The following is a 52,641-nucleotide window of genomic DNA, read 5'->3' as shown; positions in this document are numbered from 1 at the left end:
CTCGCCCGGCTGCTCGGCGGCACCCTCACCGTCACCTCCACCGCCGGGCAGGGCAGCCGCTTCACGTTCTACCTGCCCATCGCCTCGTCCGAGCGGCGCGGCGGCGGCCCGGAGGCCGGACCCGGCGTGCTGGTGGTCGAACCCGAGCCGCCCGGCCTGCTCACCCTGCTCGCCCGCGCCGCCGTCGAATCCCTGGGCCCCGTTGACCCGGCGGTGCGGATCGACAGCGCCCAGGACGAACCGGGGCTGCGGGCCGCCGTCGCCACCGGGTCGCACCGCTGCGCGGTGCTCGACCTCGCCCACTCCGGCGAACTCGCGCCCGCCCTGCTCGACGCGCTCGGGGACGGCGCCGCGGTCCTCGGCTACCAGGGTGACGGCGCGTCCGACCACGTCGCGGTGGGTGGAGTGGAACTCACCCACGGACTGGACGAACTGCGCGAACGGGTGATCGAGCGGCTCGGTGGCCGCCATCCGGCCACCCCCCGCGCCGCCGACGCCGCCGCCGTGGCCCCGGTGGCGGACGAGCGGCTCGCCGGGCGGACCGTCCTGATCGTCGACGACGACGTGCGCAACGTGTTCGCCCTGGCCTCCGTCCTGGAGGAGAGCGGGCTGACCGTCCTGCACGCCACCGACGGCCGGACCGGGCTCGACCTGCTGCGCGACCACCCCGAGACCGACCTCGTCCTGATGGACGTCATGATGCCCGGCCTCGACGGGTACGCCGCGATCGGCGCCATCCGTGCCGACGAACGCTTCGCCCGGCTGCCGGTCATCGCCGTCACGGCGAAGGCCATGCCCGGGGACAAGGACAAGAGCCTGGAGGCGGGCGCCGACGACCACGTGACCAAACCCGTCGACACCACCCTGCTGATCGACCGGGTGCACCGCTGGCTGGACACGCCATGACCGCCCGACCGGAGCTCGGGGACAGTACGGCCCGGGCCCTCGCCGGGACGGTCCGCCGGTTGCAGGACGCGGCCGACCGGCTGCGGGCCGAGGCGCGGGCCCGCAGCGTCGTCGACCTGGCCACCGGCATCCTGTCCGAGCGCCTCGGTGTCCTCCCCGCCGAGGCGGCCGCCCACCTGGTCCGGCTGGCCCGCGAGGCCGGTGTACCGGTCGCGGCGCTGGCCGCCGACATCGTGGGGCTGCCCGAGGCCGGAGCCGGGGCGGCCGGGGCGCCGGAAGCCGAGGCGGACGGTCGGCGGCTGTCGGTGTCCGAGGCGGCGGACGGACCGGCAGGAGGACCGGCAGGACGGCCCGCCGGGATGCCGGTGGCCGGGGCGCCGCCCGTCACTCCCGCCCTCGCCGCCGAGCCCGACCTGCAACGGGCCGCCGGGGCCGTCCTGGAGCAGCTGGCGTCCTCGCTCGGCGTCCGCGCCCTGGCCGTCTGGCAACGCCTGCCGGGCGGCGGGCTCTGCCTCGCCGCGCACAGCGGACTCGCCGAGGCCGAGGCCGACGCCTGGAGCCGTGTCCCGCCCGGTGTGGCCACCCCGGCCCAGCAGGTCGTCGGCGGCGCGGCGGAGCTGTGGCCCGGCGATCCGGCCGCCGCCGGTCCGTCGGTCGGCCCCGGGGCGGCCCGGGCGGTCCTGCCGCTGCTGGAGGCGGGCCGCCGGCGAGGCGCGCTGGAGGTGCTCTGGACCGACCCCGGGCCGTCCCTCACCGCGGCCCAGCGCCGCCAGCTCCGCGCCCTCGCCGAGCTCTGCACGACCCTGCTCGGCCCGGTCGACCGGCCGCCGACGCCCGAGGACCTGGACATCCTGCTGGAAGGCCTGCTCACTCCCGCCCTGTTGCTGGAACCCCAGATCAACGCCGGTCAGCTCGTCGACTTCGCGATCCGGCGGGTCAACGCGCAGTTCCGCGACCCGCTCGGCCGCCCCCGGGACGCGCTGGAGGGCGCGTCCATCCTGGAGGCCTACCCGGTCGCCGGCGCCGGCGGACTCTTCGAACGGCTGCTCAGAGTGCACCGGACCGGGGTCCCGCTGACCGGCGAAGCCGTCCAGCTGGTGCTCCGGGACGGGCCGCTCGCGGCGCCCGCCACCGTACGACTGGCGATCGCCCCGTTCGGTGGCCGACTGCTGGTCGGGTGGGACTCCGGGACCGGGCCCCCCGGCGACGACGAACAGGCCGCGCTGCTGGGCCTGGCCCAGCGGCTGGCCCGGGTCGCCGGGTTCAAGGAGGACGCCGACCACCGCCGGATCCGCTGGAGCGACGGTCTCCGGGAGCTCTTCGGCCTTCCCGCCGGAGCACCGCCCGTCCCGCTGGTCCACCTCGTCCGGCACGTCCACCCGGACGACGAACCCGCCGTGCGCCGCCTGGTCGACACCGTCCGGTACCGCCGGCGCGCCTCCTCCGCGGCGTTCCGGCTGGCCCTGCCGGGCGGCGGCTACCACTACACCCGGGTCATCGCCGAACCCGTCCTCGACGACGAGGGCCGGCTCGCCGGGCTGCGCGGTGCCTACCACGACGTCTCCGCCCAGCACCGCACCGAGGTCGCCCTCGGCGCCACCCGGGCGCTGCTGGCCGACCGCGAGCAGGAGTCGGCCGAACGCGCCCAGCTGGCCCTGCGGCTCCAGCAGGCCATCCTGCCCGCGGCACCGCCGCCGCTCGGGGTGACCGGTCTGCGGGCGGCCGTGCGCTACCGCCCCGCCGCCAAGCGCGACCGGGTCGGCGGCGACTGGTACGACGTCCTGCCGCTGCCCGACAAACGCGTCCTGCTCGCGGTCGGGGACGTGGCCGGGCACGGCGTCGGAGCCGCCACCGGGATGGTCGCGCTGCGCCACGCCCTGCGCGGACTGGCCGTCACCGGGGCGGGCCCGGCCCGGCTGCTGGAATGGGCCAACACCGTGGCGCTGCGGGAACCGGGGCATGTCACCGCCACCGCCGTGTGCGTGCTGCTCGACCCCGCCGGCGGCGAACTGCGCTGGGCGCGGGCAGGGCACCTGCCTCCGATCCGGCTGGGCAGCGACGGCGCGCACGTCCTGCCGCTGCCGCACGGCGTGCTCCTCGGGGCCCTGGAGGAGGCCCGGTACGAGGAGCACAGCGCGCACCTGTCCACCGGGGACGTCCTGCTGCTCTACACCGACGGCCTGGTCGAACGGCGGGACCGGCCGGTGGAGGACTCCGTCGACCAGCTGATCCGTACGGCCGGGGCGCCGGGGCCGGACCTGGAGCACTACCTGGACCTGCTGCTCGACCTCAGCCCCGCCGACACCGAGGACGACACCTGCCTGATCGCCGTCCGGGTCGAGTAGGGCGCGCGCCGGCCCGGGCCGCTGCTCCCGGAACGTTACGGACGGAGCCCCTCGGGTAGGCGCGGCCTCGTAGCGAGGGGTGGCCGAACCGGACGGAAGGGGAATCCCATGCTGCTGCTAGGACTACTGCTGATGGCGGCCTCCGGCGCCTTCATCGGGCTGCTGATCGCCGACAACCTCGCCGGCGGGCCGGGATACCAGGTGACCGTGCTCGGCACCGACCTCGTGAGGCTGAACAGCCTCGCCGTCTTCCTCTCCGGCGTCGCCCTCGCCCTGCTGTTCTGCCTGGGACTGGCCCTGATGGGGCTGTCCCGGCGGGCCGCCCGGCGTCCGGTCGCGGCCGCCGGGTACCGCGGAGACGCCCGGCGGGTGGAACCGGTCGCGCCGCTGGAGACCCGCGGCACCCCGACCGGGACGGCACCCGTGGAGCCTGACGAACGCGCCGCCGGACAGGGCGACCGGGCCGCCGGGATCCCCGCGGAGCCGCAGCGGCGGCGCAGCCGGCACCTGTTCGGGCACTGACCGGGGCACCGGGGCCACAGGAGACCCACGGGCGGACGACACGGCGAGGAGGGAGGTGCGGTCGGATGGGCGGAGCCCGGGTGTCCGCACGCTCCCGCCCGTCCCAGTGGCCGTGGGCGCGCCGGCTGCCGCTGTCCGCCCGGCCGGGGGCGGTCGCCGAGGCGCGCTCCTGCACCGCCGATTTCCTGGCCGACGTGGCCGACTCCCGGATGGTCGCCGACGCCGTCCTGCTGGTCTCCGAGCTGGTCGGCAACGCCGTCCGGCACACCGGTGCGCCGCGCTCGCTCCTCCTGGTGCGCTGCCGGGGGCTGCTGCGGATCGAAGTCAGCGACGCCAGCCGCCGCCCGCCCCTGCCCCGGACGCCGTACGGCGCGAGCGAGAGTGGCGGCCGGGGCCTGTTCCTGCTGAGCCGCCTCGCACTGCGCTGGGGCTGGTACCCGGCGAGCCCGGGCAAGTCCGTCTGGTGCGAGCTGCGGATCCCGGGGGACAGGTCCTAGCCGGCTGCGGGCCGGCGGGTCTCGCCCTGCGTCGCCCGCCGGGCAGGACCCGCTGGACAGGCCGTGGGCCGGCGGGTCGTGTGCGAAGAGAGGGCGGTCATGGGTGCGGAGAGCGCGCGGAGCGTCCGGTGGCGTCCCCGGCCGGGGCGGGTGGACCCGGGGCTGCTCGAGCTGATCGTCGAGGACGACGGGCAGGGCCCGGGCCGCGGCGACGCCGGGCACCCGGGGGTGGGGCTGCGGTCGATGAGCGAACGGGCGGCGGAGATCGGCGGCAGCTGCACCGTCCATCCGGTCGAGGGCCTCGGCGGGGGCACCCGGGTGCACGCGGTGCTGCCGCGCAAACCGGCGAGCGGCTGAGCCCGTCGAGGAAGGGGTGTGCCGACTACGGGCTGACCGGCCCCCACACCTCGAGGGTGGCCGCCGCCCAGGCCCGCACCCGGTCCGGGAACCCCGCGGCCGGGAACGTCCCGTCCTGCGCGACCTCCTCGACGGTGACGGCGAACCCGCCCCGCGGCGCCTCCCGCCCCGGCGGGACGGCTCCGCCCGGCGCGGAGCGGCCCGTCACCCGGTGCGAGTTCGCCGCGCGGGCCCGCCCGATCAGCCTGTCGACCGCCGGCAGCCCGCCGTCGAGGTACGCCCGCAGCAGGCCCCGCGCGGCGGCCCCGCCGTCGGCGGGCAGCCGGGCGGGGTGCTGCAACAGGAAGCAGGACACCGACACACCGTGCAGCGGCCCCCACGGCTCCGCCCGCGAGTGGTCCAGCGCGAGCAGGCCGTGGAACAGCTCCTCGCACCCCCGCGCACCGCACGCCCCGCAGGGATCCGTCACGCCCGTACGTCCTTGCTCATGTACATCGACGACACGCCGTAGCCGCTGCGGCGGTACAGGGCGATGGCGGCCTCGTTGTCGCCGAACACGTTCAGGGCGAGCGCCGTCATGCCCTCCCGCGCGACGAGCCGCTCGGCGGCGGCGAGGATGGCGGCGCCGTACCCCTGACGGCGGAACGGCGGGAGGACACGTATGTGGTACAGCCACGCGGAGCCGGAGGTACCGGCCTCGGCGCGCGGATCGGGGCCGATCCAGGCGGTGCCGACGGTCTCGCCCGACTCGTTCTCGGCCACCACGAGGTGGTGGCGGGGGGTGTCCCGGCCGTCGGGCAGGAACCTGGCGGTGCCCTGGCGGGTCCGCTCCCGGGCCAGCTCCTCGGGCATGAGCCGGGCCAGTTGGCGCACCGTATCCGCTTCACGCTCCTCGGTGGCCGACCGGTACTCGGCCGGGGTCATCTGACGCAGGGTCACTGTCCGCTCGTCCATGCCGCCATCCTCGCCCCGACGGCGGCCGCGGCGAAAGTGCTTTTGCCGCGGGTAGGGCGAGGGCGTGGTACCGCGGTACTACGGACGGTCCGATGATCAGCCCGCGGTGCCACGGATCGGGCGCCTCCCGCCCTTAGCGTGGAAACGTGGGCGGCCGGGACGGCCCGGCCCCTGAGCGTAAGGGCGAGCGATGATCGAGGCGCACCAGCTGACGAAGCGGTACGGGGAGAAGACCGCCGTGGACGGGCTGGACTTCACGGTCCGGCCGGGAGCGGTCACCGGCTTCCTCGGGCCCAACGGCGCGGGCAAGTCGACCACCATGCGGATGATCGTCGGACTGGACGCGCCCACCAGCGGCTCGGTGCGGGTCAACGGCCGCCGGTACGCCGAGCACGCCGCGCCGCTGCAGGAGGTCGGCGCCCTGCTGGAGGCCAAGTCGATCCACCCCGGCCGCTCGGCGTTCAACCACCTGATGGCCCAGGCCCACACCCACGGCATCCCGCGCCGCCGGGTCGAGGAGGTCATCGAGCTGACCGGCCTCCAGTCGGTGGCCCGCAAGCGCGCCGGGGCGTTCTCGCTCGGCATGGGGCAGCGGCTCGGCATCGCGGCCGCCCTGCTGGGCGACCCGGCCACGGTGATGCTGGACGAGCCGGTCAACGGTCTCGACCCCGAGGGCGTGCTGTGGATCCGCAACCTGCTCACCTCGCTCGCCGCCGAGGGCCGGACGGTCTTCGTCTCCTCGCACCTGATGAGCGAGGTCGCGCTGGTCGCCGACCACCTGATCATCGTCGGACGCGGCAAGCTGCTGGCCGACACCACCGTGCAGGAGCTGGTCCAGCAGGCCGGCGGCGACGTCGTCAAGGTGGCCAGCGCCGACCCGGCCGGGCTCCGCTCGGCGCTCGCCGGGCCGGGCGTGGAGATCACCGGCCGCACCGGCTCGGAGGAGTTGCTGGTTTCCGGGCGGACGGCCCGCGAGATCGGCATCACCGCCGCCGAGCACGGCATCGCCGTGTTCGAGCTGACCCCCCGCACGGTCTCCCTGGAGGAGGCGTTCATGGACCTCACCAGGGACGCCGTCGAGTACCACGGCACCACGACCACCACCGAGACCACGAGGAGCGCGGCATGAGTACGGTCGCCCCGAGCCAGACGTCGTCCACGCCCGCCGAGCCGCGCACCGCCCGTCCCGCCTACAAGGTGACGGCCGGCCGCGTGCTGCGCTCGGAGTGGGCCAAGCTGTGGTCGCTGCGCTCCACCTGGATCACCCTCGGCCTGGCGCTGCTGTTCCTGGTCGCCTTCGGGCTGATCGCCGCCTTCCACTTCAAGTCGCGGATCACCTCGGGTGGTCCGATGGACCGCGACCTCGCCGATGCGAGCACGCTCAGCCTCTCCCTGTTCGGCACCAACTTCGCCCAGCTGGCACTCGGCGTCCTCGGGGTGCTGGTCGCGGCCGGCGAGTACTCGACCGGCATGATCCGCTCCACCCTGGCCGCCGTGCCGCGCCGCCTGCCGGTGCTGTGGTCCAAGGCCGCCGTGTACGGCCTGATCGCGCTGGTGCTGGGCACCGTCGGGGTGTTCGTCGCCTTCTCGGCCGACAGCGGCATCCTGTCCGGCACCAAGGCGGCGATGACCCTCTCCGACGCGGGAGTGGTGCGCGGCCTCCTCGGCGCCGGCCTCTACCTCGGCCTGGTCGGCGTGATCGGCGTCGCCCTCGGGGCGCTGCTGCGCTCGGTGGCCGGCGGCATCGCCGTCCTGGTCGCCTCGCTGATGCTGATCCCCGGCCTGACCTCGCTGCTGCCCACCTCCTGGCAGAACGACATCAGCCCCTACCTGCCCAGCCACGCAGGCGAGGCGATGTCCGCCCTGCACCACGACTCGACGCTGCTCTCGCCGACGGCCGGCCTGCTGGTCTTCCTCGGCTGGACGGTGCTGGCCCTGGCGGGTGCCGCCGTACGGCTGCTGCGCACCGACGCCTGAGCCCACGGCGTGTCTGGGACACTCGCGGTGCGGCGCCGGAACCGACCGGTGCCGCACCGCACCGCCTTCACGACCGTCAGGGAGACCCCACCGGTGAGCGAGGACCACGCCACCTCCGCCGGCCCGTTCGCGGCCACCGACGCGCTGTCCGGCCACCCGCTGTTCGCCCGGCTGGCCCGGATCGGCCAGCGGCTGCGCGAGGCCGACCGGGCCCACCCCTGGGTGCTGGACGCCGCCGTGGTGGCCGTGGTCTTCCTGGTGTTCTGCCTGCCCGACCTCTTCCCCGGCCACGGCGAGGACGGCCCGCACGAGCACCGGCTCGCCCTGGTCCGCCCGCCGCTGTCCGGCACCCTGGCCTTCCAGGCGGGCCTGGTGCTGCCGCTGCTGTGGCGCCGCCGGAGGCCCACCGAGGCCTTCGCGGCGATCACGGCGGTGTTCGTGCTGCAGTGGTCGCTGGGCGTCGGCCTGCGCGCCGACGCCGCCCTGCTGGTGGCGCTCTACAGCCTGGCCCTGCACGGCCGGCTGCGGCACCTGGCCTGGTCCTGCGCGGTGATGGCCGGTGCGATGGCCCTGGTCGCGGTGGAGGTCTCCGGTGGCGGGCTGCCGGTCGGGGACGCCCTGTTCTTCCTGGTCAGCGCCGCCACCGCGGGCGTCGCCCTGGGCATCGCTGTGCGCATCCGCCGGGCCCAGCTGGCCGGGCTGCGCGAGCGCGCCGCCCGGCTGGAGATCGAGCGCGACCAGCGCAGCCGGCTGGCCGCCGCCACCGAACGCACCCGGGTGGCCCGGGAGATGCACGACATCATCGGCCACAACCTGTCCGTCATCGTGACGCTGGCGGACGGCGGCGCCTACGCCGCCCAGGCCTCCCCCGAGCGCGGCCGGGAGGCGCTGCAGCTGATCGGCGAGACCAGCCGCCAGGCGCTCGGCGAACTGCGCCGGATGCTCGGCGTGCTGCGCGACCAGGCCGACCGGACCGCCGAGTTCAACCCGCAGCCCGGCATCGCCGACCTCGACGGGCTGTGCGCCCGGATCCGCGCCGCCGGCCCCCAGGTGGGGTACACCCTCGGCGGCGACCTGGAGCAGCTGGACCGCGGCGTCCAGCTGATGGCCTACCGGATCGTCCAGGAGGCGCTCACCAACGCCCTCAAGCACGCCGGCCCCGAGACCCGGGCGCACGTGACCCTGACCGCTGACGCCACCCGGCTGCGGGTGCGGGTCCGCGACAGCGGCCCGCCCGACGGCGTCCGCCGACCGGTGCGGCCGGACGGAGAGGGGCACGGCCTGGCCGGGATGCGCGAACGCGCGGCCGTGTACGGCGGCACCGTCACGGCGGGCCCCGGCCCTGGGGCAGGATGGACCGTGGAGGCCGTACTGGACCTCACCCCCGAACCGACAGGCGGCCACCCGTGACCACCGTCCTCATCGTGGACGACCAGCCACTGCAGCGCTACGGCTTCCGGATGCTGCTGGAGAGCCAGCCCGACACCGAGGTGGTCGGCGAGGCCGCCCATGGCGCCGAGGCCGTGCGGCTGGCCGCCGACCTGCGGCCCGACGTCGTCCTGATGGACATCCGGATGCCCGGCATGGACGGCATCGAGGCCACCCGCCGGATCGTCGCCGGTGGCGGACGCTCGCGGATCCTGGTGCTCACCACCTTCGACCTGGACGAGTACGCCCACGCCGCGCTGCGTGCCGGGGCCAGCGGCTTCCTGCTCAAGGACGCGCGCCCGGAGGAACTGCTCTCCGGGATCCGGGCGGTCGCCGAGGGCGACGCGGTGGTGGCCCCGGCCATCACCCGGCGGCTGCTCGACGCCTACGCCCACCACCTGCCGGTCCGCCCGCCCGGCGCGGCGCCGGTGGAGGACCCGCGACTGGAGGCGCTGACCGAGCGCGAGCGGGAGATCCTGGTGGCCATCGCGCAGGGCTGGACCAACAGCGAGATCGCCCAGCGGCTGGTGCTGGCCGAATCGACCGTCAAGACGCACGTGAGCCGGGTGCTGGGGAAGGTCGGCGCCCGGGACCGGGTGCAGGCGGTGATCTTCGCCTACGACCGCGGCCTGACCCGGCCGAACCCGCCGATCGCGGGCTGAGCCGGCGGCCCCGGGCACCGCACGCGTCCGTTCACCTGCCGTCCCCCGTAGGGTTCCCGCGCCGCCGAGCATCGACAAGCCGGCCGGACGTCGACGGCGCCGGCACCCGGGCGCTCCTCCGGGCGCCGGCGCCGGGCCGGCGGGCGGGCAGCCGCTCAGAGGTTCCTCTCCAGCGCCGCCAGGTAGTTGCGCATGAGGTGGTCGCGCACGTCCTCGCCGGTGGGCTCGAATGCGGCGGAGGTCAGGCCCTTGGCGCGGTCGGCGAGGCCGGAGATCAGGCCGCTGGCGCCCTCGTGGACGGTCCCCGCGGAGTCGATGAACCGCAGGGCCTCGGTGTGGGTGAAGGCCGGCTCCGGCGGCAGCTGCGGGACGATGTCGTCGTTGTTGACGAAGCGGTAGCTCCGGCCCTTGAGCGCCTTGTCGTACGCGGCGGTGAGGAGCCGGTCGCAGGTGCGGGGCTGGCCGAAGGTGGTGGGTCCGGCCACGGGGGGCCTGCCTTTCGTCGGGGGGAGGCGGTTCCTCGTTGGTAGCGGAACCGCTCGCCGCCGCCGGGGCGGCAGTGCCCGGGAGTCACCCGAAGGGAGCGGGGGACCGTACGGAGCGACGGCTTCGCGGGCTGTGCGGAGCCGAACGACGCGCGGTCCCTGGGAGGGAACGGGTTCGTTCACTAACATTGGCGGTAGGCCTGGTGTGAACAGGGACAGGGAACCCCCCGGAAGGTGTGCAGCCATGTCCGCTGAAGCCCGAACCGCTGGGGGCGGCACCGAGCGGGCGGCGGTGACGGCCGCCCCGGTCCGGCGGCGCGGCGAGGCGCTGGAGAGCGCCATCCACGGGGCGGTGCTCCAGCAGCTCACCACCGACGGCTACGCGCGGCTCACCATGGAGGGCGTGGCCGCCGCCGCGCAGACCGGCAAGGCCGCCCTCTACCGCCGCTGGTCCTCCAAGGAGGAGCTGGTCATGGACGCGCTGCGGGCCAGCCTGCCCCCGGCCGGACCGGCCCCCGACACCGGCAGCCTGCGCGGGGACCTCCTCGCGGTGGTGACCGGGCTGCGCACCGCGATGGTCAGCGACCTGGGCGCCGCCGTGCGCGCGATCATGAGCGAGATCGACCACCAGCGCGCCCACGCCTTCCTGGAGCTGGTGCTGGAGCGGGTGGTCGAACCCACCACCGCGCTGATCGCCGAGGTGCTCGACCGGGGCACCGCCCGGGGCGAGGTCCGTCCCGGGGCGGTCACCCCGCTGGTCACCGACGCGGTGCCGGCGCTGATGCTGTACCGGATAAAGATGTGCGGCGGGGGAGCCGTCGAACTCGATCCGGCGGCGATCGTCGACGAGGTGCTGCTGCCGATCGTCCGCCGTCCGTAGGTATCAGGCCCCGCTGTTGCGCAGCATGTCCTCACGCTCGACGACCTTGACCCGCTCGCGGTCCTGGGCCCGGCCGAGGGCGCGCTCGTGGGCGTCGAGCCGCTTCCAGCCGTCCCAGGTGGTGTAGCGCACGCCGCGGGCCCGCAGGTGCTCCTCGATCGCCCGGGGGTCGGGTTCGGCGGCACCGGGCAGGCGGCCGCCGGCGTGGTCGTCCAGCAGGCAGGCGACGGTCTCGTTGGCGTCGCCCTTGGTGTGGCCGATCAGGCCGACCGGGCCGCGCTTGATCCAGCCGGTGACGTAGACGGCGGGGATGTGCGAGCCGTCGCCGTCCAGCACGCGGCCCGCCCGGTGCGGGACGGTGCCGGAGACCGGGTCGAAGGGCAGCTTGGGCAGCTCGTCGGAGTAGTAGCCGACGGCCCGGTAGACCGCCTGGACGTCCCAGTCGGTGTGGCGGCCGGTGCCGCGCACGTTGCCGGTGCCGTCCAGTTCGGTCCGCTCGGTGCGCAGGCCGACCACCCGGCCGTCCTCGCCGAGGACCTCGACCGGGGACTCGAAGAAGTGGAGGTACACCCGGTGGGGGCGGTCGCCGACGTCGCGGATCGCCCAGTTCTCGACGGTGGCGGCGACCAGGTCGACGTGCTTGACGGCACGGCGCTCGGCGATCGAGCCCTCGTCGTACTCGATGTCCTCCGGGCTGACGATCACCTCGACGGTGGGCGAGTGGTCGAGCTCGCGCAGCTCCATCGGGCTGAACTTGGCCTGCGCCGGGCCGCGGCGGCCGAAGACGTGCACCTCGACGGCGCGGTTGCGGGCCAGGCCCTCGTACACGTTCGGCGGGATCTCGGTGGGCAGCAGCTCGTCGGCGGTCTTGGCGAGGATCCGGGCCACGTCCAGGGCGACGTTGCCGACGCCGAGGACGGCGACCTTCTCGGCCTCCAGCGGCCAGCTACGGGGCACGTCCGGGTGGCCGTCGTACCAGGAGACGAAGTCGGCGGCGCCGTAGGAGCCGTCCAGGTCGATGCCGGGCAGGTCGAGCGCGCGGTCGGCCGTCGCGCCGGTGGCGAAGACCACGCCGTCGTAGTAGCGGTGCAGGTCGTCCAGGGCGAGGTCGGACGGGTAGTCGACGTTGCCGAAGAGGCGGACCTGGGGCTTGTCCAGCACCTGGTGCAGGGCGGTGACGATGCCCTTGATCCGCGGGTGGTCGGGGGCCACGCCGTAGCGGATCAGGCCGAACGGGGCGGGCATCCGCTCGAACAGGTCGATCGAGACACCGGGTGCCTGCGCGGCGTCGGACTTCAGCAGGGCGTCGGCGGCGTAGATGCCGGCGGGGCCGGCTCCGACGACGGCGACTCGGATCGGGCGGGTCATGCGGGCGGATCCTCCGGTCGGGCGCAGGGAGGTGATTGGTCTGGACCCTTGCAGCCAACCCGCTGTTCGAACGGAGGTGTAGTCGGTGCTGGTCTATGAGGTCATAGAGCAGACCTATGGCCGGCCCGGGAACTTTTCCGGGCCGGCCGGGCGGCCGTCAGCCGTGCTCGGCGTCGCCCGCCTGCGGCGGGACGCTCGGAGCCGCGGCGGCCGCGCCCTCGGTGAGCCGGGCCGTGGAGGCCTCGAAGAAGCGCAACAGCTCCACCGGGAACGGCAGCACCAGCGTCGAGTTCTTCTCCGCCGCGACCTCGACCACCGTCTGCAGCATGCGCAGCTGCATCGCCGCCGGGGTCGCGGCCATCTTGCTCGCCGCCTCGGCGAGCTTGGCGGCGGCCTGGAACTCGCCGTCCGCGGTGATGATACGGGCCCGGCGCTCGCGGTCGGCCTCGGCCTGGCGGGCCATCGAGCGCTTCATCGAGTCGGGCAGGCTGACGTCCTTGATCTCCACCCGGTCGATGTGCACCCCCCAGCCCGCGGCCGGGCTCTCCAGCATGAGCTCCAGGCCCTGGTGCAGGTTCTCCCGCCCGGACAGCAGGTCGTCCAGCTCGCTCTTGCCGATGATCGAGCGCAGCGAGGTCTGGGCCACCTGCAGCATGGCGAAGCCGTAGTTCTGCACGTCCACGGTGGCCTTGATCGGCTCGACCACGCGGAAGTACAGCACCGCGTCGACGCTCACCGAGACGTTGTCCTTGGTGATGCCCTCCTGCGCGGGCACCGGCATGGTGACCACCTGGACGTTCACCTTGCGCATCCGGTCGAGCACCGGCACCAGCACCGTCAGGCCCGGCTCGCGGACCTGCCCGCGCACCCTGCCGAGCCGGAACACCACACCGCGCTCGTACTGCTGCACCACCCGCACGCCGGTCATCAGCCACAGCAGGACGACCACCACGACGACCACGAGTACCGCCACGCCCGTTCTACCTTCTCCCCGTCGCGGCGCAGCCGGGCCGGGTCCGGGGTGGCCCTGTCGCCGGATGCTCGCCGCGCGCAGCACAGTATGCGCCCGGCCGGGCGGGAGGGTAAGGCGTGCGGAGCGGGATGTTGACGCATCGTCGACTGCCCGCGCGCGGAGGCGGGAAGCGGGGGCACGCCGCCCGGGTCGAGTGGCGGCGCGCCCCCGGACCGGATCAGGCGCGGAAGACCTCGGCGTGCTCGGCCGCGAACTCGGCGAAGGTGCGCGGCGGACGGCCGGTCAGCTTCTCCACGTCCGAGCTGACCGCCGAGGCGTGCCCGGCCGCGTACAGCCCGTACAGCTCGACCATGCCCTCGGCCCGCCACGGCTCCCAGCCCATGCCGAGCAGGCCGTCCAGCGCCACCTCGGGAGCGAGCGCGGCGTAAGCGACCAGGTGGCCCGCGGCGGTGGTCAGCTGCTCGGCCAGCTGCCCGTGGGTGAGCGCCGCCGGGCCGGTCAGGGTGTAGACCGCGCCCTCGTGCCCCTCCGTCGCCAGCACCTCGACGGCGGCCGCCGCGACGTCCCGGGCGTCCACGTACGAGACCGCGCCCTCGCCGCCCGGCACGGCCAGGTGGCCGGCCCGGACGGTCGGGGCGGTACCGAGGAAGTTCTGGTAGAAGCCGTTCGGGGCGAGCACCGTCCACGGCAGGCCGGAGGCCTTCAGGTGGTCCAGGCCCGCGATGTGCGCGGCGATGAAGCGCACTCCCTCCGGGCGGTGCTCCACACCGGCGGCCGCGTGCAGCACGATCCGCGGGCGGCGGCCGGTGCGGACGGCCGCGTCGATCACGTTCTTCTCGTGCTGGGCCATCTCCGGGTGCACGGCCACCAGCAGGTAGACCGTGTCGGCTCCGGCGAGGGCGGCGTCCAGCGACGCCTGGTCGGCGAAGTCGGCGGCGACCCGCTCGACCGCCTCGTCCCACTCGGCGGGGCCCTGCGACCCGGCGCGCACCAGCGCCCGTACCGCCTGGCCGCGCTCACGCAGTCCCATGACCACCTTGGACCCGACCGTACCGGTGGCACCCGTCACGACGATCACGGATGTGTCTCCTCGCCCCGTTGACGACCCGGACCTGATTCCGCGTCAGCGGCATGATCGCAGGCGGGTGAAGAGGGAGCAAGGCCGGGGCCCGGGCAGGCCGCGCGGAGGGTGCCGACACGCACGGGGCGCTGCCGTTCCTCGACTTGGCGATGGCCGGACGCTTGGATGGATCGGGCCTGGTCACCGCCCGGACGCCGGTCCGGTGGCCCCGTGGGCGAGCCGAGGAGCCACCACCGTGAACCACACGTCCGATCCCGACCCCGCCGCCGTGGCCCGCCGGGTCGCCGAACGGCGCGAGCGACTCGGCCTCAGCGAGGAGGACCTGGCCCACCGGGCGGCGATGGCGCCGCGCTACCTGGGCCACCTGCTCCAGGCCGGTCCCGTCTTCGACCCCGGCGGGTTCGTCCGGATCGCCGCCGCACTCGGCGCGACCCGGGACGAACTCCTGGAGGACGGCCCCGACGCCCCGCCCGGCCGCGGCGGGCCCGGCCCGCGGCCCCGGCTGCTCCGCCTGACCGACGCCGAGTGCTGGGAGCTGGTCGGCTCGCACGGGATCGGCCGGATCGCCCTGCCGGTGCGTCCCGGTCCGGCGGTGCGTCCCGTCAACTACGTGGTCGACCGGGCCTCCTTCGCCTACCGCACCGGCGACCGCGCCGGCACCGCCCCGGAGGAGGGGGCGGAGGTGTCCCTCGAAGTCGACCGCATCGACGAGTTCCAGGGTCGCGGCTGGACGGTGCTCGTCGTCGGGCCGGCGCAGTACGTGGACGACCCGGAGGAACGGCGCCGCCTCGACGGACTGCCCGGCGCGGCCCCGTGGGCGGGCGGCGACCGGCCGCGCTGGGTGCGGATCCGGCCCGCGGAGATCAGCGGCCGCCGGCTGGTCACCGGCTGAGGACGCCGACTCCTGCGGCGCGGCGGGTGCCGCACGCCACCGGCCCGGTCGCCCGGGCCCGGGGAGGCCTCAAGTCCGTTACTCATCCGACAGGTTGGGGACGGATGCGCGTGGGCGGCGGGTCACCGCTCGGGCATACTCGTCGGATGGACGCAACCGCCAGGGCTGCCTGGACCAACACCACCCACGACTGGGCCGCCGCCGTGGACACCGAGCACCTCGCCCGGATCCGCGCGGGCGCCGCGGAGTTCGCGCCGGGCGGGGTGGAGCACCTCGTGCTGGAGGTGCTCGCCCACCCCGGCGACGAGGCGGCGGCACGCGGCGCGGGCCGGTGCGTCGTCACCCTGCACGCCGACGGCTCGGTCTCCGTCCGGGACGACGGGCGGGGCACCGACACCCGGGTCGACGAGCGCGGCGAGGTGGTCAAGAAGCCGGTCATGGCCACCAGGGACCTGCGCTTCTTCGACCGGCCCGAGGCGGAGCGGCTCCCGGACGGGCACCCGCGCCGGGGCATGTCGGTGGTCGCTGCGCTCAGCACCTGGCTGGTGCACACCAACCGCCGGCTCAACGGCGCCTGGACCCAGCGCTACGAGCACGGCCTCCCCGTCACCGGCCTCGACCCGGTCGAGCCCGACGGCACCACCGGTACCTGCGTGACCTTCCGACCCGACCCGTCGTTGCTTCCGTCCAGCCCGTTGGACGCGGACCGGCTGACCCGGTGGGCGAGGCACTGGCCCGCCCTGGAGGTCCGCGTCGAGGTCGCCGGACGGACTCCGTAACGCGGCGAGGAGGAGCGGGTGCGGCCCTGGTGGGCCGGCGTCCTGGACGGCGTGCGCACCCCGTGCCCGCCCCGCGGCCCGATCCGCTGGGGCACACGGTGGCGGATGGCGGGGCGAGGACGGCCCCGCTGTTCCGAGGCCACCTTGTAGCGGGCGCTACCGGCCGCTACGCTCGCCGCCATGAAGCAGCTGAACGTCCGCCTGGACGACGCCGTGCACGAGGCGCTGGAGCGGCGAGCGGAGGCCGCCGGGCTGAGCCTGCCGGACTACGCGCGCAAGGTGCTGGCGGAGGAGGCGGACGAGCGTCGCGAGCGGTTCCTGACCGCCGCCGCCCACTTCGCCCAGGCCTGGGGCCCCGCGTTCGAGGCGGAGTTCGGCCCGTACCCGGCCACCGGCCGCGACGCCGCGGCGGACGCCGCGTGATCCTGCGGATCGACCGGACCTGGCTGCTCGACATCGCCCACCAGTTCCTGCCCGCAGACCCGGACGTCGCCGACTACGGGACCCTCGCCGCCGCCGTGGCCCGGCACGCCGACGCGGTCATGGACGTCCCCGTCTACGAGGCCGTGCATCAGCGCGCGGCCGCGCTGATGCACCAGCTGATCCGCGTTCCGGCCCTGCGGTCGGCCAACGAGCACTTCGCCGCCGTGGTCGCCGCCTCCTACCTCAGCGCCTCCGGCGTCATCGTCACCGCCGGACCCCGACAGGCCGTCGAGCTCGCCGCCCGCATCCGCGCGGGCCGGGCGGACGTCCGGGAGACCGCGGCCACGATCCGCGCCTGGTACCGCTGAGCCCGCATCCGCCGGCCCGCCGCGCACGGGAAGTCGGACCGGCCGCCTTCCCGTGCAACGGCCGACCGTGCTCGGCCGGTTCGGCGCCGGGTCTCCACGAGGTGGAGGCCGAGGAAGCTGCCGAGGAGCACCGGCCCCGGCCCCGACGGATCGGGGCGTCGAGACGGGCGCGGGTGTCCGGACCGATGCCGTAGCGCTCCCGGCCTTCCTCGGCGAGTGCGGGCACTGCCCGCGGTGTTCCCGGCCGAGGTCCACAGCTCGCCGTCGCGCACGAAGACCGGGTCGGGGTCGACGGTGACCCGGGGGTACCCGCTCGGCGAGCTGGTTTCTGCGGTCCGGTCAGGTCGAGGACCTGGAAGTCGGGGAAGACGGCGAAGACGATGCGCGGGCCGCTCACCCCTCCAGGCCGGCCCCACGCCCCGATGGCGGCAAGGACACGGAGGTGACGATATCCGCCACACCGCCCCGGCCGGACCGGGGCCGGGTCTGCCGTGGGTCCTCGGAAGCCCGGTCGTGATCGCGGGCGGCCCCGGGGCCGGTACCCGGGACATCTCCGCTCAACGCACCCGCTCCAGGGCCCGGTTCAGGTTGTACGCGGCGGTGCCCGCCATCGCCGCCCGGTCCGGGAAGCCCCCGTCCAGCAGCCGCAGCGGCCCCGCCGTCAGCGAGAGCCGCTGCGCCGGCAGGTAGGGGGCGAGCCGGTCCTCGTCCAACCCGGCCGCCGCCAACGGCCGGTAGGCCTCGTGCAGGCGGATCCGCAGGAACACGTGCTCCCACTCCACGTCGAAGTACATCGAGCCCTCGACGTCGATCACCACGGGCTGCCCGGCCGCGTCCACCCGCACATGGTCGGGCCCCGACTCGCCGTGCACGAGGGCGTACTCCGCCCGCGGCCGCCGTGCTGCTCTGGACGGACAGGACCGAGGAACTCGACCGGCGGTTCCGCGCCGCGACCGTCGACGACGACGGCGTCGCCCTCGAAGGGTTCCACCGGATCCCGCCGCCCGAACTGTGGTGGTGGCGACGCCACCCGCGTGTGCTCGTCGGGGACCTGGGCCGCGCGCTGCGCCCGTCGGTCTGACCGCTACCGAGGGACCACCGATCAAGTCTCCGGCACCGAGGCCGGCGTCTGCGGATCCCGTCGTCCCGGTGACGTCGCCCCTCGCGCGCTGACCGGCCCGGAGCCGGTGCCCGGGAGCAGGTGGCGGCGATCGCGGCGGCCCTGGGGCGGGAGGTGCCAGTCGGGGAGATCGGCCGGGAGGAGGCCCACCGGCAGCTGCTGCGCGTCCGTGACACGGTGGCCACGGTCGGTTCGTCGACGTCCATGGCCGCTCCTCGGTCTCGTCCGCTGTCGTGACACGAACCTATGTGAGCGGGGTGCTTGACGGGCAGGCGGGCTGCCGGTCCCGATGATCAGGGCCCGGGCGCCCGGGAGTCCCAACGGCAGCCCGGTGTCACTCATCGCCGTCCGGGAGCGCGGCCGGCCGGGGGCGGGCGGCGAGCGACCGGCCCACCTCGCGGACCAGGGTGGCGACGCCGTCCGGTTCGAGGCCGTGCACCGCCGTCGCCCGCAGTTCGATCGAGCTGCCGTCCGCGCGGGTCACCCGGACCACCGTCTCGCCGGCCCGCCGCCGGATCCAGGCGATCAGCGCGCTGGTTAGTCCGGACACGGCGCCACCCGTACCGACCGCGACGGTGAGCACGTCGGCCATGGTGCCCAGCGAGCCGGGCTGCGGCGGTGCGGCCTCCAGCTCGACGCGCCCGCGCAGCTCGTCCTCGGCCTGCAGCCAGGCCAGCAGGGAGGCGGTGGCGCCGCGGTCGGCGTCGGTCACACGGATTCGGAGCGGTTGGTCCACGGTCCCCCCAGGAGTCAACGGAGCAAGCTGTGTTGACTCAGCGTCACGCCAAGGAGTGGTCGCGGTCAAACGCCGTGGTCGGCGGCCCGGACGGACCGCCCGGCGCATCCCGCTGGGCCGAACGGGCGACGGGGAGCGGCCGTCCGGGGGCCTCGTGGCAGCCCCCGTGGCAGCCCCCCGTGGCGCGGCTGCGACGACGGCGTGTCGGGTGGCGGATCCCCGGGTGGGACGGGAGGGTGACTGGCGGGGGACCACAGGAGGGAAGAGCGAGCATGCCCGAAGTCACCACCCCGTACGTGACCGGCACCCCGTGCTGGACCGACCTGATGGCGCAGGACCAGCAGGCCGCGCTGGACTTCTACCGCGACCTGTTCGGCTGGCAGGGGCAGATCGGCCCGGCCGAGTTCGGCGGGTACGCCGTCTGTCGGCTCAACGGCAAGGCGGCGGCCGGCATCGGCCCGGCGATGGCCCCCGATGGCATGCCGGAGTCGCCCACCGTGTGGACCAGCTACCTGGCCACCACCGACGCCCGGGCCACCCAGGAAGCGATCGTCTCGGCCGGCGGCACCCTGCTGGTGCCGGTGATGGACGTCGGCGGCCTCGGCCGGATGCTGGTCGCCGCCGACCCCCAGGGCGCGGTGTTCGGTGTCTGGCAGGCGGTGGACTTCCACGGTGCCGGTGTGGTCAACGAACCCGGCGCGCTGATCTGGAACGAACTCCACACCGACGACATCGGGGCCGCCACCGCCTTCTACGGCGAGGCCTTCGGCATCGAGGTGGTGCCGGTGGAGGGCGACGGCCACTACTGGGAGCTGAAGGTCGGCGGTCGTGCCGTCGGCGGCGCCTCGCTGCTCGACAACGACCCGCCCGGCACTCCCGCGCACTGGCTGTGCTACTTCGCGGTCGACGACGTGGACTCCGCCGCCGACGCCGTGGTGAAGCACAACGGCACCCTCCTCGTGGCGCCCTTCGACATGGCGGCCGGCCGGATGGCGGTGGTCGCCGACCCCCAGGGCGCCCCCTTCGCGATGATCAAGATCGGCCCGAGGTAGCAGCGCCGCCGCGTCGGCCGAACACCGAGCCCGCCCGGAACGACCGGGCGGGCTCGGCGTTCGGCCGTGCCCGGCCCGGTCGGGCCGATCAGGTGGTTGCGGTGCCGAACCACCGGGCCAACGCGTCGTCCAGGGACCGCTGGTCGTCGCCGACCCAGGCCACGTACCCGTCGGGGCGCAGCAGCACGGCGGGGACGTCCAGCTCCTCCACCGGGTCCACGACCCGGTCGACGCGGTCCGCCCAACCCGTCACCGAGAGGGCGCCTCCCGTCGCGTCGAGCAGCAGCGGCCGGCCGCCGTGCATCCGCTCGTACAGGCGCCCCTGCTTCAGCCGTACGTCCCGCAGGCGGCGGCCGAGCAGTTCGTGGCCCTCGCCGAGGTCGTAGCGGACCCCGAGGCCGAAGACCATCTCGGTGACGTACCGGTTCACCTCCTCGAAGTCCATCAGGGTGGAGAGCAGTTCCCGCAGCGCGACCGCGCCGGGCTCGGAGCCCAACAGGGTCATCTGGGCCCGGGTGTTGGCCAGTACCCGGGCGCCCACCGGGTGACGTTCGGCGTGGTAGCTGTCCAGCAGGTCGGCAGGGGCGTGGCCGTGCACGGCCGCCGCGAGCTTCCAGCCGAGGTTGTACGCGTCCTGGATGCCGATGTTCAGGCCCTGGCCGCCGGTCGGCGGGTGGATGTGCGCGGCGTCGCCGGCCAGGAAGGCCCGGCCGAGCCGGTACTGCTCGGCCTGTCGGGTGGCGTCGCCGAAGCGGGAGAGCCAGCGGGGCGAGTGCGCGCCGAAGTCGGTGCCGGCGGTGGCGCGCAGCTGCTGCCGGAACTCCTCCAGTGTGGGCGCCTCGGCCCGGTCCTCGGCCACGTCCGCGGCGGGCACGACCATGCGGTACGCTCCGTCGCCCCGGGGAACGGCGCCGAAGCGCAGCTCGGTGCGGCGGACCTCGGTGACGACGGCCTCGATCGTCGCCGGGGCCTCGGTCAGCGACAGCTCGCCGAGCAGGGTGTCGACCCGGGACGGCTCGCCGGGGAAGTCGATGCCGAGCTGCCGGCGCACCGTGCTGCGGCCGCCGTCGCAGCCGACCAGGTAGCGCGAGCGTAGCCGGGTGCCGTCCGCCAGCTCGACCGTCACCGCGTCCTCGTCCTGGCTGAGCCCGGTGACTTCCTGGCCGTGCCGGACCTCGGCCCCCAGTTCGAGCGCGTACTCGCGGAGCAGCCGCTCGGTGACCGGCTGCTCGACGGTGAGGCCGTACGGGTGGGCGGTGTCCATGGTCTCCGGCCACGGCTTGTGGATGTGGCCGAAGAAGCCGCCGACCCGGAACTGCCCGCCCACCGCGAGGAACCGGTCCAGCAGTCCGCGCTGGTCCATCATCTCCACGCTGCGCACGTGCAGCCCCTGGCCGCGGGACTCCGCGGTCGGCTCGGTCAGCCGCTCGAGCACCAGCACCCGCACGCCCTGGAGCCGCAGTTCGATCGCCAGCATGAGGCCGGTCGGCCCGCCGCCGACCACGATCACATCGGTCATCGGAAGATCCCCCAGAGAGTTCGAACGAGGCCGGCAACTCGGGACACCGGCGTACGGGCGGTGCGAACCGCGCATTTCGCCAGGTTCCGGCCTCGGGCGACGATTGTGCGCCCTGACGGGGGCCTTGCCGCAAGGCCCCCCGCGCGCGGTACCTTGATAGTGGCGAGGAGTCCCTGATCTCCTCGCCTTCGTCGTCGGCGGGGGCCGTACGCCGCCCGGAGCGTGGCGGGAGGGGGCGGCCGGTCGGGCGGAAGCGGTGCGGGTGCACGCGCCACCGTGGTTGGTGCGGGCGCGCGTCGTCACGGGTCGACGTGTGCCGAAGAAGCGCTCGTGGCCGTGGCCCTTCGGCGGGCCGGCCGGCCGGTCAGAGGCCGAGGGCGTCGGCGGTTTCCTCGGTGGTCCAGGCGAAGAAGTCCGTGGCCGGGTCGAGCGAGCCGACCAGGTGGCCGTGGAGTTCGAAGCCGATCAGGCCGATGAGCTGGATCCACGCGGAGACGGCGCGGGCGAGGGTGTGCGCGGGGAGGTCGGGGGCGAAGGCGGCGGCGAGGCCGGCGAGCTGCTCGGGGAGGGCGCCCTGGAGGGCGGGGCCGGTCGGGGTGGGGCGCAGTGGGGCCGCGCCGAGGATGCCGAGCAGGGCGAGGGGGAGGCGGGCGGCTGCCGCGACCGTGCTCCCGGGTGCGGCGTAGCCCGGGACAGGGGTGCCGTAGATCAGGGCGAACTCGTGCGGGTTGGCGCGGGCCCAGTCGCGGGTGGCCCGCCACACCGCTCGCCAGTGCTCGCGGGCGGAGGCGTCGGCGGCAGCCGCGATGGTCTGCTCGGCGGCTTCGCCGAGTTCGCTGTACGCGTCGATGATCAGCGCGGTCAGCAACTCGTCGCGGCTGGCGAAGTACCGGTAGAGCGCCGAGGAGGCCATGCCCAGCTCGCGGGCGACGGCGCGCAGGGACAGCTGCTGCGCTCCTGAGGAGGCGAGCTGTCGACGGGCTTCCTGCTTGATCTCGCGGGTGAGTTCCTCGCGGGCCCGTTCGCGGGCGGTGCGGATCGCTGGCATGGGGGAAGTCTGCCACGAATCGGATCGGCGCACGCATTCGAGAGCACTGCTCTTGTTTTGCCCGGCGTCGGGTGCCATGCTGAAGGCGTCGTCGAGAGCGGTGCTCTCGGATCGAAGCAGCAGTCATGGAATCGAGGGAATCCGATGTCCCAGCCCGCCCAGGTGCCCGACCCCGCCACCCGCCTGATCGCGCCCACCACCCGCCTCGGCGTCGCCGCCACCGAGCTGCTCAACCGCCTGGTCGCCGCCCTCACCAAGGCCGGCATCAGCCTCTGGGGCTCCCGGGTCCTCGCCGTCCGTGGCCGCAAGAGCGGCGAATGGCGCACCACTCCGGTCAACCTGCTCACCCACGAGGGCGCGCGGTACCTGGTCGCGCCGCGCGGCCACACCCAGTGGGTCCGCAACCTCCGGGTCGCCGGCACCGGCGAACTGCGGGTCGGCCGCCGTGCCGAGAGCTTCCGGGCCGTCGAACTGCCCGACGCGGACAAGCCCGAGGTGCTCCGCGAGTACCTGCGCCGCTGGAAGTGGGAGGTCGGCTACTTCTTCGACGGCCTCGACGCCGACTCGCCGACCGAGGAGCTGCTGCGGATCGCCCCGGGCTTCCCGGTCTTCCGGATCACGCTCGACTGAGCGGGAGCCGCGAGTTGGGAGCCGCGAGTTGGGAGCCGCGAGTTGGGAGCCGGGCGCCGGACGTCAGGCGGTCGGTACCAGGTAGCGGAGCTTGCGGCCGTCCGTGGCGACGAGACGGCCGCCGTTGGCCTCGATCACGCGCCGCGAGGCGGTGTTGGTCCCGTCGCAGGTCAGCAGAGCCCCGCCGACGCCCAGCGCGGCGGCCACCGGCAGGGCGGCGGCCAGCATCGCGGTCGCATGGCCCCGCCGCCGGGCACTCGGGCGCACGTCGTAGCCGATGTGCCCGCCGACCCGCTCCAGCTTCGGGGTCAACCGGTGGCGTATCGCCAACCGGCCGAGCAGTTGGTCGCCCTCGGCCCACCACAGCGTCGTCATCGGCACGCCCGCGTCCCCGCGCATCCCGGCTTCCGTGCGCTCGCCCAGGACACGCGCGACGTAACCGGCGAAGGCGGCAGGGTCCGTCAGGGCGGCCGGTTCGACGTCGGAGACGAACCACGGGACGGGCGCGCCGGGTTCGGCGCGGAACTCGGCCACCGCCGCCAGGAAGGAACTCCGCAGCCGGACCGTCGGGTCGATCAGTTCGGGCATCACGCCATGATGCCCGACCGCCCACGCGGCCGTCACGGCCCGGGCCGAGGCTCCGCGAACGCGGGAGCGGCCGACGGGCGGTCAGGCCGGCTTCGGCACCGTGCCGGCGTTCTCGCGTACCCGGTCGAGCGTGCTGCCCTCGTGCTGTCCCGCGTCCACCGGTCGGCCGTCAGCACGCTGTCGCGGCCGGCTTCGAAGGCCCGGTCCCGGACGGGGGCGCCATGGTCGGGAAGGCGAGCGGGAGTTCGTCCTGGCGCCGGTGGCACCAGGTGCGGGCGAAGCCGGGGGACCGGACGTGGACGGCAGCTTGCGGTCCGCCACCGGCCGTGTGTCGTCCGGGTGGGTTGATGACGAACGAAGATGATGCGACCGACCGCTGGGGCACCGGTGCTGCTAGCGTGGCGCGGAAATCCGCAGCGATGGGAGTACTGGCGTGGCGGGCGGGCATCGGTGGCTGCTGGATGAGACGCCCTGGCCGGAGCAGGCGCGGTTGGGGTACGGCGCGTTGGTGGAGCTGGTCACGCCCGAGCCGCCGGTGCCGGACCCCGGGTGGCTCGGGGACGGGGTGGTCGGTGCCCGGGGCGTGGTGGTCGGCTGCGAGGTCGGGGGCGAGGGCCCGGTGTACGGGGTGGTGACCGAGGACGGCAGCCCGTGGCGGCTGCGGCCGGAGTTCCTGGCCGCGCTCGGCGGCTGCCGGACGGACCTGCCGCCGCGCTACCGCAGCGACCTGCCGGAGGGCACCCGGGTGCGGATCCTGGCCGGCCCGGCCCCGGAGGGCGGGCCGGCCGGGGCCGTCGGGCGGGTCACCGGACTGTGGTGGGAACGCGCGCTGGAGCCGCCGATGGGTTACACCGTCGAGGTGGGCGAGTACACCCACTGCGTGACCCCGGAGCAGGTCGAACTGCTCTGATTCCCCCAGCCTTCCGGGCGCGCGCCGGGTCAGCCCTTGCCGCCCGCCTTCAGGACCTGGGCCGCGGCCACGCCCGCGGCACTGTTGCCGTGGCCGCCGCCCTCGACCTCGGCGGCGACCGCGAGGTCGTTGCGGTAGGCGATGAACCAGCTGTTGGTGGCCTGGCTCGAACCGGCCTCCACGGTGCCGGTCTTGGCGCCGATCTGGCCGCTCAGCCCGGACATCGGGGTTTGGGCGGTGCCCTGGGTCGCGGTCCGGGCCATCATCGAGCGCAGGCCCTGGGCGACGTCGGCGGGCAGTCGGCCGGGGGCAGTCACGCGCTTGGCGTCCTCGCGCAGCACGGGCTGACGGAACGTTCCGCTCTGCACGGTGGCGGCGACCGAGGCCATCAGCAGCGAGTTCACCTGGATCTGGCCCTGACCGATGTACTCGGCGGCCGCCTCGTCCTTGTTCCCCGGCACCGGGATGGTGGCGTCCCGGCTGGGGATGCCGATCCGCCACTGCAGGCCGAGGCCGAACTGGTCGCGGGCGACCGACGCCAGGGTGCCGGGCTGGAGCTTCTCCAGGCCCTTGTCGATGAACCCGGTGTTGCAGGAATGGATGAAGTCGTCGCTGAGGGTGTAGTCGGGATGGCTGCCGGGCTCGTCGTTGTGCCAGGTCCGGGGGGAGTTGGTGGTCTCCTTGCAGGGCGCCGCGGTGTCGGGAGTCACCCCGGCCTCCAGCAGCGCCGCCGAGGTGATCACCTTCATCGTCGAACCGGGCGCCTGCCCGCCGCCGACCGCCCGGTTGAAGCCGCCCTGCGGGGCGTAGGCCATGGCCAGGATGTTTCCGGTGCTCGGCTGGACGGCCACCAGCGAGGCGGGCTTGCCGTCCGCCGACTGCTGCTTCACGGCCTCCTCGGCCACCTGCTGGAGGTCGGCGTCCAGGGTGAGCTTGACCTGCGGCGCGCTCGGCGGCGTCAGCACGAACAGCTGCTCCGTCTCCTGCGGCCCGCCGCCGCCGAGCACCACGGCCTGCCCGGTGACGACCTTCGCCCCGTCGGGCGGGGCGATCTGGGGTAGTACGGACCGCAGCGACGGGAAGGAGTCCAGCGGCTGGCCCTTGCGGTCGACGGGCTTGGACACCGGATCGGGCAGGGCCTTGACGGCGAGCGTCTTGCCCGCGCCGAGCCTGGGGTGGATCACCGTCGGCGCCCAGCGCACCAGGATGCGCCCGTCCCCGGCGCGCACGACGCCCAGCGTGCTGTCGTACTCCCAGACCTCCGTGGTGCCGTCGAACTCCGCCCGCACCCGGTAGCCGACGGCCGGCTCGCTCGGCGTGCCGGAGGCCGCGGCGGCGCCCGTCCCGGTCAGGGTGAGCGCACGGGCGGGCACGCCGTCGTGGAACGAGGCCAGCGCCATCCGGGCGGCTTCCGGGCGGTCCGTCAGACCGGCCGCGGCCGTGAGGTCCCCCCGGCCCCAGGCCGCCAGGAAGTCCTTGGCGACCGCGTCGGCCTCCGCGGCGGTGGGCGGCGTCTGAGGCCCCTTCGACGCCGTGGCGTTCGCCCCGGCCCCGCTGCCGGAGGAGCCGCCGGACACGGCGCTCACCACGTTGTAGGCGCCGTACCCGCCGACGACCACCAGCGCGGTGAACACCCCGCCGACGGCCACCAGCCAGACCCGGCGGGACCGCGGGCGGCGCGGGGCCTCCTCGTGGCCGGTGTGGACGAGGTGGTCGTCGTGGTGCTGCTCCGGGTAGTGCTCCTCGTGGTCGTACTCGTGTTCCTGCTGCACGGTGCTGCGTCCCCCCTGCGTACTCCGGTGTGTGTCGCCCGCTCCCCTCCCGGGGGGCGCCTGCCGTGCGGGCGCCCCCCCCGGCCGTTCGGGCCCGGACAGCCTATGCGGCGGCGGCCCACCGGTCGACAGTGGGGGCTTTGCCGGCGCTTGACCTGCGGAGGGGGCGGTCGGGAGCCGTCCGGCGGGGTTCGGCCCGCGAAGGTCCGGTGGCCGAGGACGCGCGGGAACGCGACGGCGGAGCATGCGGTGGGGACGTCGCCGAACTCCCGGACGCGGGGGAGCCGGCGTCGACTCAGGCCTTCTTTACCACGCTGGACTTGAGCTGCATCGCCCCGAAGCCCTCGATCCGGCAGTCGATGTCGTGGCCGTCCACGCCGTCGACCAGGCGGATGTTGCGGACCTTGGTGCCCGCCTTGATGCCCGAGGCGCTGCCCTTGACCTTGAGGGCCTTGACGACGGTCACGGTGTCGCCGTCGCTCAGCACGTTGCCGACCGAGTCCCTGATCACGCGCTCGCCGGTGCCCGCCTGGGCGTCGACGTCGGCGGGAGCCCACTCGTGGCCGCACTCCGGGCAGACCATCAGGGCGTTCATCTCGTAGGTGTACTCGCTGGAGCACGAGGGGCACGGCGGGAGGGCGTCGCTCATGGGCTCTGGCTGTCCTGTTCTGTCCGGTCGGCACGGGGATCGGCGGCTGGTCAGCCTCTATGAAATTGAAGAATTTTTCAAATCGCCATCCCGGTGCTCCGGCCGTTCCCCGGCTCCCGACCGGCGCGCGCACGCCCTGTCCGCGCCGTGGACGCGGACGCTCCGGCCTGATATCCAGTCCACTGGCGACCGGGCGGAGCGGGCGCCCCAGGCCGGACGGACCACCGAGGAAGCAGGGGCGATGCGCAGGATTCTGATCGTCGGCGCCGGGCAGGCCGGCCTCCAACTGGCCCTCGGGCTGCAGTCCCACGGCTACGACGTCACGCTGCTGACGGACCGTGACGCGCAGGAGGTGCGTGACGGACGGGTGCTGTCCACCCAGTGCATGTTCGACTCCGCGCTGCGCACCGAGCGTGCCCTCGGTCTGGACCTGTGGGCCGATCAGGCGCCTCGGATCGAGGGCGTCGGGGTGTCGGTCAGCGGGCCGGAGTCGGTCCGGGTGATCGACTGGGTCGGGCGGCTGGACGCCTACGCCCAGTCCGTCGACCAGCGGCTGAAGATGTCCACCTGGCTGGATGCCTTCGCCGCGCGCGGCGGCCGGGTGGAACTGCGTCGGGTGAGCGCCGCCGACCTGGAACACCTCGCCGGTTCGTACGACCTGGTGCTGGTCGCCTCCGGCAAGGGCAAGCTGGCCTCGCTGTTCGAACGCGACGAGGAGCGCTCCCCGTACCTGCGGCCGCAGCGCGCCCTGGCCGTGTGCTACGTGCACGGGCTCGCGCCGCGCCCCGAGCACGACTTCCCCGCGGTGCGCTGCAACCTGGTGCCCGGCACCGGCGAGTTCTTCACGATGCCGGCCCTGACGGCGGACGGGCCGTGCGACATCCTGCTCTGGGAGGCCCAGCCGGGCGGTCCGGCGGACGCCTTCGACGGGATCCGCGACCCGGCCGAACACCTCCGGATGATGCTGGAGTTGATGAAGGCCTTCACGCCCTGGGAGTACGACCGCACCCGGTCCGGCGTCCAGCTCACCGACGCCGGCGCCACCCTGGCCGGCCGCTTCACCCCGATGGTCCGCCGACCGGTCGGTGAACTGCCCGGCGGCGAGGCGGTGTTGGGCGTCGCCGACGTGGTCGTCACCAACGACCCGATCACGGGCCAGGGTGCCAACAGCGCGGCCAAGTGCGCCGCCCTGTACCTGGAGGCGATCCTCGCGCACGGTGACAAGCCCTTCGACCGGGACTTCCAGCAGTCCGCCTTCGACCGCTTCTGGGCGGACACCGCCCGACCCGTCACCACCTGGACGAACGCGATGCTCGCCCCTGCGCCCCCGCACGCGGTGGAGCTGTTCGGCGCGGCCGGTCGACTCCCGGCCGTGGCCGACCGGTTCGCCAACGCCTTCGACGACCCGGCGGATGTGGAGGAGTGGCTCCTCGACCCGGAGAAGGCGGCCGCCTACCTGGCCTCGGTGGTACCGCGGGGCTGAGCGGCACCGCGGGGCTGAGCGTCGGACGCGTCACGGTGGGGTCAAGGTCTCGCCAAGTTTCGCGCAGAGGCGTCCTGATCATGGTGGGTTCGTGTCAACCCCGGCCCGTCGGGGGATGGTTGGGCACAGAACGCGGACATCAGGAGACATGTGGTGGCGGTCGACGGCAGCAACATGGCGCACGCTGTGATCGAGACGGCGGTGAAGGAACGCACGCGTCTGCACACCGGCCGCAGCCGGACGACGGCGATCGTGGTGCTGGTCCTCCTGGCCGGCCTCGGCCTGTTCCTGGCGCTGGTGGTCGGCAAGACCGACCCGACCAGCGCCCCGACCTGCGACGGGAAGACCATGACCCGGAGCGACGAGTGCCGGATCTGGTCCAACCGCGGCGGCGGGGGCACCTTCGGCTACCAGGAGATGATCGACCGCCGGGAGTCCGGCAAGGGCGTGTGGCAGGTGGTGGGCTTCGTCGCCACCGGCCTGTCCGTCGTCCTGATGGGGGTGGCGGCCACCAAGCTCAACCCCGCCCGCCCCTGGGGCAAGCCGGTCACCGCCGTCTGTCCGCGCTGCCACCAGCCCACCCTGCGGGAGAAGCTCACGGTCCACACCATCTCCCGGGGACGGACCAACTACCGCTACAGCGGCATCGTCACGCTCTGCACCCCGGTCTGCGGCTTCAGCGCGGTGCGCCAGCGCTGACGCGGGCGTGGAGGGACCGGGACCGGGCGCCGCAGCCGCAAGGACCCGGTCCCGACCGCGTACCGCAGCTTGCCCCGGGCCCGGGATCAGTCGGCGAGCCCCAGCGGGTCCGGGGCGGTGCCGAGCAGCTCGGGGCCGTTGTTGCGCACGCTGTTGACGGTGGGTGGGACGGCGCGGACCCGCAGGGCGCCGTCGGCGGGGCGGCGCAGCAGGTGGTGGAGTCCGGCCGGGTCGGTGTGGCCGGGCGAGAGCCAGGTGGGGAGGTCGTCGGGGGCGATGGTGAGCGGCATCCGGTCGTGGACGCGCCCGGCGGAGTCGGTGGCGTCGGTGGTGATGACGGTGGCGGTGGCGAGCCAGGCGAGCGGGTCGTCCTCGGGGCGGGTGGGGTCGCGCCAGAACTCGTACAGGCCGGCCATCAGCATCACGCCGCCGGTGCTGAGGAAGTACGGCTGCTTGTACTTCTTGCGGTCGTCGGTGGCGGGCACCTCGCGCCACTCGTAGTAGCCGTCGGCGGGGATGACGCAGCGGCGGGCGGCGAAGGCCTTGCGGAAGGCGGGCTTGGTGTCGACGGTCTCCGAGCGGGCGTTGATCATCCGGGCGCCGCCGGACGGGTCCTTGGACCAGGACGGGACGAGGCCCCAGCGCAGCGGACGCAGGTGGCGCAGCACCTCGCCGGTGTCCCGGTCGACGCGTTCCAGGACGGCCGGGACCGGGTCGGTGGGGGCGACGTTCCAGCTCGGCGCGAGGGTCTCGGCCGGGTCCCACCGGAGCTCTCCGAGCAGCGGGACGAGGTCCTGGGGAGTGGTGGTGGAGACGAAGCGGCCGCACATGCCCCCCAGCCTGCCACCCGGCACGGACAACCGGGGCCTTCAGCGCGCCGGGTGGCCGTCCGGGGGCTGAGTGCCGCCGTCCGGGGAACGGCTGTCGCCGTCCGGGGCGGGGCCGGTGCGGCCCGGGGTGTGGCCGAAGGCGCGGCGGAAGACGTCGATGAAGGCGCTGGCGGAGGACCAGCCGCAGCGGTGGGCGACGGCGGTGACCGGCTGCCCCTCGGCGAGCAGCACCAGGGCGTGGTGCAGCCGCAGCTGGGTGCGCCACTGGGGGAAGGTCATGCCGAGGTCGGCGCGGAAGAGCCGGGAGAGCGTCCGGTCGCTGGCGCCGACGGCCCGGCCGAGTTCGGCGAGGGTCCGGCGGTCGGCCGGGTCGGCGTGGAGCAGTGCGCACAGGGCCCGGAGCAGCGGGCTGCCGGGCATGGGCAGGTGAAGCGGCTGCCGGGGCGAGGCGCGCAGCTGGTCGAGCAGGACGGCGCGCAGCCGGGTGCGTTCGGGGCTGTCCTCCTCCGGGGCGCGGGTGTAGGCGACGATCAGTTCGCGCAGCAGGGGGCCGACGGTGAGGACGGTGGGCCGGTCGAGGCCGAGCGGGTTCTCGTTGGCGGGCAGGCCGACGAAGTGCAGTTCGAGCTCGCCGTGGGCCTGGTGGGCGTGCACGGTGCCGGCAGGGATCCAGAGCGCCCGGTTGCCCGGGGCGACCCAGGAGCCGGCGTCGGTGGTGACGGCGACCACGCCCCGGGCGGCGTAGGCGATCTGGTGGTCGTCGTGGCGGTGGGCGTCGATCCCGGCGCCGGGGGCGAGCAGCTGGGCCCGGGTCGGGGCGACGGGGTCGTGGCGAATTCGCGGCATCAACTGGCAGATTATCGGAAGTCCGACAGCGCGGGTACGCCCGAGCATGGCCGCATGGCAACCCGAACGACGAAACGACCGTCACAGAAGAGCTCGATCGCCCTGCTGTCCGTCGGGCATTCCTGCGTGGACGTCTACCAGGGCGCGGTGGCGGCCCTGGTGCCCTTCCTGGTGGCCGAGCGCGGTTACGGCTACGCAGCCGTATCGGGTGTGGTGCTGGCCGCCTCGCTGCTGTCCTCGGTGGCCCAGCCGCTGTTCGGAGCGCTGACCGACCGGTGGCCGCTGCCCTGGCTGTTGCCGGTCAGCACGCTGCTGGGCGGCGTGGGCATCGCGCTCAGCGGGCTGGGCGACTCGTACGGGCTGACGCTCGTCTCGGTGGCGCTGTCCGGTGTCGGGGTGGCGGCGTACCACCCGGAGTCCGCGCGGGTGGTGAGGGCCGTCGCGCAGGGGGCCGGGCACCGGGGGATGGCCTGGTTCTCGCTGGGCGGCAACCTGGGCTTCGCGGCGGCGCCGCTGCTGGTGGCGGCCGTGGTCGGCCTCGGCGGTCTGCGGCTCACCCCGCTGCTGGTGCTGCCTGCCCTCGCGGGCGCCGCGCTGTGCCTGCCGGTGCTGCGCGAGCTGGCCCGTCGTCGGGCGGCCGGGTCCACCGCGGTGGGCCGGGCCGGGCGGGACGACCGGGCGTCCTTCGTGAAGCTGTCGCTGGCCGTGGTGTGCCGCTCGATCGTCTTCACCGGCCTGAGCACCTTCCTGTCCCTGTTCGCCACCCAACGCCTGGGCGGCGGTACGGCGACGGGCACCGCGGCGCTGGTGGTGCTGTACGCGGGCGGCGCGGTGGGTTCGCTGCTGGGCGGGGCGCTGGCCGAGCGGTGGGGGCGGGTCGCGGTGGCGCGCTTGTCGTACCTGGTCGCGGCGGTGGCCGTGGCGGGGGTGCTGGTGGTGCCGGGCCCGGCGCTGTACGTGTGCGTGGCGCTGACCTCGGCGGGCCTGTACGTGCCCTTCTCGCTCCAGGTCACGCTGGGGCAGGACTACCTGCCGTCGCGGATCGGCACGGCGAGCGGGATCACCCTCGGGCTGACGGTCAGCGTCGGCGGTCTGGCCAGCCCGCTGATCGGCGGGCTCGCGGACGCGACCTCGCTGCGGACGGCGCTGCTGCCACTGGCGGCGATGCCGCTGCTCAGCTGGGCGCTGTTCCGCAGCCTGCCGGAGCCCGCGGCGCCCGGGGCGGAGCGGGAGACGGAGGCGCTGACGGCTCGGGCGTAGTGCGGTGGGAAGGCCCCTGGGAACCGCCAGGGGCGGGCAGGGGCCTTCCCGGCTCGGTGCGCCTCTCAGCGAGCGAGCGCGTCGGCGCGCCCGGGCGGCGGCGGTTGTACGGGAGCTCGGCCAGCAGCGCGCCCATCGCACAGCTGTCGGTCAGCGCCGAGAACGCCAGCCCGCCGCCGACCGCGGCCGACACCCAGCGGGCACCCGACCGGGCCGGGTCGGCGAGCAGGCCGAGCAGGACGATCGACCCGGCCACGAGGCGGATCTGCCGGTCCGTCGCCCACACCGGGCGGGCGCCGGCCACCCGGTCCACGGCGTGCCCGGCGCTCACCCAGGCGTTGGTGCCGCCGGTGACGACGAGGGCGGTGATCCCGGCGTCGGCGAGCTGGTCGCAGGCGTTCCGGGCGCGCTGTCCGGAGGCGCAGACGACGGCGAGTTCGTTCTTCCCGGCGGCGGCGCGCAGGGCGGGCAGGGCGCGGTCGAGCCGGTCGAGCGGGACGTTCAGGGCGCCAGGGATGTGACCGCCGGCGTACTCGCCGGGGGAGCGGACGTCGATCAGGGTGAGCCGGCCGAGGCGCGGCTTGAGCTGCTCGACGGTGAGGGGCGTGGTCATGGCGAAGCGTGGTCCTTTCCGGATGGGGGGAGCGGTACGGCCGGGGCGGGTGGGTCGCTGTCAGCTCAGGGTGGTGACCAGCATCAGGGCGGCGACGCCGAGCAGGGCGATCGCGAAGGCCCGTCGCAGGGTGCGGCCGCTGAGTTTGTCGGCGAGCCGCTTGCCGTCCCAGGCGCCGAGGATCGCGGCGCCGGTGAAGGGCGCGGCCACGGACCAGTCGATCGAGCCGGTCGCGCCGAGGCGGGGCAGCAGGGCGGCGAGGGAGTTGGCGGTGATGACCAGCAGGCTGGTGCCGACCGCCTCGGCCATGGTGAAGGCGAGCACCGAGACCAGGGCCGGTACGGCGAGGAAGCCGCCGCCGACCCCGAGCAGTCCGGTGACGGCGCCGAGTCCGGCGCCCGCCGCGGCCGAGCGGCCCGGTCCCGCGGCGGAACGTTCCTGCTGCTCCGCCTTCGGCGGCACCAGCATCCGCCAGGCGGCCAGCGCCGCCAGCAGCGCGAAGGAGCCGGTCAACAGGGCGCCCGGCAGACGGGCCGAGAGCGCCCCCGCGGCCGCGGCGGCGGGTAGTCCGGCGGCGGCGAACAGCGCTCCAGTGCGCCAGCGCACCCGGCCGGCCCGGGCGTGGGCGAGCAGGCCGGTCAGCGAGGTCGCGGCGACGATCACCAGGCTCGCCGTGGTGGCCAGCGCCGGGGAGAAGCCGAGCAGGTAGACCAGGGCGGGTACGGCGAGCATGCTGCCGCCGCCACCGAGTCCGCCGAGGGCCAGCCCGACCACCGCTCCCGCGGCGAGCGCCAGGAGCAGTGTGGTCATATCAGGTGTCCGGTGCCGCCGTCGGGCGTGGTGATCGGCAGGCCGGCCTGCGCCCAGCCGCCCATGCCCCCGGTGACGTTCAGCACCTCGACGCCGCGCGCGGCGAGCAGTTCGGCCGCGCGCCGGGAGCGGTTGCCGGAACGGCAGATCGCGAGCACCGTGCGGCCGGTTGCCACGGGCGGCAGCTCGACCCCGGCGGCCAGGGCGATCAGGGGCAGGTGCAGGGCTCCGGGGGCGTGTCCGGCACTGAACTCGGCGGCCTCGCGGACGTCGAGCAGCACGGCCGTGCCGGCGCGGGCCAGCTCCCGGGCCCGGGCGGGGGAGGTCTGTCCGGGGGCGGACGGCGGCTGGGGCATGGGTTCTCTCCAGTGATGCGGGCGGGACCGCAGTGGTCCGGCGCGTAGGGGGTGGCGCATCGGTGGACGCCGCCCCGTCGTAGGGGCGTTGGCGGTGGCGCGGGTCTTGCCTCGGCCCTGCCGGTGCCCGGTCGGTGCCGGGTCCGGCGGCGGCCGGCTCCCCTTCGATGCCCACCATAGTACCCCCGGGGGTATTATCGAAATCGTTCGTTGATACCCCCGCCCGTATCGGACCGGGCGGGCGGCCGTGTACTGGCATGCATTTCGGCTCCGGGCATCGAAGGGATCGCGACCGCGCTGCGGCGCCCGGCGCCACCCAGGAGGTTCCCGTGTACTTCGCCCGTGAGCCCTGCGCTGCAGTGAGGGGGCCGCCCGCGCGGGGGCGGCCCCCTCGGGAGGAGGGAGCCTCCAGCAGGCCCGTGTACCGGCATCGGCGGCAGCGTGATCGCTCGGCGGCAGCCGTATCCGAGCAGTTGCGTCCGTCGACAGACTGAATACCCCAGCGGGTATGTTTGAGTATGTATGGCCAGCTTGTCGGGCCCCAACCAGGAGAACTCCATGATCTTCAGTCAGTACTACCTCGACTGCCTCTCCCAGGCGTCCTACCTCATCGCCGATGAGACCAGCGGCCAGGCAGTGATCGTCGATCCGCGCCGGGACGTCGACGAGTACCTCGCCGACGCCCAGGAACGCGGCCTGACCGTCGTCGGCGTCATCAACACCCACTTCCACGCCGACTTCCTGGCCGGCCACCTCGAACTGGCCGCCCGCACCGGTGCCTGGATCGGGTACGGACGCAGGGCCGAGACGGAGTACTCGATCCGCAAGCTCGCCGACGGTGAGCGGATCGAACTCGGCGACGTCACCCTGCAGATCACGGAGACCCCCGGTCACACCCCCGAGTCGATCAGCATCCTGGTCTTCGAACAGCCCGACGACACCGTCCCGTACGGCGTGCTCACCGGCGACGCGCTGTTCATCGGCGACGTCGGCCGCCCCGACCTGCTCGCCTCGACCGGCGTCACCGCCGAGGAACTCGGGGCCATGCTCTACGACAGTGTCCACCGCAAGCTGATGGCCCTGCCCGACGAGACCCTGGTCTTCCCCGCCCACGGCGCCGGCTCGGCCTGCGGCAAGAACCTCTCCACCGACCGCCAGTCCACCATCGGCCGGGAACGCGCCACCAACTACGCCTGCGCGCCGATGGACGAGGCCACCTTCGTCGCCCTGGTCACGGACGGCCAGCCCACCGCCCCCGGCTACTTCGGCTACGACGCCGACCTCAACCGCCGTGAGCGCGAACTCTTCGACCCGGCCGCCGTCCGCGCCCTGGCCGCCGACGACTTCCTGGCGCGCCGCGCGGAGGGCGCCCTGGTGGTGGACGGCCGCGACCCGGCCGCCTTCGCCGCCGGACACCTCACCGGCGCGCTCAACGTCCCCGCCGACGGCCGCTTCGCCGAACAGTCCGGCACCGTGCTCGCGCCGGAGAGCGAGCTGCTGGTGATCGCCCCGGAGGGGCGCGGCGCGGAACTCGTCACCCGCCTGGCCCGGATCGGCTTCGACCGGGTGGCCGGCTACCTCGCCGACCCGGAGGAGGTCTTCCTGGCCCACCCCGAGCTGACGCGCCAGGGTGCCCGCCTCACCGTGCACACCCTGCGTGAGGAACTCGCCGGCCAGCAGCCCCCGTTGGTCGTCGACGTCCGCGGCGCCGCCGAGCGCGAGGCCGGCGCCATTCCCGGCTCGCTCCACCTCCCGCTCGCCGAACTCCCGACCCGGCACGGCGAACTGCCCACCGACCGCCGCGTCGTCCTGCACTGCGCCGGCGGAAGCCGGTCCTCGATCGCCGCCAGCCTGCTGCGCCACCACGGGCACCGGCACGCCTACGACCTCATCGGCGGTTACGGCGCCTGGGAGGCCACCCCGACGGCGTGACCGCACCTGACCGTCCCCGGGCCGCGGGAGTTCCTGAGGGCTGCCCCTGCCACCAACCGCTCCCACTGGTGCGTGGCGGTCAGCAGCCCCGTGGACAGCACCCAGCCGAGGAACTGGATATCCGGGGTGGCGCCCTCGGCGTGGACCTGCGCCGGAACGGGGCAGTGGAGCGACACCGTCCAGCCGGCCCGGACCCCGTCCCGTGAGTCGTTGTCGAGCAACGGGTGTGTCAGGTGACGGGTGCTCAGCGATAGCTGGGCCCGCCGGTCAGTCGATGCCTTCGATGATGCGGAAGTCGCGCTCGAAGCCGTCGGGGAGGGCCACCAGTGCCCTCTGGTATGCCTCGCTCTCGTATGCCGCGACCGCCTGTTCAAAGCCGTCGAACTCGATCAGAACGACGCGTTGCGTGATTCCGGCCTCGTGGGCGACGACTTGACCGCCACGGGACAGGAGACGCCCGCCCGCAGCCCGGACAGCCGGACCCGCCAGTTCGTTGTAGGCGGTCAGCCTCTCAGGGTCGGAAATGGTGGGGTAGACACTGACCCAGTAGCCCTTGGCCACGGAAAACCTCCTGTGTTCGACCGGACACGTCCGACATCGAATTGACACTCGGATTGCTCGATCCCGACGGCGACCCGGGGGGTCGAGGTCCTCAAAGGCCTCCGTCGAGGTCATGCCTCGATCCTTGCCGTTCGAGCCGGCCTCGGCCATGGCGAAAAGGTCAGCCTCCGATACATTCTCGCCATGCCCATCCACCGTGCCGCCCCCGGTACTCCCGGCGCCCGCGACCTGGCCGGGCGCACCGCCGAACAGGATCGGGCGATGCGCCCGGAGCCGCGGCCTGGCGCCCACAAGGTGGTCGTCCTCGTACTCGACGGGATCTACCCCTTCGAACTCGGCATACCCCAACATGTCCTGGGCTCCGCCGGTGGCCGCTACGAGGTGGTGACCGCGGGCGTGGACGGGAAGCCCGTGCGCACCGTCTCGGACCTGACCGTCACCCCCGGGCACGGCTTCGAGGTGCTGGCCGAGGCGGACACCGTGATCATCCCTGGGTACGCGATCACCCGGGCCTCGGCCGCCGTCGCGGACTCGAAGGCGCTGGACGCGCTTTCCAGTGTCCGGCCCGGCACCCGTCTGGTGTCGATCTGCAGCGGTGCCTTCCTGCTGGCCGGCACCGGTCTCCTCGATGGGCGCCGGGCCACCACCCACTGGGCGCTCAGCGACCACTTCCGGGAACTGTTCCCCCGGGTCGAGCTCGACACCGGCGTTCTTTTCGTCGACCACGGTGACGTGTTGACCTCGGCGGGGGCGGCCAGCGGCTTCGACGTCTGCCTGCACCTGCTGCGCCAGGACCACGGCACCGAGGTCGCCAACCAGGTCGCCCGCCACTGCGTCATGCCGCCGTACCGGGACGGCGGGCAGGCACAGTACATCGAGCGGCCACTGCCGCCTACTGGCGCAACCGGCACCGGGCCGACCCGCGACTGGGCCTTGCGGCGGCTCGAACTACCGCTGTCGCTGGATGAGTTGGCCGCGCACGCGGCGATGAGCACCCGTACCTTCGCTCGGCGCTTCAAGGAGGAGACCGGTCTGAGCCCCGGCCGCTGGCTGACCTCGCAGCGGGTGCGGCGGGCCCGGCACCTGCTGGAGTCCAGCGATCTGCCGGTGGAACGCGTCGCCCACGAGGTCGGATTCGCCACCGCCACCTCGCTGCGGCGGCACCTCGCGGCGGAGGCCGGAGTCGCCCCGTCGGCGTACCGTCGCACCTTCCGTGCCCCGGATCCGGCCGACGGCGGTGCGGGCTCCGTTCCCGCCTAGCCACGACGCACCGTACACGGTGGCCGGCACGTCACCCTCGTACAAGTCGCCTTCCGCCAGTGGGTCGACCCGGGGGATCCCCACCGCCAGGGGCAGGAGATGGGCAAGGCCCACGTCTTGCCTGATCAGCAACCTCATGTCCCCGCCCGGTCCAGGTCGTTGCTTCGCCGCTGTGTCCAGCGGGGGCGCCACTGAATTGAACGTGTTCAATTATCGCGCTAGGCTCGCTGCCGGAGATGAGGGGGGAACTCATGAAGATCGTCATCCCCGGCGGCACCGGCGCGCTCGGGACCCTGCTCGACCGCAGCCTGACGGCCGCCGGCCACCAGGTCGTGGTGCTGAGCCGACGGCCCAACGGGCCCCGGCAGGTCGGCTGGGACGGCCGCAGCCCGGGTGCCTGGACGGCGGAGATCGACGGCAGCGACGCCGTCGTCAACCTGGCCGGACGCAGCGTCAACTGCCGCTACACCGAGGACAACCAGCGGGAGATGATGGACTCCCGGGTGCACTCCACCCGGGCCGTCGGCCGGGCGGTCGCCGCCGCCCGCAGGCCGCCCGCCGTCTGGCTGCAGATGAGCACCGCGACCGTCTACGCCCACCGCCACGACGCGCCCAACGACGAGCTGACCGGCCGGATCGGCGGCGGCGAGCCCGGTGCCCCGGCCTCCTGGCGGTACAGCATCGACATCGCCCGGGCCTGGGAGGACGCCCAGGCGCAGGCCGACACCCCGCACACCCGCCGCCTCGCGCTGCGCACCGCCGTCGTCCTCGGCCCCGAGCGCGGGGGAGCCTTCGACTCGCTGTCCTGGCTGGCCCGGCTCGGCGTCGGCGGGCCGATCGCGGGTGGCGGGCAGTACGTGTCCTGGATCCACGACCGGGACTTCGCCCGCGCCGTCGAGTTCCTGATCGAGCACGAGGAGCTCAGCGGCCCGGTCAACCTCGCCGCCCCGAACCCGCTGCCCCAGCGCGAGTTCATGCGTGAACTGCGCGCGGGCTGGGGCATGCCACTGGCGCTGCCCGCGGCCCGCTGGATGGCGGAACTCGGCGCGTTCGCGCTGCGCTCGGAGAGCGAACTGCTGCTGAAGAGCCGCCGCGTCGTGCCCACCCGGCTGCTGGAGGCGGGCTTCGCCTTCGCGTACCCGGACTGGCCGCAGGCCGCCCGCAACCTGATCCGGCGGCTGCGCGGGCGCTGAGCGCCGTCACGGGGCTGTCACAGCTTCGCCGTGGCGGTTGCCCCCGGCGGGTGCCGGTCGGGAGCGTGGGGGTGTCGAAGGGGGGCGGAACGTGGTGCGGCTGGGTTTCATGCAGCAACGGGGGGAACTGGTCGGCGTCGGCTCCATGGTGGGGCTGGTCGTGGCCATCCTCCTCGCCGAGACGGGGACGGCCGGCGGGGGAGGGGCCTTCCTCGCCATGGCGGCGATCGTCGCGGTCGCCGCCTTCGCGCTGCCCCACGCGTACTGGCTGCGCGCGGACGAGAACGGGATCATCCTGGTGCGGCTGCTCGTACCTCGCCGCTACGCCTGGGCGGACATCCGGGGGCTGGCGATGGAGCTCGGCCGGGACGAGGAGAACGACGGCCACCACCTCACCCTGCGGCTGCGCCTCGCCGAGCCGTCCGGCCGGTTCCGGGGCCCGCGCCTCGGCCGGATCGACGTCACCGAGGAGGACACCCCGGAGGGCGTCCCGCCCCGGGCGCTGGCCGAGCTGTTCGCCGTGTTCGTGGAGCACCAGCTGCCGGTCGACCTCCCGGAGTTCGCCAACGAGGTGCTCAGGGTGCGCGGGATGCCGCAGCTGCCGCCGCTGCCGCTGTGGGCGCCGCCCGTCGAGGGGGCGCCCGGCCCGGAGCAGGCCTACGCGGGGGCGCCGGGCATCCAGGACGAGAGGGACGACCTCGTGGCGCTGGGGAAGGCGGTCAAGCGGCGGCCCGGACTGAGCCGGGAGTACCTGCTGCGCCGCGCGGCGCTGGCCGACCGGGTGTTCCTGCGCGACGGGGACGGCCTGGCGCTGGCGATCGCGCTGCGGGCGGCGGAGCAGCTGGTGGAGCACGACCGGATCAAGGTCGAGGGCGACCATCGCGACTACGTGCGCCAGCAGTACCTGAGCCGGCGCACCCTCGACCGGTAGTGGGGGCAGGGGCCAGCAGGTGGTCCAGTACCCGGCCGAAGACGAGCCGCCCGGCGAGCGCCAGCACCGGGTCGAACAGCCGGGGCAGACCGGTGATCCGCAGCTCCTCGGCCCAGACCACCTCGCTGCCCGCGCCCACCGCACGCACCCGCAGTTCGGCGCCGCCGTGCACCACCCGACCCCGCTTCGCCAGTCGGCAGTGCTCCGGCGCGGCCAGCTCGACCAGCTCCATCGGGTCGTCGAAGTGCAGCGGCCCGAGGGCCGTCCGCGCCAGGATCACGTCCCCCGGCTGCCGCCCGGTGCCCCGCACCACGCTCATCCGGGTGAACGGCACCCGGTCGCCGTGCCGGGGCCAGGCGGTGAGCCGCGCCCAGCATTCGGCGGGCGGCAGCGCGGAGCGTCGGGTCAGTACGAAACGGGCCATACCGCAGCCTAGCGCCGCAGCCCGGTCAGGCCGCCCCGCCGCCATGACCGGGTGGCCCGGGCGCATGTTCAGCGGCGGTACGCGGCCGTCGCGATCTCGACGAAGGACCGGATCAACGGGTTGGTGTCGCCTTCGTTCCACACCGCCACCACTCGGCTCGGCGGCATGTCGACCAGCGGTACGACGGCCAGTTCCGCGGGCAGGTCGTGTCCGAGCGGGGCCAGGCCGATCGTGCCGTTCCACAGCACGGCCTGGAGGCATTCCTGGACGGCGCGCACCGCCGGGCCCTCACGCGGCGTGCCGCCGTTCCAGTACGACTGCCAGACGGGGTCGGTGCCCTGCGGGAACTGGAACCAGCGGCGGTCGCTCAGCTCGGCCAGCCGCAGCCGGTCGCGGCGGGCCAGCGGGTCGTCGGCGCGCAGGACCACGCCGACCGGATCGGACCGCAGCGCACGCACCGTCAGGGCGGTCCCGTCGAACGGCGCCCGGGTCAGGGCGACATCGACCAGTCCGGCGCGCAGCCCGCAGGTCGGGTCGGTCAGATCCGTGTCGCGGACGCGGATCTCGACGCCGGGGTGGGTTCGGCGGTAGGCGGCGGCCAGTCTCGCCACTCCCGGGTCGGTGCCGTCGCCCAGGATGCCGACGGTGATGGTCGCGCGACCGGCCGCCGCGCTCACGCGCACCCGGACGCGCTCGGCGTGGTCGAGCAGGGCCCGCGCCTCCTCGAGCAGCACCGCGCCCACCGGAGTGAGCGTGACGCCCGTGGGCGCGCGGGTGAACAGCAGGGCCCCGACATCGGCCTCCAGCCGCTTGATCGCCCGGCTCAGCGGCGGCTGACTCATGTGCAGTCGGGTGGCGGCCCGGCCGAAGTGGAGTTCCTCGGCGACCGCCACGAAGTACTGCAAGGTCCGTAGCTCCACGCTGCAACGATACCCACGGGATATCGGCATCGCGGGACGGGTCTTGGACACGCGCAGGCCCCCGGCGGTGGACTCGTGGGCATGACCGAAGAAACGAAGACCGGCCGGCCGCAGACCGCTCCCGCCGTGTCGGTGGTGGGCCCCGGCGACGGCGAGACGATCGTTCTGGGCAGCACGCGCATGCGCGTCCTGGAGGACGGCAGCCGCACCGGGCACCGCCTCGCGATCGCCGAGTCCGTCCTCGCCCCGCACACCCAGGGGCCGCCCCAGCACCGCCACCGCGAGCACGACGAGGGCTTCTACGTCCTCTCCGGCACTCTGCGGTTCACCGTCGAGGACGAGGACTACGACGCCGCCGCGGGCACGCTCGTGATGGTTCCGCCCGGCACCCCGCACACCTTCGCCAACGTGACCGACCAACCCGCCGTCATGCTCAGCACCTTCACCCCCGACCTGTACGTGCAGTACTTCCGGGACCTCCAGGAGGTGCTCTCCGGCGGCCGGCCGCTGACGCCGGAGGCCAACCTCGACGCGATGAGCCGCTACGCGACCGAGCCCGCCACCGAGCGCGGCATCGACGCCGCCTGAAACCGACGGCACACCACGACGAACGACACGATCGACGGCCCCGTGAACCGGTGGCCCATGAACGGGAACCATGGACATCGCCTATTGGATCGTCGCGGGCCTGCTCGCGCTCTTCTACGTCTACGCGGGCACGCTGAAGGTGGTCCGCAGCCGCGATCAACTCCGACCGATGATGGCCTGGGTCGACCGCATGCCCCTGCCGGCCCTCAGGGCGCTGGGGACGGTCGAAGTCCTCGGCGCGACCGGCCTGGTCGTTCCGCCGCTGACCGGCATCGCTCCATCGCTGGCGCTCGCCGCGGCCATCGGCTTCGTACTCCTGCAAGTCGGCGCCATCGCCGTCCACCTGTCCGGCGAGGACCGCCGGATCGCACTCAACGCCGGGCTCACCGTCACCGCGGCGGTGACCGTCTGGTTGGCCACCGGGCTGTGACCGGGGGCGGCGGCGAGTCCGACGGCGGCGAGTCCGACGGTGGCGAATCCGTGCGGTCGGAGCCCTACCCGCCCAGCACCCCGGCCTCGCGCAGGGCGGCGATGCGGGCGGCGGGGTAGCCGAGGGCGCGCAGGGCGAAGTCGGTGTGGGCGCCGAGCGCGGGCACGGGCCCCATCGGGAGTTCGACGTCGGCGAAGTCGAACGGGGGCAGCAGGGAATGGACTTCGCCGACCGGGGTGGCGACCGGGCGCCAGCGGTCGCGCGCGGCGAGCTGCGGGTGGTGCAGCAGGTCGCCGATCTCGTTGAGGCGGGCCGATGCGATGGCGAGGGCGTCCAGGCGGTTGATCGCCTCGTCGGCCGTCATGGTCGCCGTCCGGCCGCCCACCAGCGCGTCGACCAGCCGGCGGCGGCGCACCCGGGCGACGTTGGTCGCCCACTCGGGGTGGTCGGCGAGGTCGGGGCGGTCCAGGAAGCCGGTGGCGAGGCGGGTCCACTCGCGGTCGTTCTGGATGCCGATCATGACCTCGCGGCCATCGGCGGTCGGATAGGCGTCGTAGGGGGCGATGGCCGGGTGGGAGAGGCCCGCGCGGCCCGGTGAGCGTCCGGTGCCCTGGGTGTGGTGGAGCTGGTGGCCCAGCCACTCGGCGGTCGCCTCGAACATCGACACCTCGATCGCGGTGCCGCGTCCGGTGCCGATCCGGCCGACGAGTGCGGCGAGGGTCGCCGTCAGGGCGTACATCCCGGCGGCGATGTCCGAGGTGGGCACGCCGGTCTTGGCCGGCCGGTCCGGCGGCCCGGTCACCGAGGCGAGCCCCGACTCGCACTGGATCAGCATGTCGTAGGCGCGTTTGTCCTGGTACGCGCCGCCGGCGCCGTAGCCGGACAGGTCGACGGTGACCAACCGGGGCTGCCGGGCCCGCAGTTCGGCGGAGCCGAAGCCGAGACGGGCGGCGGCCCCGGGGGCCAGGTTCTGCAGGAAGACGTCGGCGCCGGCCACCAGGTCGGCCAGCACGGCGCGGCCCTCGGGCGTCTTGAGGTCGAGGACGACCGACTCCTTGCCGCGGTTCAGCCAGACGAAGTGGCTGGCCAGGCCGTTGACGCTGTGGTCGTAGCCGCGCGCGAAGTCGCCGCCGTCCGGGCGCTCGATCTTCACCACCCGGGCGCCCAGATCGGCCAGGTGTCTGGTGGCCAGCGGCACGGCCACCGCCTGCTCCAGTGCGACGACCGTGATGCCCGTCAGCGGCAACGACATCCGTACTCCTCCCTCGTGGACCGTCCGGGGCCTACCCGCACCCGGCGGGGTTCAGTCGGACCGGTCGCGCGGGTGATCGGGAGACGGGGTTGGGGGGGATGGTGACGCGGTTCGGACGGATACGGTCATCCGACCGATCCCCGGGCCCGTTCCACGTGCTACCGGTGACCGCAGTCGGATGACCGATGCCGTGCCCGCGAACGGCGGGACACAGTGGAGACGCTCCACGAGCAGTCAGGTCACGGTGGGGCGGTACGCCTTCCGGTTCCTCCGCCGCCGTCCGCCGTGTCCGCGCCCTCGGCACGCCCACGGAAAGGTGGTTCACCCATGTTCACCCCGAAGACGGTGCTCCGCGGCTCGGCCGCCGCGGCGGCCACGATCGCGGCCGTGATCGGTTGCGGCGCCGGACCGGCGCAGGCAGCCGGCTGGCCGCCGCTGCAGCCGGGCGCCCACCTCTTCACGGGCATCGACGGGAGCGGCACGACGACCACGGTCGACCTGGGCGACCTCGGCACCTGCCACACCCTGCCGGCACCCGTGCGCTTGGTCCAGGTCGCCAACGGCTCCGCGTCCGTGGTGCTGTACTCCGGCGCGGGCTGCACGGGTGCGGTCCCGTGGGGCACCGGCTCGCTGGCCCAGTCCAACACGCCCTGGGAGATGCGCAGTTACCGGGTCGTCCCGGCCTGACGGAGGCTGCGGCGGTCGCGGTCGGCCTCCCGGGCGGAGGCCTCGGACGCCGGTGCCGGAGGTGCGAGGGCCGACCGGCCCGCGCCCCCGGCACCGGCTTTCCCGGGAGCCGGGCAGGGGCGGCGACCGGGAGAACGGACAGCAGGCCGGCGGGCCGTCAGCTTCGAAGCCGTGTCGACGAGCACGAGCGGCGCCCCCGACCGGAGAGAGGGTCAAAGCTTGGCAAAGTCCGATTCTTCCCCCTGGATGTGCCATTGCACATGTCACATCATTCTCCCCATGAGAAAAGCCATCGCCCTCCTCTCGGCCGCCGCGGCCGTGGCCACCCTCGGCGGGATCGTCGGTCCCGCCGCCGCCGTCGAGCCCGACGGTCCCGACCTGGTCGACACCGGTCAGGGAAAGCTCGTCTGGAACTCCTGCAACGACACCGCGACCCCGGCGCTCCAGTGCGCGATGCTCGAGGTGCCGGTGGACTACGCCGACCCGCGCGGCCGCAAGATCAAGATCAAGCTCAACCGGCTTCCCGCCACCGCCCCCAAGGACAAGCAGCAGGGGCCGATCCTGCTCAACCCCGGTGGCCCCGGCGACTCCGGGCTCTGGATGCCCGCCTACATCTCCGGCCAGATCCCCGCGGACGTCGCCTCGACCTACGACTGGATCGGCTTCGACCCCCGAGGCACCAACAGCAGCGACCCCCATGTGGTCTGCGACGCCCACTACTTCGACGCCGAGCGCCCCGACTACCAGGTGGACCAGGGGACTTCGAAGGCCTGGCTGAAGAAGGCGGCCGGCTACGCCGCCGACTGCGCGGCCGACTGGTCCTGGCTGCTGCCGCACATGACCACCGTCGACAACGCCCGCGACCTGGACAGCATCCGCCGGGCGCTCGGCGTGCCGAAGATCAATTTCTACGGCGGCTCCTGGGGTACCTCGCTCGGCTCCACCTACGGCCAGCTCTTCCCCTCGCACGTGCGCCGGATGGTCCTGGACAGCATCGTCGGCCCGACGATCAGCTGGTACGACCACAACGTCCTCCAGGACCAGGAGCACCAGCGCCGCTTCGACGCCTTCGCCGAATGGACCGCCAAGGCCGACTCCGTCTACCACCTCGGCGCCGACGCCAAGGCCGTGGAACAGGCCTACCACCAGGTCGAGGACGCCCTGCGCAAGGAACCGGCGGACGCGGCCCCGGCAACCGGCAAGATCGGCCCCGCCGAGTTCGAGGACACCTTCTACAGCGGCGGCTACAACTTCCTGCGCTGGCCCCGGATGGCCACCGTGCTCTCCGCCTACCTCACCCAGCACGACACCCGGCCGCTGACCATCGCCTACAACAAGTACGCGGCGCCCGGCGCCGACGACGGCGCCTTCCCGGCCTACAACGCCGCCCAGTGCACCGAGAACGCCTGGCCGCGCGACTGGGAGTTCTGGAAGAAGGACCAGGCCAAGGTCAACGCCACCGCGCCCTTCTACACCTACAACAACATGTGGTACAATGCCGCCTGCATGTTCTGGCCCTACCAGGGCAACCCGGCGGGCCGACTGAAGATCACCGGCAAGAACCTGCCCCCGGTCCTGCTGTTCCAGGCCACCGAGGACCCCGCCACCCCCTACCAGGGCGGCCTGGCCATGCACGACGCGCTGCCCGGCTCCAAGCTGGTAGTCCAGAACGGAGGCAGCTTCCACGAGATCCTCTTCCACGGCAACGCCTGCCTGGACGACACCTTCACCGCCTACCTGCGCGACGGCAGCCTGCCCCAGGGCAGGGGACGGATCGCCAAGACCTGCGCCCCCGAGGCGGATCCGACCCCGGTCTACGTGACCCCGCCGCCCGCCACCGCCAAGGCGCTGACGGCCGCTCCGGCGGCCCCGCTCCCGCCGACCGACCCGGAGGCCGTGCGCGGGGTGCTGCGCTAGGAGGCGCCGGCCAGGAGCTCTCCGACGCCGGGACGGCACCCAGCGGCGCAGCCGGCGACTCCGGGCTGCGCCGCTCCGCCCGTACGCCCATCACCGCTCCGACCGGGCCACGGCCATGATCAGCGCCGTGCCGGGGCAGGTGGGCGGGCGCCGTCGGCACGGCGGTCGCCGGAGGTCGCCGCACCGCCCGGGAGCGATCAGTGGGGCGGGAAGAGCGTCGTGAAGCCGGTCAGGACGGGGATGACCAGAAGGAGGGCGGCGAGGGTCCCGCGGGCCAGGGCGCAGCGCTTCCAGCCCGCGAGCAGCAGGAGGATGCCGGCCGGGAACAGGATGAGGGTGAACGGCAGCGGGATCAGCAGGTACGGGACGGCGAGCGCGACCTGGGTGCCGAGCACCGTCCCACCGACGGTCAGGCAGACACGGCGGAACGTCAGGGGATCCGCGAGCGTGAGGGGCAGTGCGGTGAGCACCAGGAACAGGCCCCAGAGCGTGACGAGCCACCAGGGCGCGGTCGTGCCCACCAGTACCCAGGGCTGCACCCAGGTGGCCGCGGCGAACAGGGCGATCAGCCAGGGCCGATCGGTTCGGAAGGCGAAGAGGTGGGCTGTCATCCGGTCCCCCCAGGATTTTGAACGAGTTCAAAATGAACTCGTTCAAATCTACTTGCCGCGGCGGGCCCCGGCAAGTCGGTCGAACCGGGCGGTCCGACGGGCCTGCCGACGACGTTCCTGTCGTCGGCAGGCCCGTCCGTGGCCGGTGTCGTGAGCCGTTCGGTGCGCCTGGGTGTGCGCCGGTGCGCCGGTCGGGTGCATGCGCTCAATTCACTTGTTGAGACACGAAGTTGGCGCTTTGTGGTGGCGTGGTGGAGCATGGGCGGGGCCCGGTCTGTTGCGGCGCGCTCGCGCCCGGCCGAGGCGGCACGCGTACGGCGAGAGGAGGCGGGTCCCGTGGGTTCGGTGGTACGTCCGTTTCTGGTCCGGGGGAGGGCGGTTCCGCTGGCCAGGTACCTGGCGGAGGAGGACATCGAGGGCCTGGTGGCATGCTCGTGCATCGGCAACGAGGTCACCATCGACCTCGCCGACACCCGGATCCTGGTGAACCTGGCCGACGTCGGAGGGGTGGTGGGCCTCACCTTCCACATGGTCCAGGACGGCCCGGCCAAGGCCCGTTCCTGGACGCGCAGGCTGCCGAGCGACACCGCGCCGAGGGAACTCGCCGCGAGCATCGCCCGGGACGTCCGGACGCTGGAGCGCGAACTCGCGCCGCTGCGACGCCGGCCCCCGGAGGGGACGGAGCGCCGCTGGCCGGCCGTCTGAGGGCGCTAGGGTGCGGGCGTGGACCATGATCACTCCTACCGCGACCACCCCTTCGCCGACGGGCACAACGTGCTCTGGGAGCTGGAGGGTTACGGCTCCGACGAGCGCCAGCACTCCTCCCGGCTGCTCGGCCGGGACGAGTACCTGCGGGTCCGGCACCTGTTCGGGGCCGAACTCGCCGATGACGACTGGCTGATGGCGGGCGTGTACCCCGTCCCGGCACGGCTGTGGCCGCCGATGCAGGAGCTGCTCGGACCGCTCGGCTTCGAGGACGGCCTCGACTACTTCCTCGGCGCCCGCCAGAACCTCCCCGGCGGACGGACCTGGCGGCCCGCACCCGACGGCCGTACGCCGCCGGGTCCGGTGCCGTCGCCCTGACGGGGTTCCAGCGCGCGTCTCCTCTTCCGTCCGGCATGCCGCGGTTCCCGCGCAGGGGTTCCAGCGGCTCCCCCGCGTCAGATATCGGTCACCGTGGCGTTCTCCGGGGGGCGAGCGCGAGGTGGGTGAGTACGGCGCCGAGCGCGGAGAGGGCCGCGAGGACGAGGCCGAGGATGTGGAAGGCGCCGGTCAGACCCGCCGTCAGCGCCGCGTGGTGCGCTTCGGTCACCTGCCCTTGGACGGCCTGCCCGGCGATCCGGGCCGCCGATTCGGAGGGGAGGCCGCTGCCGCTCAACCGGGCAGCGGTGAGGACGGTGAGCAGGGCTGGCGCGCCGGCGACGGCGACGGACTCACCGGTGATCCGCATGGTGTTCGAGGGTGACGGTGAAGGGCTGGCAGACCACCGCGAGGAACTCGGGACGGCGGAGCAGGTGAACGTCGAACATCGCGCGGTCGCCCCGGTGGAGCTCCACCACGGCGAACAGGGCCACCAGCGCCACGGCCGCGAACAGCGGCAGCAGGGTGCTCCCCGCGCCCCAGCCGACGGACCCGGCCCGGACGAAGGCGAACGACCGCAACGACGTCCTGGCGTGGAACCGCCGGCCGCCGCGCTGATCGCCGACTTCCCCCACCTCGCCCCGCGCGAGCGGAACATGGCCCGCCGGATCTTCCTGGACCCGCACGCGCGGGAGGTCCACCTCGACTGGGACGAGGCCGCGCGCACCACGGTCGGCATGCTGCGGATGGCCGCCGGACGGCACCCGCACGACCCGGAACTCGTGCGCCTGGTCGGTGAACTGTCCCTGGGCAGCGAGACCTTCCGCCGGCTGTGGGCCGGCCACCACGTGCACGAGAAGACCCACGGTCCCAAGCGCTTCCGGCACCCCGCGGTCGGCGACGTCACGCTCGACTACGAGACCTTCCACGTCCCCGGGGCCGCCCACCACCTCCTGGTGGTCTACACGGCCCCGCCCGGAAGCCCCGCCGAGGAGGCGCTGAACCTCCTCGGCGGCCTCACGGTCCCGGATTAGCGCGTCACCAGCCAGGACAGACTGCCGGTCAGCTCCGCCCGAAGTGCCGGGTCCGCCACCGCCGGGGTCGGGTCGGTGGCGACGGCGGTGAGCAGGTGCGGCCGGGAGCGGGGGCCGGTCAGGTGCAGGGCGCCGAGGTCGAGCGCGGTGCGCCCGCGCAGCCGGGGCTGCTCTCGTCCGTCCAGGTACCAGTGCAGCACGGTACCGGGCACCGGCAGGTCGACGGCGAGGCGGTCGGCGGCGGTGAGCCAGGAGCCGGTGGGGGTGGGGCTGGTCAGCGGGGTGGCGTGGCGGTAGAAGCCGGCGATCATCGCCTCCCGTCCGGGCAGGTTGAACTCCCGTCCGAGCGAGCGCATGATCGAGTTCTCGGTCGGCCGGTAGAGGCCCGCGGGGTAGTAGCCGCCGCCCTGGTAGCTGCCGACCGTCCCGCCGTCGGGCGAGGACTGGCCGAGCCAGCGGGCCCACTTGGTGCCCTGGTCGCGCATCCGGGTGGCGGTCAGCGTGCTGATGTTGGCCTCGGGCGGCTCGTCGCCCTGGTAGGTGCCCTGGCCGTCGTAGGCGTACTCGTCGGCCAGCTTGCCCAGTGAGTGCCCGGTCTCGTGCACGGCGATCTGCCCGGACTTCGCGTTGCCGCCCGCCACGGTGGCGATGCCCTCGTAGCCGACCGGGGACTTGACGTCGTTGTAGCCCGCGCCACCGTACTTGGCGCTGTTGGCCACCACGATCACCAGGTCCGCCTGCGGGGCCTTGGCGGCGTAGCCCTCGACCGCCTTCTCGTCCACGCAGAGCAGCCGCTCCACGCCGTCGCACCAGAAGTAGGAGCCGAGGGCGGTGTGCCGGACGGTCGCCCGGTCCGGATCGCCGGTGACGCCGGACTCGGGTGAGACGGCGGACACCGCCCAGACGTTGAACAGGCGCTGGTAGGTGGCGTACGGCTCGACGGCGGTGATCTCGCGCCACTTCTCGGCGGCGTCGGCGCGGAACTTCTCCTGCTCCTGGGCGGAGTAGCCGTCGCCGACCACCACCACGTCCAGCTTGGTGGCCGGGTCGCCGTTGCGGACGAGGGGGGTGACCTCGCCGTCGCCGCTCGGCGCGGCGAGGCCGGCGGCCGGGGCGGCCAGGTAGGGGGAGGCGGCGGGCGCCGTGGCGCGCGAGATGCCGCCGTCCTCGGCGAAGGCCTCCACCTGGTGCCGGGGCGCGTCCGCCGCCGGTGCGCCCCGGCCGTCCGCCGCCGGTGCGCTCCAGGCGGGGGCGGCGGCGAGCAGTGCCGCGGCGAGGGCGGCGGTCAGCAGGGCTGACGCGGCCCTGGCCGTGCTGGTGGTCCTGGTGTGCACGAAGGTCCTCCCGGTGGACGGCGGGTGTGGGGAGGCTCCTTCCCTTGTACGGGACCTGACAACCACTCGGTGATCCGTCCAGCGGCCCTCAGCGCCCGCTGAGCGCCTCCGCCAGGGTGCGGGCCTGCTCCTCCGTGATGCCGAGCGCCAGCGGGACCTGCCGGGGGCTGTAGGCCGAGGAGCAGACCGGGATCGGGCTGTCGGGGGTCACGAACCAGCGCGGCTGATGGCCCGGCTCGCCCAGCAGCTGTGCGGCGAAGTCCACGACGACGTCCGGCCGGAACCCGACCGCCGACAGCGTCTCGGCCACCGTCCGCCGTGCCTCCTCCAGGGGTGTGTCCGTGTCGCCGAGCGCCGGAAGCAGGAGCAGGAAGCGCTGCGCCCGGTCCCGGAGCCCCTCGGCCCCCGGCTCGCCCTCGGAGTGGGCGAGGGTGACCAGCTCCGGCCAGGACAGCCCGGGGCCCGAGCCGTGCGGACCGAACTGCCCGAGGAAGCCGAGCCGGCCCCAGGCGGGGTGGTGGACGAGGAAGTCGGTGTCGCTCTCGTCCTCGAAGTTCTGGTACACGACGCAGGCCGTGTGGCCGTTCCGGAACGGCACCCGCAGCAGCAGTGTCGGTGCCTCGGCGGCGAACAGCCGTTCCGTCATGGCGTCGTAGGCCTCGCGGGCGACGCCGTACGCCTCCGGCTCCTCCACGTCGTGCCCCGGGACCAGGAGCAGGTGGGCGAGCCAGAAGGCGGGCTCGTCCGCGAGGGCCTCGCCCGGGAGAAGCTCTTCGTCCTCGAACCCGGGAAGGTGCGGTGCGACAGTCATGCGGGGAGCGTAGTGCGTGGGTCGGACAGGGCGGTCGGGCGGGTTCGGGACTCCTCGATGGTGCGGTAGCCGGTGTGGACCGCGAGCAGCCAGAGGGCGGTGTCGGTGGCGTCACCACCGTGCGTGGCGGATCCTCAGCCGCCCCGTTCCCATCACCCCGGAGATCCGGATCGTCGGCGCGTCCGGGCGGGCGGCCCGACGGGGCCGGTAGCGTGCCGCCCGCATGCCGGTGTGCAGACCGCTGAGGTCGACGACCGCGTTCCGGGGCACGGTGATGCGCGCTCCGCCGGTGCCGAGCTGCAGCTCGATGTCGACCACCGGGTGCGCGATGACCGCTCGGGACAGGTCCAGGTGCGCCCGGCCGAGCGCGGACGCGAGGGTGAGCGCGCGGGGGACCGTCCAGGCGCCGCGCCGCCGGATCCGCCCGCCCACTCCGTCGCCGGTGATGGTGACCGCGCCCTCCCGGGGCGGCTCCGGGAGGGCGGCCAGGGCCGAGACGAGTTCGCCGGGCGCCGTGGCGGTGAGGGCCGTGTGGAGGCGCGCGTCCAACTCCTCGTCCGACAACTTCCCTGCCGTGTAGGCCTCCTGGAGCCGTCGTACCGCGTCGTCGCGCTCCCGTGCGCCGATCGGCGGTGACCCGTCGGTTCCGGCCGCCATCACGCGACCCCACTACTGAGTACGTTGTACGCTGTCATGGCGGCCAAGCTAGATCACTGGGTACCATGTACGCAAGAAGGAGGGCCGACGGTGACCGACGCCGAGTACGTGAACATCTGGATGCGGCCCGAGCGCCCCGCCCGCGGGCCGAAACCCGCGTACAGCCGGGACCGGATCACCGAGGCCGCGGTCCGGATCGCCGACGCCGAAGGGCTGGAGGCCGCCACCATGCGGCGGATCGCCGCCGAGATCGGCGCCGGCGCGATGTCGCTCTACCGGTACGTCCCCAGCCGCGACGACCTGGTGCAGCTGATGGCCGACCGGCTGATGGGCGAGATCGACGTCGACGGCCTGCCCTCCGGCGACTGGCGGGCCGACCTCACCCGCTACGCCCACGGTCTGCGGGACATGTGGCTGCGGCACCCGTGGATCGCCACCGCGCACCGGGCGCTGCCCGGCTTCGGCCCCCACCAACTGCGCCTGATCGAAGCGGTGATGGGCGTGCTCGACGCCCACGTCCCCATCGACGAGAACCTCGGCCTGATGGCGCTCCTCAACGCCTACGTCGAGGGCTCCGCCCGCGACGAGGTCAACTGGGCCGAGGAGGTCCGCCGCAGCGGGGTCAGCGAGACCGAGTGGCTGGCGCGCAGCTACCCGTACGTCCAGCAGCTGCTGGAGAGCGGGCAGTACCCGATCTTCGGCAGGATCGCGATGGAGGCGCGCCAACCGCGGCTCAGTCGCGACGAGCAGTTCCGGTCCGGCCTGGAGCGGGTCCTCGACTGCATCGCCGCCGCCCTGCCGGCCGGCGGCGGGACCGGGGTCACTGCGCCGGCTCCACCGCGATGTCGGTGAACTCCACCCGGGCGTCCTCGGTGTACGCCCCGATGCTGCCGCCGAGGTACGGGCGTTCCTCGTCCTGGTAGGACACCAGGAGCCTGCCGTCGACGCTCACCTGCATGTGAGCGCCGCGCTGGGCCACCGTCACCCCGGACCACGGGCCGACGGGGAACCGCTCGGGGCCCGTCGCCAGGAAGCGCTGGCCGCCGGGGTAGACGGGATCGCGCTTGCCCAGCTCCCAGCCGTTGGGCTTGAGGATGAGGTAGTAGAAGTGCTCCGGGTCGGAGTACGCCCAGACCAGCCACGGCACCTCCCAGGGGTTGGGCGTGGGGGTGCGCAGCTGGGTGACCGTACGCATCCGGGC

At 74.1% G+C, this 52,641-nt stretch carries 62 protein-coding genes and 1 pseudogene (2 of these 63 only partly in view); 33 read left to right on the top strand and 30 right to left on the bottom strand.

Going from position 1 to position 52,641, the window contains the following annotated elements; all coding sequences use genetic code 11:
• From ACH4J0_RS00920 to ACH4J0_RS00900, 5 genes are all read left to right on the top strand, one after another.
• On the top strand, positions 1–906 hold the 3' end of the coding sequence (locus tag ACH4J0_RS00920) for a HAMP domain-containing protein (RefSeq protein WP_396235534.1). 2,646 nt of this gene lie to the left of the window's left edge; 906 of the gene's 3,552 nt are visible here — the last part of the coding sequence; its start codon lies beyond the left edge, outside the window; its stop codon occupies positions 904–906.
• Positions 903–3,251, top strand: a complete 2,349-nt coding sequence (locus ACH4J0_RS00915; protein ID WP_396235533.1) for a SpoIIE family protein phosphatase — start codon at positions 903–905, stop codon at positions 3,249–3,251. Before ACH4J0_RS00920 ends, ACH4J0_RS00915 begins: the two co-directional genes overlap by 4 nt.
• A gap of 108 nt (positions 3,252–3,359) precedes the next feature.
• Positions 3,360–3,773: a hypothetical protein gene (locus tag ACH4J0_RS00910; RefSeq protein ID WP_396235532.1), complete on the top strand. Its 414-nt coding sequence runs from the start codon at positions 3,360–3,362 to the stop codon at positions 3,771–3,773.
• An 80-nt stretch (positions 3,774–3,853) separates the two neighbouring features.
• Entirely contained in the window at positions 3,854–4,270 is a 417-nt protein-coding gene (locus ACH4J0_RS00905; protein WP_396235531.1) for an ATP-binding protein, read from the top strand.
• A gap of 99 nt (positions 4,271–4,369) precedes the next feature.
• On the top strand, positions 4,370–4,627 hold the full coding sequence (locus ACH4J0_RS00900; RefSeq protein ID WP_396235530.1) for a hypothetical protein: 258 nt from the start codon (positions 4,370–4,372) through the stop codon (positions 4,625–4,627).
• Between the two features lie 25 nt (positions 4,628–4,652).
• Here the strand turns inward: ACH4J0_RS00900 and ACH4J0_RS00895 are convergent, their stop codons facing one another.
• Positions 4,653–5,096: a DUF5946 family protein gene (locus ACH4J0_RS00895; RefSeq protein ID WP_396235529.1), complete on the bottom strand. Its 444-nt coding sequence runs from the start codon at positions 5,094–5,096 to the stop codon at positions 4,653–4,655.
• The gene (locus ACH4J0_RS00890) at positions 5,093–5,581 is read right to left on the bottom strand and encodes a GNAT family N-acetyltransferase (RefSeq protein ID WP_396235528.1); all 489 of its coding nucleotides are present in this window, start codon (positions 5,579–5,581) and stop codon (positions 5,093–5,095) included. The genes ACH4J0_RS00895 and ACH4J0_RS00890 overlap by 4 nt, the downstream gene beginning before the upstream one ends.
• A gap of 190 nt (positions 5,582–5,771) precedes the next feature.
• Between ACH4J0_RS00890 and ACH4J0_RS00885 the strand changes: the two genes are divergently transcribed.
• From ACH4J0_RS00885 to ACH4J0_RS00870, 4 genes are all read left to right on the top strand, one after another.
• Positions 5,772–6,710 (top strand): ATP-binding cassette domain-containing protein, encoded by a 939-nt coding sequence (locus tag ACH4J0_RS00885; protein WP_396235527.1) that lies wholly within the window; start codon positions 5,772–5,774, stop codon positions 6,708–6,710.
• Positions 6,707–7,558 carry an ABC transporter permease gene (locus ACH4J0_RS00880; protein ID WP_396235526.1) on the top strand — a complete coding sequence of 284 codons (852 nt, stop codon included), beginning with the start codon at positions 6,707–6,709 and terminating at the stop codon, positions 7,556–7,558. The genes ACH4J0_RS00885 and ACH4J0_RS00880 overlap by 4 nt, the downstream gene beginning before the upstream one ends.
• 93 nt (positions 7,559–7,651) lie before the next feature.
• On the top strand, positions 7,652–8,968 hold the full coding sequence (locus ACH4J0_RS00875; protein ID WP_396235525.1) for a sensor histidine kinase: 1,317 nt from the start codon (positions 7,652–7,654) through the stop codon (positions 8,966–8,968).
• Complete coding sequence (locus ACH4J0_RS00870) at positions 8,965–9,648, top strand: response regulator (protein ID WP_396235524.1); 684 nt, start codon at positions 8,965–8,967, stop codon at positions 9,646–9,648. Before ACH4J0_RS00875 ends, ACH4J0_RS00870 begins: the two co-directional genes overlap by 4 nt.
• A gap of 155 nt (positions 9,649–9,803) precedes the next feature.
• Here the strand turns inward: ACH4J0_RS00870 and ACH4J0_RS00865 are convergent, their stop codons facing one another.
• A complete protein-coding gene (locus ACH4J0_RS00865) occupies positions 9,804–10,133 on the bottom strand; it encodes a hypothetical protein (protein ID WP_396235523.1) in 330 nt (109 codons plus the stop codon).
• Between the two features lie 244 nt (positions 10,134–10,377).
• On the opposite strand from ACH4J0_RS00865, the gene ACH4J0_RS00860 reads away from it, so the two are divergent.
• Complete coding sequence (locus ACH4J0_RS00860) at positions 10,378–11,013, top strand: TetR-like C-terminal domain-containing protein (RefSeq protein ID WP_396235522.1); 636 nt, start codon at positions 10,378–10,380, stop codon at positions 11,011–11,013.
• A 3-nt stretch (positions 11,014–11,016) separates the two neighbouring features.
• On the opposite strand, the gene ACH4J0_RS00855 is transcribed toward ACH4J0_RS00860, so the two are convergent.
• From ACH4J0_RS00855 to ACH4J0_RS00845, 3 genes are all read right to left on the bottom strand, one after another.
• Positions 11,017–12,381, bottom strand: coding sequence for an FAD-dependent oxidoreductase (locus tag ACH4J0_RS00855; protein ID WP_396235521.1), 1,365 nt, complete (start codon positions 12,379–12,381; stop codon positions 11,017–11,019).
• Between the two features lie 157 nt (positions 12,382–12,538).
• A complete protein-coding gene (locus tag ACH4J0_RS00850; protein WP_396235926.1) occupies positions 12,539–13,309 on the bottom strand; it encodes a slipin family protein in 771 nt (256 codons plus the stop codon).
• A 262-nt stretch (positions 13,310–13,571) separates the two neighbouring features.
• A complete protein-coding gene (locus tag ACH4J0_RS00845) occupies positions 13,572–14,432 on the bottom strand; it encodes an NAD(P)H-binding protein (protein ID WP_396235520.1) in 861 nt (286 codons plus the stop codon).
• Between the two features lie 238 nt (positions 14,433–14,670).
• On the opposite strand from ACH4J0_RS00845, the gene ACH4J0_RS00840 reads away from it, so the two are divergent.
• The 4 genes from ACH4J0_RS00840 (at position 14,671) to ACH4J0_RS00825 (ending at position 16,897) form a co-directional block, all read left to right on the top strand.
• The gene (locus tag ACH4J0_RS00840; protein ID WP_396235519.1) at positions 14,671–15,327 is read left to right on the top strand and encodes a pyridoxamine 5'-phosphate oxidase family protein; all 657 of its coding nucleotides are present in this window, start codon (positions 14,671–14,673) and stop codon (positions 15,325–15,327) included.
• Positions 15,328–15,473: 146 nt separating this feature from the next.
• Positions 15,474–16,106, top strand: a complete 633-nt coding sequence (locus ACH4J0_RS00835; protein WP_396235518.1) for an ATP-binding protein — start codon at positions 15,474–15,476, stop codon at positions 16,104–16,106.
• Between the two features lie 180 nt (positions 16,107–16,286).
• Positions 16,287–16,529, top strand: a complete 243-nt coding sequence (locus ACH4J0_RS00830; RefSeq protein ID WP_396235517.1) for a plasmid mobilization protein — start codon at positions 16,287–16,289, stop codon at positions 16,527–16,529.
• Positions 16,526–16,897 carry a fic family toxin-antitoxin system, toxin component gene (locus ACH4J0_RS00825; protein ID WP_396235516.1) on the top strand — a complete coding sequence of 124 codons (372 nt, stop codon included), beginning with the start codon at positions 16,526–16,528 and terminating at the stop codon, positions 16,895–16,897. Before ACH4J0_RS00830 ends, ACH4J0_RS00825 begins: the two co-directional genes overlap by 4 nt.
• Positions 16,898–17,454: 557 nt before the next feature.
• On the opposite strand, the gene ACH4J0_RS00820 is transcribed toward ACH4J0_RS00825, so the two are convergent.
• The gene (locus ACH4J0_RS00820; RefSeq protein WP_396235515.1) at positions 17,455–17,769 is read right to left on the bottom strand and encodes a hypothetical protein; all 315 of its coding nucleotides are present in this window, start codon (positions 17,767–17,769) and stop codon (positions 17,455–17,457) included.
• Positions 17,770–17,795: 26 nt separating this feature from the next.
• Here ACH4J0_RS00820 and ACH4J0_RS00815 point away from each other — a divergent pair, with 26 nt between their 5' ends.
• Positions 17,796–17,978, top strand: coding sequence for a hypothetical protein (locus ACH4J0_RS00815; RefSeq protein WP_396235514.1), 183 nt, complete (start codon positions 17,796–17,798; stop codon positions 17,976–17,978).
• 373 nt (positions 17,979–18,351) lie between these two features.
• Here the strand turns inward: ACH4J0_RS00815 and ACH4J0_RS00810 are convergent, their stop codons facing one another.
• Positions 18,352–18,729, bottom strand: a complete 378-nt coding sequence (locus ACH4J0_RS00810) for a hypothetical protein (RefSeq protein ID WP_396235513.1) — start codon at positions 18,727–18,729, stop codon at positions 18,352–18,354.
• Positions 18,730–19,025: 296 nt separating this feature from the next.
• Between ACH4J0_RS00810 and ACH4J0_RS00805 the strand changes: the two genes are divergently transcribed.
• The gene (locus ACH4J0_RS00805) at positions 19,026–19,805 is read left to right on the top strand and encodes a VOC family protein (RefSeq protein ID WP_396235512.1); all 780 of its coding nucleotides are present in this window, start codon (positions 19,026–19,028) and stop codon (positions 19,803–19,805) included.
• An 88-nt stretch (positions 19,806–19,893) separates the two neighbouring features.
• Here ACH4J0_RS00805 and rox read toward each other — a convergent pair whose 3' ends face one another.
• A complete protein-coding gene (gene rox / locus ACH4J0_RS00800; protein WP_396235511.1) occupies positions 19,894–21,324 on the bottom strand; it encodes a rifampin monooxygenase in 1,431 nt (476 codons plus the stop codon).
• Positions 21,325–21,688: 364 nt separating this feature from the next.
• Positions 21,689–22,372, bottom strand: coding sequence for a TetR/AcrR family transcriptional regulator (locus ACH4J0_RS00795; protein ID WP_396235510.1), 684 nt, complete (start codon positions 22,370–22,372; stop codon positions 21,689–21,691).
• Positions 22,373–22,516: 144 nt separating this feature from the next.
• Here ACH4J0_RS00795 and ACH4J0_RS00790 point away from each other — a divergent pair, with 144 nt between their 5' ends.
• Positions 22,517–23,002: a nitroreductase family deazaflavin-dependent oxidoreductase gene (locus ACH4J0_RS00790; protein WP_396235509.1), complete on the top strand. Its 486-nt coding sequence runs from the start codon at positions 22,517–22,519 to the stop codon at positions 23,000–23,002.
• A gap of 63 nt (positions 23,003–23,065) precedes the next feature.
• Here the strand turns inward: ACH4J0_RS00790 and ACH4J0_RS00785 are convergent, their stop codons facing one another.
• On the bottom strand, positions 23,066–23,590 hold the full coding sequence (locus ACH4J0_RS00785) for a GNAT family N-acetyltransferase (protein WP_396235508.1): 525 nt from the start codon (positions 23,588–23,590) through the stop codon (positions 23,066–23,068).
• Positions 23,591–24,023: 433 nt separating this feature from the next.
• Here ACH4J0_RS00785 and ACH4J0_RS00780 point away from each other — a divergent pair, with 433 nt between their 5' ends.
• Positions 24,024–24,500, top strand: a complete 477-nt coding sequence (locus ACH4J0_RS00780; RefSeq protein ID WP_396235507.1) for a hypothetical protein — start codon at positions 24,024–24,026, stop codon at positions 24,498–24,500.
• A gap of 29 nt (positions 24,501–24,529) precedes the next feature.
• Here ACH4J0_RS00780 and ACH4J0_RS00775 read toward each other — a convergent pair whose 3' ends face one another.
• Positions 24,530–26,272, bottom strand: a complete 1,743-nt coding sequence (locus tag ACH4J0_RS00775; protein WP_396235506.1) for a penicillin-binding transpeptidase domain-containing protein — start codon at positions 26,270–26,272, stop codon at positions 24,530–24,532.
• A gap of 295 nt (positions 26,273–26,567) precedes the next feature.
• Positions 26,568–26,921: a zinc ribbon domain-containing protein YjdM gene (locus ACH4J0_RS00770; protein ID WP_396235505.1), complete on the bottom strand. Its 354-nt coding sequence runs from the start codon at positions 26,919–26,921 to the stop codon at positions 26,568–26,570.
• Positions 26,922–27,162: 241 nt separating this feature from the next.
• Here ACH4J0_RS00770 and ACH4J0_RS00765 point away from each other — a divergent pair, with 241 nt between their 5' ends.
• Entirely contained in the window at positions 27,163–28,404 is a 1,242-nt protein-coding gene (locus tag ACH4J0_RS00765) for a styrene monooxygenase/indole monooxygenase family protein (protein WP_396235504.1), read from the top strand.
• Positions 28,405–28,557: 153 nt separating this feature from the next.
• On the top strand, positions 28,558–29,103 hold the full coding sequence (locus ACH4J0_RS00760) for a hypothetical protein (RefSeq protein ID WP_396235503.1): 546 nt from the start codon (positions 28,558–28,560) through the stop codon (positions 29,101–29,103).
• An 86-nt stretch (positions 29,104–29,189) separates the two neighbouring features.
• Here ACH4J0_RS00760 and ACH4J0_RS00755 read toward each other — a convergent pair whose 3' ends face one another.
• Both ACH4J0_RS00755 and ACH4J0_RS00750 read right to left on the bottom strand, forming a co-directional pair.
• A complete protein-coding gene (locus ACH4J0_RS00755; RefSeq protein ID WP_396235502.1) occupies positions 29,190–29,933 on the bottom strand; it encodes an SOS response-associated peptidase in 744 nt (247 codons plus the stop codon).
• A 39-nt stretch (positions 29,934–29,972) separates the two neighbouring features.
• Complete coding sequence (locus ACH4J0_RS00750; RefSeq protein ID WP_396235501.1) at positions 29,973–30,779, bottom strand: AraC family transcriptional regulator; 807 nt, start codon at positions 30,777–30,779, stop codon at positions 29,973–29,975.
• Positions 30,780–30,833: 54 nt separating this feature from the next.
• On the opposite strand from ACH4J0_RS00750, the gene ACH4J0_RS00745 reads away from it, so the two are divergent.
• Complete coding sequence (locus tag ACH4J0_RS00745) at positions 30,834–32,039, top strand: MFS transporter (RefSeq protein WP_396235500.1); 1,206 nt, start codon at positions 30,834–30,836, stop codon at positions 32,037–32,039.
• On the opposite strand, the gene ACH4J0_RS00740 is transcribed toward ACH4J0_RS00745, so the two are convergent.
• Genes ACH4J0_RS00740 through ACH4J0_RS00730 form a run of 3 tightly spaced genes read right to left on the bottom strand, consistent with a single transcriptional unit; the run spans position 31,954 to position 33,818 of the window.
• Positions 31,954–32,652: a rhodanese-like domain-containing protein gene (locus tag ACH4J0_RS00740; protein WP_396235499.1), complete on the bottom strand. Its 699-nt coding sequence runs from the start codon at positions 32,650–32,652 to the stop codon at positions 31,954–31,956. The genes ACH4J0_RS00745 and ACH4J0_RS00740 overlap by 86 nt on opposite strands.
• Before the next feature lie 60 nt (positions 32,653–32,712).
• Complete coding sequence (locus tag ACH4J0_RS00735; protein ID WP_396235498.1) at positions 32,713–33,462, bottom strand: sulfite exporter TauE/SafE family protein; 750 nt, start codon at positions 33,460–33,462, stop codon at positions 32,713–32,715.
• Complete coding sequence (locus ACH4J0_RS00730; RefSeq protein WP_396235497.1) at positions 33,459–33,818, bottom strand: rhodanese-like domain-containing protein; 360 nt, start codon at positions 33,816–33,818, stop codon at positions 33,459–33,461. The genes ACH4J0_RS00735 and ACH4J0_RS00730 overlap by 4 nt, the downstream gene beginning before the upstream one ends.
• Positions 33,819–34,376: 558 nt before the next feature.
• On the opposite strand from ACH4J0_RS00730, the gene ACH4J0_RS00725 reads away from it, so the two are divergent.
• A complete protein-coding gene (locus tag ACH4J0_RS00725) occupies positions 34,377–35,750 on the top strand; it encodes a rhodanese-like domain-containing protein (protein WP_396235496.1) in 1,374 nt (457 codons plus the stop codon).
• A 267-nt stretch (positions 35,751–36,017) separates the two neighbouring features.
• Here the strand turns inward: ACH4J0_RS00725 and ACH4J0_RS00720 are convergent, their stop codons facing one another.
• Positions 36,018–36,311: a DUF1330 domain-containing protein gene (locus ACH4J0_RS00720; RefSeq protein ID WP_396235495.1), complete on the bottom strand. Its 294-nt coding sequence runs from the start codon at positions 36,309–36,311 to the stop codon at positions 36,018–36,020.
• 183 nt (positions 36,312–36,494) lie between these two features.
• Between ACH4J0_RS00720 and ACH4J0_RS00715 the strand changes: the two genes are divergently transcribed.
• A complete protein-coding gene (locus tag ACH4J0_RS00715) occupies positions 36,495–37,571 on the top strand; it encodes a GlxA family transcriptional regulator (protein ID WP_396235494.1) in 1,077 nt (358 codons plus the stop codon).
• A gap of 72 nt (positions 37,572–37,643) precedes the next feature.
• Here ACH4J0_RS00715 and ACH4J0_RS00710 read toward each other — a convergent pair.
• Positions 37,644–37,709: pseudogene (locus ACH4J0_RS00710) on the bottom strand (hypothetical protein); the annotation flags it as partial.
• 113 nt (positions 37,710–37,822) lie between these two features.
• On the opposite strand from ACH4J0_RS00710, the gene ACH4J0_RS00705 reads away from it, so the two are divergent.
• Entirely contained in the window at positions 37,823–38,764 is a 942-nt protein-coding gene (locus ACH4J0_RS00705; RefSeq protein ID WP_396235493.1) for a TIGR01777 family oxidoreductase, read from the top strand.
• Between the two features lie 109 nt (positions 38,765–38,873).
• Positions 38,874–39,695 (top strand): hypothetical protein, encoded by an 822-nt coding sequence (locus ACH4J0_RS00700; protein ID WP_396235492.1) that lies wholly within the window; start codon positions 38,874–38,876, stop codon positions 39,693–39,695.
• Here the strand turns inward: ACH4J0_RS00700 and ACH4J0_RS00695 are convergent.
• Together ACH4J0_RS00695 and ACH4J0_RS00690 are read right to left on the bottom strand one after the other, a co-directional pair.
• A complete protein-coding gene (locus ACH4J0_RS00695) occupies positions 39,625–40,119 on the bottom strand; it encodes an SRPBCC family protein (protein ID WP_396235491.1) in 495 nt (164 codons plus the stop codon). The two genes, ACH4J0_RS00700 and ACH4J0_RS00695, sit on opposite strands and share 71 nt — an antisense overlap.
• 68 nt (positions 40,120–40,187) lie before the next feature.
• Positions 40,188–41,069, bottom strand: coding sequence for a LysR family transcriptional regulator (locus tag ACH4J0_RS00690; RefSeq protein WP_396235490.1), 882 nt, complete (start codon positions 41,067–41,069; stop codon positions 40,188–40,190).
• A gap of 51 nt (positions 41,070–41,120) precedes the next feature.
• Between ACH4J0_RS00690 and ACH4J0_RS00685 the strand changes: the two genes are divergently transcribed.
• A complete protein-coding gene (locus tag ACH4J0_RS00685; protein ID WP_396235489.1) occupies positions 41,121–41,627 on the top strand; it encodes a dimethylsulfonioproprionate lyase family protein in 507 nt (168 codons plus the stop codon).
• Between the two features lie 70 nt (positions 41,628–41,697).
• Complete coding sequence (locus tag ACH4J0_RS00680) at positions 41,698–42,057, top strand: DoxX family protein (RefSeq protein WP_396235488.1); 360 nt, start codon at positions 41,698–41,700, stop codon at positions 42,055–42,057.
• 64 nt (positions 42,058–42,121) lie between these two features.
• On the opposite strand, the gene ACH4J0_RS00675 is transcribed toward ACH4J0_RS00680, so the two are convergent.
• Positions 42,122–43,309, bottom strand: a complete 1,188-nt coding sequence (locus tag ACH4J0_RS00675; RefSeq protein ID WP_396235487.1) for a CaiB/BaiF CoA transferase family protein — start codon at positions 43,307–43,309, stop codon at positions 42,122–42,124.
• A 327-nt stretch (positions 43,310–43,636) separates the two neighbouring features.
• Between ACH4J0_RS00675 and ACH4J0_RS00670 the strand changes: the two genes are divergently transcribed.
• Both ACH4J0_RS00670 and ACH4J0_RS00665 read left to right on the top strand, forming a co-directional pair.
• The gene (locus tag ACH4J0_RS00670; protein ID WP_396235486.1) at positions 43,637–43,996 is read left to right on the top strand and encodes a hypothetical protein; all 360 of its coding nucleotides are present in this window, start codon (positions 43,637–43,639) and stop codon (positions 43,994–43,996) included.
• Between the two features lie 279 nt (positions 43,997–44,275).
• Positions 44,276–45,913 carry an alpha/beta hydrolase gene (locus tag ACH4J0_RS00665; protein ID WP_396235485.1) on the top strand — a complete coding sequence of 546 codons (1,638 nt, stop codon included), beginning with the start codon at positions 44,276–44,278 and terminating at the stop codon, positions 45,911–45,913.
• Positions 45,914–46,110: 197 nt separating this feature from the next.
• Here the strand turns inward: ACH4J0_RS00665 and ACH4J0_RS00660 are convergent, their stop codons facing one another.
• Positions 46,111–46,524, bottom strand: a complete 414-nt coding sequence (locus tag ACH4J0_RS00660; protein WP_396235484.1) for a hypothetical protein — start codon at positions 46,522–46,524, stop codon at positions 46,111–46,113.
• Between the two features lie 336 nt (positions 46,525–46,860).
• On the opposite strand from ACH4J0_RS00660, the gene ACH4J0_RS00655 reads away from it, so the two are divergent.
• Both ACH4J0_RS00655 and ACH4J0_RS00650 read left to right on the top strand, forming a co-directional pair.
• Positions 46,861–47,229, top strand: coding sequence for a hypothetical protein (locus ACH4J0_RS00655; protein ID WP_396235483.1), 369 nt, complete (start codon positions 46,861–46,863; stop codon positions 47,227–47,229).
• 18 nt (positions 47,230–47,247) lie between these two features.
• Entirely contained in the window at positions 47,248–47,607 is a 360-nt protein-coding gene (locus tag ACH4J0_RS00650; protein ID WP_396235482.1) for a hypothetical protein, read from the top strand.
• 88 nt (positions 47,608–47,695) lie between these two features.
• Here the strand turns inward: ACH4J0_RS00650 and ACH4J0_RS00645 are convergent, their stop codons facing one another.
• The gene (locus tag ACH4J0_RS00645; protein WP_396235481.1) at positions 47,696–47,974 is read right to left on the bottom strand and encodes a hypothetical protein; all 279 of its coding nucleotides are present in this window, start codon (positions 47,972–47,974) and stop codon (positions 47,696–47,698) included.
• The gene (locus tag ACH4J0_RS00640; RefSeq protein WP_396235480.1) at positions 47,958–48,185 is read right to left on the bottom strand and encodes a hypothetical protein; all 228 of its coding nucleotides are present in this window, start codon (positions 48,183–48,185) and stop codon (positions 47,958–47,960) included. The genes ACH4J0_RS00645 and ACH4J0_RS00640 overlap by 17 nt, the downstream gene beginning before the upstream one ends.
• Positions 48,186–48,197: 12 nt before the next feature.
• On the opposite strand from ACH4J0_RS00640, the gene ACH4J0_RS00635 reads away from it, so the two are divergent.
• Positions 48,198–48,638 carry a hypothetical protein gene (locus ACH4J0_RS00635; protein ID WP_396235479.1) on the top strand — a complete coding sequence of 147 codons (441 nt, stop codon included), beginning with the start codon at positions 48,198–48,200 and terminating at the stop codon, positions 48,636–48,638.
• On the opposite strand, the gene ACH4J0_RS00630 is transcribed toward ACH4J0_RS00635, so the two are convergent.
• The 3 genes from ACH4J0_RS00630 to ACH4J0_RS00620 form a co-directional block, all read right to left on the bottom strand.
• On the bottom strand, positions 48,635–49,972 hold the full coding sequence (locus ACH4J0_RS00630) for a M64 family metallopeptidase (protein WP_396235478.1): 1,338 nt from the start codon (positions 49,970–49,972) through the stop codon (positions 48,635–48,637). The two genes, ACH4J0_RS00635 and ACH4J0_RS00630, sit on opposite strands and share 4 nt — an antisense overlap.
• A gap of 88 nt (positions 49,973–50,060) precedes the next feature.
• Positions 50,061–50,783: a hypothetical protein gene (locus ACH4J0_RS00625; protein ID WP_396235477.1), complete on the bottom strand. Its 723-nt coding sequence runs from the start codon at positions 50,781–50,783 to the stop codon at positions 50,061–50,063.
• Positions 50,784–50,894: 111 nt separating this feature from the next.
• Positions 50,895–51,440, bottom strand: a complete 546-nt coding sequence (locus tag ACH4J0_RS00620) for a DUF1707 domain-containing protein (RefSeq protein WP_396235476.1) — start codon at positions 51,438–51,440, stop codon at positions 50,895–50,897.
• 90 nt (positions 51,441–51,530) lie between these two features.
• Between ACH4J0_RS00620 and ACH4J0_RS00615 the strand changes: the two genes are divergently transcribed.
• Positions 51,531–52,292, top strand: coding sequence for a TetR/AcrR family transcriptional regulator (locus tag ACH4J0_RS00615; RefSeq protein ID WP_396235475.1), 762 nt, complete (start codon positions 51,531–51,533; stop codon positions 52,290–52,292).
• Here the strand turns inward: ACH4J0_RS00615 and ACH4J0_RS00610 are convergent.
• Positions 52,261–52,641: the 3' portion of a calcium-binding protein gene (locus ACH4J0_RS00610; RefSeq protein ID WP_396235474.1), read on the bottom strand. 288 nt of this gene lie beyond the right edge of the window; the window shows 381 of its 669 coding nt (coding positions 289–669); its start codon lies beyond the right edge, outside the window; its stop codon occupies positions 52,261–52,263. The genes ACH4J0_RS00615 and ACH4J0_RS00610 overlap by 32 nt on opposite strands.

Origin of the sequence: Kitasatospora sp. NPDC017646 (assembly GCF_044329365.1) — a bacterium.
GTDB lineage: Bacteria > Actinomycetota > Actinomycetes > Streptomycetales > Streptomycetaceae > Kitasatospora.
Note: the sequence above shows the minus strand (reverse complement) of the source record. Positions and strands in the feature narration are given on the sequence as shown.

Excerpts from the sequence above, each read along its gene's own strand:
- ACH4J0_RS00695 (WP_396235491.1), bottom strand. The coding sequence starts at position 40,119 with ATGGCCCGTTTCGTACTGACCCGACGCTCCGCGCTGCCGCCCGCCGAA.
- ACH4J0_RS00790 (WP_396235509.1), top strand. The coding sequence starts at position 22,517 with ATGTCCCAGCCCGCCCAGGTGCCCGACCCCGCCACCCGCCTGATCGCG.
- ACH4J0_RS00700 (WP_396235492.1), top strand. The coding sequence starts at position 38,874 with ATGCAGCAACGGGGGGAACTGGTCGGCGTCGGCTCCATGGTGGGGCTG.
- ACH4J0_RS00830 (WP_396235517.1), top strand. The coding sequence starts at position 16,287 with ATGAAGCAGCTGAACGTCCGCCTGGACGACGCCGTGCACGAGGCGCTG.
- ACH4J0_RS00890 (WP_396235528.1), bottom strand. The coding sequence starts at position 5,581 with ATGGACGAGCGGACAGTGACCCTGCGTCAGATGACCCCGGCCGAGTAC.
- ACH4J0_RS00715 (WP_396235494.1), top strand. The coding sequence starts at position 36,495 with ATGCCCATCCACCGTGCCGCCCCCGGTACTCCCGGCGCCCGCGACCTG.
- ACH4J0_RS00620 (WP_396235476.1), bottom strand. The coding sequence starts at position 51,440 with ATGGCGGCCGGAACCGACGGGTCACCGCCGATCGGCGCACGGGAGCGC.
- ACH4J0_RS00680 (WP_396235488.1), top strand. The coding sequence starts at position 41,698 with ATGGACATCGCCTATTGGATCGTCGCGGGCCTGCTCGCGCTCTTCTAC.
- rox (WP_396235511.1), bottom strand. The coding sequence starts at position 21,324 with ATGACCGATGTGATCGTGGTCGGCGGCGGGCCGACCGGCCTCATGCTG.
- ACH4J0_RS00625 (WP_396235477.1), bottom strand. The coding sequence starts at position 50,783 with ATGACTGTCGCACCGCACCTTCCCGGGTTCGAGGACGAAGAGCTTCTC.
- ACH4J0_RS00685 (WP_396235489.1), top strand. The coding sequence starts at position 41,121 with ATGACCGAAGAAACGAAGACCGGCCGGCCGCAGACCGCTCCCGCCGTG.
- ACH4J0_RS00795 (WP_396235510.1), bottom strand. The coding sequence starts at position 22,372 with ATGCCAGCGATCCGCACCGCCCGCGAACGGGCCCGCGAGGAACTCACC.
- ACH4J0_RS00750 (WP_396235501.1), bottom strand. The coding sequence starts at position 30,779 with ATGCCGCGAATTCGCCACGACCCCGTCGCCCCGACCCGGGCCCAGCTG.
- ACH4J0_RS00755 (WP_396235502.1), bottom strand. The coding sequence starts at position 29,933 with ATGTGCGGCCGCTTCGTCTCCACCACCACTCCCCAGGACCTCGTCCCG.
- ACH4J0_RS00765 (WP_396235504.1), top strand. The coding sequence starts at position 27,163 with ATGCGCAGGATTCTGATCGTCGGCGCCGGGCAGGCCGGCCTCCAACTG.
- ACH4J0_RS00880 (WP_396235526.1), top strand. The coding sequence starts at position 6,707 with ATGAGTACGGTCGCCCCGAGCCAGACGTCGTCCACGCCCGCCGAGCCG.
- ACH4J0_RS00850 (WP_396235926.1), bottom strand. The coding sequence starts at position 13,309 with ATGACCGGCGTGCGGGTGGTGCAGCAGTACGAGCGCGGTGTGGTGTTC.
- ACH4J0_RS00915 (WP_396235533.1), top strand. The coding sequence starts at position 903 with ATGACCGCCCGACCGGAGCTCGGGGACAGTACGGCCCGGGCCCTCGCC.
- ACH4J0_RS00645 (WP_396235481.1), bottom strand. The coding sequence starts at position 47,974 with ATGCGGATCACCGGTGAGTCCGTCGCCGTCGCCGGCGCGCCAGCCCTG.
- ACH4J0_RS00730 (WP_396235497.1), bottom strand. The coding sequence starts at position 33,818 with ATGCCCCAGCCGCCGTCCGCCCCCGGACAGACCTCCCCCGCCCGGGCC.
- ACH4J0_RS00690 (WP_396235490.1), bottom strand. The coding sequence starts at position 41,069 with ATGCCGATATCCCGTGGGTATCGTTGCAGCGTGGAGCTACGGACCTTG.
- ACH4J0_RS00770 (WP_396235505.1), bottom strand. The coding sequence starts at position 26,921 with ATGAGCGACGCCCTCCCGCCGTGCCCCTCGTGCTCCAGCGAGTACACC.
- ACH4J0_RS00670 (WP_396235486.1), top strand. The coding sequence starts at position 43,637 with ATGTTCACCCCGAAGACGGTGCTCCGCGGCTCGGCCGCCGCGGCGGCC.
- ACH4J0_RS00660 (WP_396235484.1), bottom strand. The coding sequence starts at position 46,524 with ATGACAGCCCACCTCTTCGCCTTCCGAACCGATCGGCCCTGGCTGATC.
- ACH4J0_RS00745 (WP_396235500.1), top strand. The coding sequence starts at position 30,834 with ATGGCAACCCGAACGACGAAACGACCGTCACAGAAGAGCTCGATCGCC.
- ACH4J0_RS00835 (WP_396235518.1), top strand. The coding sequence starts at position 15,474 with ATGGACGCAACCGCCAGGGCTGCCTGGACCAACACCACCCACGACTGG.
- ACH4J0_RS00725 (WP_396235496.1), top strand. The coding sequence starts at position 34,377 with ATGATCTTCAGTCAGTACTACCTCGACTGCCTCTCCCAGGCGTCCTAC.
- ACH4J0_RS00675 (WP_396235487.1), bottom strand. The coding sequence starts at position 43,309 with ATGTCGTTGCCGCTGACGGGCATCACGGTCGTCGCACTGGAGCAGGCG.
- ACH4J0_RS00740 (WP_396235499.1), bottom strand. The coding sequence starts at position 32,652 with ATGACCACGCCCCTCACCGTCGAGCAGCTCAAGCCGCGCCTCGGCCGG.
- ACH4J0_RS00900 (WP_396235530.1), top strand. The coding sequence starts at position 4,370 with ATGGGTGCGGAGAGCGCGCGGAGCGTCCGGTGGCGTCCCCGGCCGGGG.
- ACH4J0_RS00735 (WP_396235498.1), bottom strand. The coding sequence starts at position 33,462 with ATGACCACACTGCTCCTGGCGCTCGCCGCGGGAGCGGTGGTCGGGCTG.
- ACH4J0_RS00860 (WP_396235522.1), top strand. The coding sequence starts at position 10,378 with ATGTCCGCTGAAGCCCGAACCGCTGGGGGCGGCACCGAGCGGGCGGCG.
- ACH4J0_RS00805 (WP_396235512.1), top strand. The coding sequence starts at position 19,026 with ATGCCCGAAGTCACCACCCCGTACGTGACCGGCACCCCGTGCTGGACC.
- ACH4J0_RS00885 (WP_396235527.1), top strand. The coding sequence starts at position 5,772 with ATGATCGAGGCGCACCAGCTGACGAAGCGGTACGGGGAGAAGACCGCC.
- ACH4J0_RS00705 (WP_396235493.1), top strand. The coding sequence starts at position 37,823 with ATGAAGATCGTCATCCCCGGCGGCACCGGCGCGCTCGGGACCCTGCTC.
- ACH4J0_RS00855 (WP_396235521.1), bottom strand. The coding sequence starts at position 12,381 with ATGACCCGCCCGATCCGAGTCGCCGTCGTCGGAGCCGGCCCCGCCGGC.
- ACH4J0_RS00785 (WP_396235508.1), bottom strand. The coding sequence starts at position 23,590 with ATGCCCGAACTGATCGACCCGACGGTCCGGCTGCGGAGTTCCTTCCTG.
- ACH4J0_RS00910 (WP_396235532.1), top strand. The coding sequence starts at position 3,360 with ATGCTGCTGCTAGGACTACTGCTGATGGCGGCCTCCGGCGCCTTCATC.
- ACH4J0_RS00665 (WP_396235485.1), top strand. The coding sequence starts at position 44,276 with ATGAGAAAAGCCATCGCCCTCCTCTCGGCCGCCGCGGCCGTGGCCACC.